This window comes from Shewanella sp. A22 (assembly GCF_053850585.1).
On the sequence record NZ_JBSQBN010000014.1, the window covers coordinates 1 to 50,506 of the forward strand.

The window sequence follows — 50,506 nt, forward strand, 5'->3', positions numbered from 1 at the left end:
GATGCTGGAGGTAGAGTAACGCAGGAGCTTGTTACCGAGGATCACTATTCGCTTCAATCATCTGCCTTGCCTACAGCACTTTGAACTCCCGCTGAAAGATCACATATTTAATAGGATTGGTATAACACGGTAATGGATTGTTTGATATATGCCGCTACAAACGTTGAGATAAGGTTGCTATTTGAATAATGATTTATCTTTTTTATGGGTTTGATCAATTAATTCCTATTCTTACAGGCAAGAAAACGTTATTTGGTATAAAATTCGCCGCAATAAAATAATCGGGGGCTTAACCAATGACTGATAAACTCTATGTTAGTGCGCAACAACTTCTGGAAGATTCATTTAGATTAGCTGCACAAGTATATGACAGTGGCTTTAGACCACAATTTATTGTGGGTATTTGGCGCGGTGGAGCACCTATCGGTATTGCGGTTCAAGAATATTTTGATTTTAAGAAAATTGAAACCGACCATATTGCGGTTAGAACCTCTTCTTATTATGGCATTGGCACAGACAAACAAGATAAAAATATCAAAGTACATGGTTTGCACTACATTATCGAAAATGCCAATGCAGACGATGGTTTGTTAATTGTTGATGACGTATTTGATTCTGGACGAAGTGTTGATGCGCTTATTGGTAAATTAGGCAAGTTTATGCGTTTAAATATGCCAACGGATATCCGTATTGCCTGCCCTTATTACAAGCCCAAAAATACTAAGGTAGATTTAAAACCAGACTATTTTATTCATTCATCTGAAGACTGGCTGGTGTTCCCGCATGAAGTGTCAGGTTTAAACCCACAAGAAATAGCAGAGGGCAAAACCGACTTTAAAAACATTCAAGAGTTGTTTTTATAAGCATTGTTTTTAGCCTGTGTAGGGCTTATTTGTCACGATTTTACTTAGCACTTTGTTCAAAGTTTGCTAAAGTATAGCGCTATGTGAGTGCGCCAACATGATTATGTTGGCGCACTTTTTTATCCGAATCGATGCGAAATTTAGTTAACATTATGGTTTCTGTAGAATTGTTTACCCCAAAAACACCGGTAAAACGCCAACTTGAACTATTAGCCCCTGCTAAAAATGCTGATTATGGCATTGAAGCCATTCGTCATGGCGCTGATGCGGTTTATATTGGTGGGCCTGCCTTTGGCGCTCGTCATAATGCTGGTAACAGTGTTGAAGATATCGCGCGTTTGACAGCCTTTGCCCATCGTTATCATGCACAAGTATTTGTGGCATTAAATACCATTTTAATGGATGACGAATTGGATAAAGCACAGCAGCTTATTTGGCAACTGTATGACGCCGGTGTTGATGCTTTGATTGTTCAAGATATGGGGGTTTTACAGTTAGATTTACCGCCTATTGCATTGCATGCTAGTACCCAAACCGATAACCGCAGCCCAGAAAAAACCGTGTTTTTAGAACAGGTAGGTTTTTCACAAGTGGTGTTAGCCAGAGAACTGAATATTCCACAAATTCGCGATATTGCTGCTAGCACTAAAATGAAGTTGGAGTTCTTTATTCATGGGGCACTATGTGTCAGTTATAGTGGTTTGTGCAATTTAAGCCATGCGTATTCTAATCGTAGTGCTAATCGCGGTGAATGTTCACAGATGTGTCGATTACCGTGTAATTTGACCACACGAGAAGGTGATGTGTTAGCCGAGAATCAGCATTTATTATCCCTTAAAGACAATAACCAAACAGATAATTTAGAAGCGTTAATTGATGCCGGTATCAGCTCGTTTAAAATTGAAGGTCGTTTAAAAGACATTACTTACCTTAAGAATGTTACGGCACATTATCGTCAGCAGTTGGATGCCATTATTGCGAAACGTGATGATCTTGAGTCTATTTCTCATGGTCGTTGTGAGTTTAATTTTACTCCTGATCCTGATAAAAGCTTTAATCGCGGTAAAACAGATTACTTTGTTAACGAACGGACCGAGGCGATTGAGCATTTTAGCTCGCCTAAGTTTATCGGTGAAAAAGTGGGCCGTATTACCCATGTAGGTAAAGATTTTATCAAGATTGATACCAGTGAAAGTGGTAAGGATATTCATTTTAATAATGGCGATGGCTTATGTTTTTTTGTTGATCATTATGAAACTCAACGTTTGTCTGATGATAAGCTCTCGGGGGTGCGCATTAACCGTGCAGATGGCAACACCTTATATTTGACTGAAGTGCCTAAAGACTTAAAAGTCGGTGTGATGATGTTCCGTAACTTTGACCACAAGTTTGAATCGACATTAAACAAAGACTCAGCTAGCCGTAAAATAGCTGTTGATATGCAATTTTTTGATACCGATGATGGCGTAGGATTAACGATTACTGATGTGCATGGTATTAGTGCAACCGTGACCTTAGCTTGCGATAAAAACCCTGCTAATGATCAAGTTAAAACCGCGGAAAATCTGAAAAAGCAACTGAGTAAACTTGGTAGTAGTGATTTTGTATTGAACAAGGTTAATTTACTCACCGAGCAAATGTGGTTTTTACCCGCGTCTGTAGTTAACGAACTTCGCCGTGATGGCGTGAGTACGTTAATGGCGGCTAGGGTGGCTGGTTATCAACGTCCTGAGCGTTGGGTACATGATAAAAATGCCCGTTTTCCGCAAAAAGGGTTAAGTTTTTTATCTAATGTGGCCAACGAAAAAGCCAAATCTTTTTATCATCAGCATGGGGTAATTCAAATTGAAGATACCTATGAGAAAAACACCGTGTTGCATGATGCGCCATTAATGGTGACTAAGCATTGTTTGCGTTACAGTTTTAACTTATGTCCAAAAGAAGTTGAAGGTATTAAAGCCGACCCAATGTTTTTAGATGTGGGTAAAGACAAATTAAAATTGGTGTTTGATTGCCATAAATGCGAAATGATGATTGTTGGTTCAAACCAATTAGTGAAACAATAATGGTGCAGTAGTGAGATTTTATATCTCATTCCTTTTATGGTGTCTGTAGTAAACATTTGTCAAATAAGCTGCAAAAATAACCATTAAATTGCTGCTAAACACGTGTGTTTGGAGTACACTGCGCGCCTGAAATTTCATGGGTTTTAGCCTGTGATACCTTGAAGTAGGAAAGAATAGATTATGAGCGATAGCAAAAAATATAGTTTACGTGTTATTCAAGTTGAAGATACATGGAAAACTGAGATCACTCGTCGCATGACCGCGACTAAAACGGTTGTGTCAAAAAGCCATGATGGTTTTGCATCAGAAGCAGAAGCCATTGCATGGGGCGAACAAGCTCTGCAAGGTTTTTTATCAAAGCAAGCCGACCGTAACAAGCGTAAAACTGAAAAGCATCTTAAGGCTAAAAGTTTAGCTGCTGCGATTGCTGCAGAGTCTGCAGTGGACGAAGATGAGTTGTTTGACGAAGAAGATGACGACGAAACGTTAAACTAACATTTTACCGATGACGTAAATGTTATCGATAAGCGTCAATTTTCATGTGTTCAAGGTAGAACATCGTAAATTGAAATTTATACCAGTCCTTATTGAAGTGTGATCTATTTTAGGCTGCGTCACAGTGCCAAGTACAATTCAAATGACTGCTGGTGTAGCTAGCTACATTAAAGGCATTTGAGGTAGTAATTGGTATTGTGACACAGCCCCGAAGGGCGAATTTATTAGCCCACTCTTCTTTGTTAGTCATTTTTGACGTGAAACAACCATGCCTTCAAAAGACTGCCTCGAATAGCACACTAATAATTTTCGCTAAAAGAGCAAACTTCAATGCGGATTGGTATTAATCAGCTTATCGCTGTCTTGACCAAATAAGGATTCATTTGGATGAGCAAGATTGCTGCCAGTCTTGACTGCTCGGGATATTTTGGAATGTCGTTCCAGATCCCGAGTGGTGTGTTGCTATTCACCCAAGGTTAATAATATTTGCTGACGTTGATAATTCATCAAGCGTTATGATTTCCTGCTACTTTCTCCGTTATCTGTATAGCATCGTGGCTCGCTAATATACGTGGCGACATTAATAACTAGGGCCTGTTGATCTTTGTTGGTTAAGTTTTTAGCCCGAACCCTTCGGGCAGCGTTTATTGGTCATTTTTACTGCATTATCGACTTTTTATGTAGAATAACTACACCACAAAGTCTCTTCTTTGTACAAATGACCAACAATTCGCTGCAAAAACAACCTTGAAAGATCAACAGGTCCTAACCAAGTTGAATTATCTGTTAGTTACTCTTTTGCTAGTATCAAGTTTACCTTGGGATCCGCTATAATCAGCGCGCTATTACTTTATGATATTCTTATTTGCTTAGTCGCCCATCGTTTTGATGACTTTGGTTCGTTTATATAAGCATGATGTGATATCGCAAAATAGACATTCTTGGCAAGGGTTGAACTTGAACTCTTGTTTATTCAATAGTCAATCTTTACGGTGCTTGCTGTGGATTGTGATCTTCAGCAGGATAATCGGGAAACCAGTGTAAATCTGGTACTGCCCCCGCAACGGTGAATGGTAAAAGTCGGATGCGCAATAGCCTTGCGTTAATCATATAGGTTATACCATTGGTATAACACGACAACCTCAGTCCGGAGACCGGCCATAAAGGTGATTTCGATGATTTCGGTGGGCAGATCTCGAAATGTAATGTGATACCGCTTGTCGGCTTATTCTAGTGATTTACTCTCTAGAGGCAGGCTACATTGGTGCTCCATATTGCGGCGTTACTGCCCCATTTTTCCTTTCAGGAGTTAAAGGTAAATGGGTACTAAACCAACTACAATCGCACTTTTATTAAGTGCAATTTTTTGTGCCACTAGCGTTAATGCTATTGCTGCACCCACTTCAATACAATCATCTGCGTCTGATATCACCATGGATGAAACCATAGTGGTCATTGGCCGTACTCAAGCCAATCCATTAAACATTGCTGCCAATGTTAATGTTATTGATGCTGCAGACATTCAAATGAGCGGTGCCACCAATTTAACCGATTTATTACGTGGACAATCTGGTATTCAGGTGTCGGACAATAATTCGGGCAGCGTATTTTCTATGCGTGGTTTTTCTGCATCACAAGCCGTTAATAACACCTTGATATTGGTCGATGGACGTAAATTGAATAATATTGATATTTCTGCGCCAAGGGTTGAGTCGATTCCGATTAATCTAATTGAGCGGGTTGAGATTTTATCGGGCAGTGCAGGGGTATTGTATGGTGACCAAGCCGTTGGCGGTGTTATCAATGTTATTACCAAGGCGCCAACAGAAACCAGTGGTGGCTTACAGGTAAGTGGTGGCAGTTTTGACACCTATGAAGTGAAAGGCGATGTGTCTGGTGCCATTAACGATGCATGGCGATACTTTTTAGCGGCCAGCTATAACGAAAGCGACAATTACCGTGATAATAATGACAATGAAACCAGCTCAATATTAGGTCGCTTGCAATATCAAACTGATACTGAAGATTTTTTTGTTGAAGTGAATTATTTTGATAATGACCTACAAGCGCCTGGTTCGTTAAGCTTAGCGCAATATAAAGATGACCCTCGTCAAGTGGGTTCTTATAATGCAGGTGATTTTAATCATGAAATGACCACAGCACTGCGCAGTGGTTACCAGTACCAGCTAAATAACATTTGGGCGTTGGGTGCAGATTTAACTTACTCAGATTCGTTAACCACCAGTATATCGTTTGGTAGTGCAGGCCGCATTGAACGTGACTTATTGAGTTTTTCTCCTAAAGCAACGGCTAATTACCACTTAGACCAAGGTGATTTAAATGTTGTTGCCGGTATTGATGTGAGCCAAGGTGAAGCGGATTTTGATTTTAGTTATATGCAACGTAATAATAAACAGACACAAAAGAGTGCCTATGTGCAAGCATCGGTACCGATAACGCCAACACTATCTTATGTTGTGGGTGGTCGTTATTCAGAAGTGACTGATGATTTGTTTGATCAAATACTCTATCCAAATCGTATTGAAATTGATAACGACGCCCATGCATTTGAGTTAGGGCTTAATTACCGTCCAAGCAATGAAAATCGTTTTTATGTTCGTGCAAATGATAACTTTCGCTTTGCTAAAGTCGACGAACAGGCTTATACGCCTGTGACAATAATTGGCTTAAACCCTCAAACAGGCCGCTCTTACGAAGCCGGTTGGGATTACACAACAGCGACTCAAACACTCAAAATCAATGCTTACCAGCTTGATTTAGAAGATGAGATTGTTTTGGATACTAGCCGTATTGATGGGCCTGATGGAGTATTTGGCTTTGGGGCTAACGTAAATGCAGACGAATCTCGTCGTTTTGGGGTAAGTACTGCTTATAATGTGCAGTTATCCACGGACTGGCTATTAGGTGCTTCGTACGACTATATTGATGCAGAATTTACTCAGGGCGAAAACGACGGTAAAGCGTTATCTTGGGTGGCAAAGCATTCAGGTAAAGCCTATGTCAGTTATGATTTCTCAGATAGTTGGCAAGCCTTTGTTGAAGGTGTTTACACTGGTGAGCGCTACATGGAAGGTGATAACAGCAACGCTGATGATAAGTTAGACAGTTATGTACTCACCAATCTTGCGCTCAACTATACCTATTTAGGTTGGAACGGTAGTTTACGTATCGACAACTTACTTGATGAAGATTATGTTGGCACCGGTTATTACAATGCGTATGCCAGTGGATATTATTCGGGTACTGGACGTTCAATTAGGCTGACCGCTGGTTACCGTTTTTAACTTAATTGTTTAAGTTCGCTAACTTAAGTAAAGCCAGTAATTTTACTGGCTTTACTTTTAATATATCGTTAAATTATTTTATACCGTGGTTTATTCTGAAAAAGGTGATCAATGAACATGACTAACCTTGAGCAACAAGTTTTTACTCAAGTGCAAGCTATTATAGGCAACGAAGAGCAGGTCATTGGTCGACGTGGAATACTGATTCCGTTAAAGAAAGCCCTTATTAGTGAAGCCGATATCCGAATTATTATTGAGACGGTTTCTGCCGATCCAGCTTTGGCAATGCATTTGTTGTTGCGCAGTAATACCGCGCAAACTGCAGGCATCGTATCGACAAAAAGCCGTAGTGTTAAAGATGCTTTAATCCGTTTAGGACAAGTGAATATTTATCGTTATGCTTTTTCATTTTATTTGAAAGAGCGGCTTGATGAGCTTACCGAGCCTTACAAAAAACTGGTTCAAGGTTATTGGGAATTAAATGAAGCGATTGCGATAGATTGTATAACCATGTTACGCGAAGAGAGTGAAACTGGCGTTGGTACAAAAATTGATGCGGATGAAATGCAAACACTCGCACTATTTAGTGTGTTTGGGCAGGTGATTGCGTTAACGGCTTTTGCTTATTTAAACAATGAATTATCACGACCTGTTTCGTTAAAAGTATTGAAGTCACTGATTGATAAACAACAGCAGCAACTCTCGCTTGAAGCGTTTGAGTCTCTTGGGTTGGATGATGATTTACGCGAAGAGTTTTTAATTGCACATAACTTACGTCAAACACAAAACCCAGATTCTCCAGGGCTTGTGCTTAGACGCGTGCTATCTAAACGAGGTTTGTTAATCAACCCGTTGTAGTTTTATGCCTTCACATGCTACCAGTTCGAGCCATTTTTGGATTAAATTCGCATTGGTGGCGTCGCGGCGATAAGCGCCAAACAATGGACGTTTTAGTCCTTCTGCCCCTAATTTTACCGCAGTAAGGCTCAGCCCCTGACTCTCTTTAATCGACCAAGTTGGCAAGGTTGCTACGCCGTCATTACAGGCGACTCGTTGCAATAACATGGAGGTTAAATCACATTGTTTTTGCTCGCCAGGTTCAATACCAGCAGGCTCTAAAAAGTGTTTGTATATGTCTAAACGTGCTAAAGGTACTGGATAACTAATTAACGTTTGTTTTGCTAATTGTGCAGGCGTTACAAATGCTTGTGCTGCTAGAGCGTTATCACTTGCTACCACTAACTTAACTTCAAAATCAAATAGATGCTGATACGCAACACTGTGCCCTGGTACTGGGTCAGAGGTGAGTACTATGTCTAAACTGCCTGTTTCTAACGCATTGAGTGAATCAAATAAATGACGGCTTGAAATGTCAATTTGAGCTGCTGGCGCATGTTGTTTAAATTGTTCAATGACGGGCATTAACCAACGAAAACAACTGTGGCATTCAATACCGAGCTTAAGTTGTTGGCTTTCACCCTCTAAACCGCGTTTAAGATCTGACTCGGTTGCAATCACTTTCGGTAAAATTTCTTCTGCTAAATTTAGCAAACGAGAACCTTCATGAGTAAAGGTTAATGGTTTACTTTTACGAACAAAAATAGCTGAGTTAATCCGAGTCTCTAACTCTTTTATTTGATGAGAAAGCGCCGACTGGGTTACAAATCGTTTTTTAGCCGCACCCGCTAAACTGCCACTTTCTTTTAACGCCATCAAGGTGCGAAGGTGTCTAAGCTCTATCATTTTCTCTCCACATGAATCTTGCTCAACTAGCCGATGAAATCAATTCGATTGCTTGACAGCAGAGTAACACAATAAACTTCTAGACGTCCAGACGCCTATGTAGCTTTTTTCTACATAAATGGCTATAAATTTTGCTCAACGAAAAGGAAAGTAGTATGAAAATTTCAAGTTTAGGGTTTCCCCGCATAGGACGTCAGCGTGAATTGAAGTTTGCGTTAGAGCGTTATTGGCGCGGTGAAGCAACGTTAACAGAGTTGAAAAATGTTGCCAGTGAATTGAAACGCATTCATTGGCAGTGGCAAGCTGATGCCGGTGTTGAATTAGTGCCAGTAGGGGATTTTGCCTATTATGACCAAGTGTTAACCTTAAGCGCGACGTTAAATGTGATCCCTGATCGTCATCGCGCCCTCCAAGCTGATGGCAGCCCTGCCGCTGTTGATATAGACACTTTATTTCGCGTGGCGCGTGGTCGTTCACAAACTGGGCAGCATGCCTGCGCGGCAGAAATGACCAAGTTTTTTAATACTAACTATCATTATCAAGTGCCAGAATTAAGTGCAGATCAAACATTCGAGATTGCTTTTGAGCAATTGTTTGACGAAGTGACAGAGGCGCAACAATTAGGTCACCAAGCTAAACCAGTGCTGCTCGGCCCGGTCACTTATTTGTATTTATCTAAAAGCCTCACTGAGTTTAATAAGTTATCGTTATTACCGCAGTTACTGGTTGCCTATCAACAAATATTGTCTCGTTTTGCTGCCCAAGGGGTTAGCTGGGTGCAACTTGACGAGCCAGTACTTGCCGCTGATTTAACCGATGAGTGGCAGCAAGCCATTAGCCACAGTTATCAAACCTTAGCGCAACATAAGCCAGCCTCATTAAAGATTTTACTCGCCAGTTATTATGGTTCTATTGCTCACCATCAAACGCTGGTTAGCGCCTTACCCGTTGATGGACTTCATCTTGATTTAGTCACAGCGCCAGAACAACGTGATGCGTTTGTTAATGCACTTTCTCGCCAACAAGTACTCTCAATTGGCGTGATTAACGGCCGTAACGTATGGGCCGCAGATGTTGATGTGATAGCAAAGCAAGTAACTGACTTAGCGGCGACCTTAGGCGACCGTTTGTGGATAGCGCCTTCGTGTTCGTTGTTGCATTGCCCTGTTGATGTAGAGGTAGAAACCCAATTAATTAACCCATTACTTGGTCAGTTAGCTTTTGCAAAACAGAAGTTATTTGAACTTAATGAAATTCATCAACTTGTTGTTGAGCAAGACTGTGCAGCCAATCGAGTCATTATTGAGCGTTGCCAGCAACGCCGCTTAGCAAAAGCATTGGCCGCAGACCAACAAGTGCTTCAACGTGTGTCACAGTTAACCACCGCTGATTTTAATCGCAACAGCCCATTTGCCAACCGTATCATTGCTCAGCAACAAAAGTTAGCGCTGCCGTTATTGCCTACAACGACCATAGGTTCTTTCCCGCAAACGCCAGCAATTCGCGGGTTACGCAGTCGCTGGCGTAAAGGTGAAATTAATGACCGTGATTACCGATTACAGCTTGAGCAAGTTACCCAAGATACTATTTCTCGTCAACTTAAGTTGGGTATCGACGTGTTGGTACACGGCGAAGCTGAGCGTAATGACATGGTAGAGTATTTTGGTGAACAATTAGAGGGCGTTGGGTTTACGCAATTTGGTTGGGTGCAAAGTTATGGTTCTCGTTGTGTTAAGCCGCCGTTAATTTATGGCGATGTATCTCGCCCTAAACCCATGACAGTCGATTGGGCCACCTATGCGCAAAGCCTAACCGACAAGCCCGTTAAAGGCATGCTAACGGGTCCAGTGACTATTTTACATTGGTCGTTTGCCCGTGAAGATATTCCACGTCAAGACATAGCCAACCAACTTGCGTTAGCGGTCCGTGACGAAGTGGTTGATTTAGAAAAAGCAGGCATTGGTATTATTCAAATTGATGAACCCGCATTTCGTGAAGGTTTACCGATTAAACAAAGCCAATGGGCGGATTACTTAACTTGGGCGGTGGATGCGTTTAAGTTATCGGCGGCAGGTGTTGACGATGCGACCCAAATCCATACCCACATGTGTTACAGCGAGTTTAATGACACCATTAATGCCATAGCGGCAATGGATGCAGATGTTATCACTATTGAAACTTCGCGTTCGCGCATGGAGCTACTGAACGCTTTTGAAGACTTTCATTACCCTAATGAAATTGGTCCAGGAGTGTATGATATTCATTCGCCAAATACCCCAACCGTTGATGAAATGGTCGACTTAATCACTAAAGCGGCGCAAAAAGTGCCGGTAAAACAGCTATGGGTTAATCCGGACTGTGGTTTAAAAACCCGTACTTGGGATGAGGTTGAGCCAGCACTGCGTAATATGATTGAAGCCACTAAAGTGCTTCGCCGTCGGTTTTAATCGATAGGGTGAATCCATTAAAGGTTGCCGAGTTTTGTTGCTTAGCAACGATTATAAGCGGCGTGATATTGAGCCGTAAATTGCCCTATTGTTGACGACATTGAAGTTGAATATGTGCCGTTAACAATAGGAGCGATGATGAGTGATACTTATAAGGCCATTGAACTGGTCGGTTGATCACCGATCAGTTCAGACGAAGCGGCCAAACATGCGATTGCAGAAGCCTGCAATAGTTTACAATATTGTGCAGGTTTCACGTTACCGAAACTCATGACCATTTAAAAGTGGCTATTAACGTGGGCTTTGCCTTGGATATCTAGTTTCTTGTATGTTGAGTCATTGAAATACTGCGTTTATTTTCATTTGCTGAATAATATCATTGACTTATGTTCGAAAAACATTTATAAGCACACAAGGCTTACAAGATTAGTGAACAAGATGGCAAAGGATTTGTCTCGTAAACGCTTCTTATTTATCGAAATGCTGGCATGGTGGCAAGGCTGCATAAATAACAAACAGCTTATGCAGCAATTTGATATTAGTCGCCAACAAGCCTACAACGACTTCAAACAATATTTACTTCAACATCCTGGTAATCTGCTTAAAACAGAACAAGGGTATGTACCTGCAAAAGTGTTTTTTCCTCATTACATTTCTGGGGGACTCAGTCAGTTTCTGCACTGGTATGAAACCCGAACAATTCTCAATAAAACTTATCAATCGCCTCGCGTGGCACATGTATCTATACCTGATCGCATCGTATCTGTGCAAATAATACGATTACTCGTTGTCGCCATGGAACAACAAAAGCGCATAGACGTTCAATATGTGTCGTTATCTCATCCCGAAAACGATGGCCGAATTTTTCATCCCCATACTTTTGTCAATACAGGATTACGCTGGCATGTAAGAGGTTATTGTGAAAAGTCACAAGCATACAGAGACTTAGTTATTAGCCGTTTTAAAGGCGATGCTGAACTACTCGGCAAATCAGCACACCCTGTAACCCAAGACGATGCTTGGCAAACAATTATCCCAATCGTTTTGCAACCAGACTACCGTTTAACTGACGAACAAAAATGGGTCCTTGGCAATGACTTTACTCTTACTGATGGTCAATTGATTATTAAAACTCGGGCTGCGTTAGCTAACTATGTACTGCGTGAAATGCAAATAAATATCAAAATGCTAGATGGTACACCAGAGGCCCAACAATGGGTGCTTGTAAACCAAGATGACATCAAACAGTGGCTATTTTAATTCTGGCATCAATAATCGCAGCAAAAACACACTAGTCACTTAGCCAACTGTAAACTAACTTTACCTGTCTAAAAAAACAGTATAGATGCGCAAATAATAAACGGTATACAGTGCAACGACTTAGCACACGAGGTGAATATGGACGATCTAAGCCCATCAGATTTAAAAACCATTTTGCATTCTAAACGTGCAAATATGTATTACTTGGAGTACTGCCGAGTTATGCAAAAAGATGGCCGGGTGTTGTATCTCACCGAAGCTAAAAATGAGAACCAATATTTTAATATTCCCATCGCCAACACTACAGTTTTACTACTAGGCAACGGCACCTCAATTACTCAAGCCGCTATGCGAATGTTGGCACAGGCAGGAGTCTTAGTCGGTTTTGCCGGTGGCGGTGGAACCCCACTGCATATGGCGTGTGAGGTAGAATGGTTTACTCCGCAAAGTGAGTATCGACCTACTGAATATTTACATGGCTGGATGCAATTTTGGTTTGATGACGAAAAGCGGCTTGCAACAGCAAAGGCTTTCCAACAAGCGCGTATAAGTTACTTAGAAAAAGTATGGCAAAATGATCGCGATCTTAAAGCTGATGGCTTTAACTTCAACAATAAGCAAATACAAAGCGCTTTAGCGGTATTTCACAGTCGAACAGATACTGCCAAAAAGCAATCGGATCTGCTGTTAACTGAAGCGCAGCTTACTAAGGCTCTGTATAAATTTGCCGCCAATAATACCAACACTGTCGATTTTACCCGCCAACATCAGCCCGCAAAAGACAGTACCAATAGAGCCAATGATTTTTTAAACCACGGCAATTACCTCGCTTATGGTTTAGCTGCCAGTTGCTTATGGGTATTGGGCATACCTCACGGCTTTGCGTTAATGCACGGTAAAACCCGTCGTGGTGCTTTGGTATTTGATGTCGCCGACCTAATAAAAGATGCGCTGGTATTACCTTGGGCATTTATTTGCGCCAAAGAAAACGCCACCGAACAAGAATTTCGTCAACAAGTATTACAAGCTTTTACGGATCATAAAGCCCTTGAATTTATGTTTAATACCGTTAAGCAAAATGCGTTACAAACTCATCCCCTAGAACGCATAGAGGCACAAAATCTATGATGGTCACTTTTGTCTCGCAATGTGAAAAAAATGCCTTAGCCAAAACCCGTAGAGTACTGGATGCCTTTGCCAACCGCATTGGCGACAATACCTGGCAAACGTTAATCACAGATGATGGCCTCAACACAGTGAAAAAAATGCTGCGTAAAACCGCCAGTCGCAGCACTGCTGTGAGCTGTCATTGGATTAGAAGCCGTTCACGAAGCCAATTATTATGGATAGTAGGGAATCGATTTAAATTTAATGAGCAAGGCGTAGTGCCAGTAAATACAACGTCACTTAATTTAGAGCACAAAGAATGGGAGCAAGGTTGGTATTTGAATGAGATTGTGGTCTTAGCATCAAGTATTGCAGGACTCTTTCATGATTTCGGTAAAGCTAACGATCTGTTTCAACAAAAGTTAAAAGGGTTAACCGCTTCACAAGGTGAGCCTTATCGTCATGAGTGGATATCACTGCGTTTATTTGAAGCTTTTGCCAAAAGAAAGTCTGACCATGATTGGTTAAATCAACTCGAGGAGGTTTATAACCTTGATCAAGGTGCTGTAGTTGAAAAACAGGTATTGAATTGCCTTTTTATTGATGGAAAAGAAAAACAAAACCCGTTCGAAGAGCTAGCTCCATTTGCCAAGTTAGTTGCGTGGTTAATTGTGTCGCATCATCGCTTGCCTATGTCTAATGCTGATGCTGTTTACATTCAAGAAATTGAGAAGTGGCTGTCAAAATGTTTTGACTGTCATTGGAACTCACCCAATGCGATAGAACTTTCAAAGTACGATGCAAAAACCATTAAGGATAATTGGCGCTTTACTCATGGAACGCCATTTTTAAGCAAACCTTGGCAACATAAAGCGAGCCGATTAGCTAAGCGGGCTTTAAATACCCCATTATTATTTGCTGAAGAAATACAGTGGTTTGAACAACGCTTTGTCAGCCATATGGCAAGGCTATCATTGATGTTAGCTGACCATTACTACTCTTCTTTGCCAATTGAAAAGTCAAAATCGGCATGGCGAGATCAGCAATACAAGGCCATTGCTAATACTGATAGGCTGAATGCAAAGCAAGCTAGCCATAAGTCAAAACAGCAGCTTGATGAACATAATATTGGTGTTGCATCGAATGCGCAGCGATTTGCGCATAATTTGCCGGCGCTTAAATACACCTTGCCTTCAATAACCCAGCATAAATTATTCACTAAACGCGCTGAAGATCAAAAATATCAATGGCAAGATAAGGCATTTTCTTATGCGAAGGCAATTGCAAAAGCTTCTGAAAAACAAGGCTTCTTTGGTGTCAATATGGCATCCACTGGGTGTGGTAAAACCATCGCTAATGCTCGCATTATGTATGGACTTGCAGATGAAAGAGAAGGCTGTCGATTTTCAGTCGCATTAGGTTTGCGCACGCTCACTTTACAAACGGGTGATGCATACCGTGAGTTATTGAAGCTCGGTGATGACGAATTAGCGGTGTTAATTGGTTCGCAGGCGGTTAAGACATTACACCAAATTAATAAAGAACCAGACAGAATAAACTCAGGAAGTGAATCAGCAGATGAACTATTTGAGCAATTATTTGTAAGTTACGCTGGTCAAATTTACGATGGCCGTCTAAAGCATTGGCTTAGCACGAGTCCAAAGCTAGAGCAGCTAATTAGTGCTCCGGTATTAGTGAGTACCATAGATCATTTAATGCCAGCGACTGAGAGCAAGCGTGGCGGCAAACAAATTGCGCCTATGTTGCGTTTGTTGACGTCTGATCTAGTGCTCGATGAACCCGATGACTTTGGTCTAGAAGATCTACCAGCATTATGCCGTTTAGTGAATTGGGCGGGAATGTTGGGTTCAAGGGTGCTGCTTTCTTCTGCTACCTTACCGCCTTCATTAATCAAAGCCTTATTTGATGCATATTCTGCTGGGCGCAAACATTTCAACCAAGCGCAATTTCCCCAAGGGAAACAACAGCCTGTTTGGTGTGCATGGTTTGATGAGTTTAACAGTAAAACAATCGAAATAGTGAATACAGGGGATTACATCCAAACCCATAAAGCCTTTGTGAAAAAACGAGTTAAACGCTTAACCGATGAAAGCAAAGCATTGCGAAAAGGGGAAGTCATCAATGTTAAACCTGTCGATTTAATATGCCCCGATGGAAGTGCTGCTTCAGGTGAATATATAAATACTGCGCACACCATTTTTGAGGGTATGCACCAACTCCATGGTGCACATCATGTGACGCATCCATCGGGGAAAAAAGTCTCATTAGGCGTGGTTAGAATGGCCAACATTAACCCTATGATTGAAGTGACTAAATACTTAGTCAATATGCCACCTCATCAAGATCACCATATTCACTTTTGTGTTTATCATTCGCAATTGCCATTGGCATTACGTTCATTTAAAGAAAGCCGTCTAGATAAAGCGCTTAGCCGCCATGATGATAAGCAGTTATGGCAACAAGCCGAAATTCACCAAGCCTTACAAAATAGCGATGTAAGTAATCATATTTTTGTTGTGATTGGCACGTCTGTGGTTGAAGTGGGGCGAGATCATGACTATGACTGGGCGATAGCCGAACCTAGCTCAATGCGATCTATTATTCAATTAGCTGGGCGAGTGCAGCGTCATCGGCAACAAGTACCTAAAACGAGTAACGTGCTTGTTCTAAATAAAAATATCCGCGCATTAAAAAATGAAATGCCCGCCTATTGCAAACCAGGATTTGAAAGCAAAGCGCTGCCCTTAGCATTTCATGATCTTAACGATCTCATCACCACCGAATTGGGTCATATTTCAGCAATTTCTCGGGTGGAAGAACCTGAATTTCGTTCTAGTGACTTTGAAGTGCAACAACAATTGGGGCCAGCAAACGCAGTTGCTAACTTTATGGTTCAAGAGCATCGCGCAATGCGTTTTCATTTAGAGAAAACTGGAGGCGATAAATACATTGATAAGTTTTACCGTAATTTCAAAGAAGCCAATATTTGGTGGGATCAACATACCGCTGAGCATGCCAGTTGGAATGCCGAGTTCATTCGCCAAACAGAATTTCGAAAATCACAAATGCAAGAAGCCTTTGTCTTGCGGTTGAATGAAGACGATGAACTTACATGGTGTCAGTTAGATACTAGCAGCAAACCTTACATCTATACCCCAAAGAATACGCGTTTTAATACAGAAAATATCCCGTTAGCTCAAGGCTGCTTCTGGTGGTTTGCAGTCACTACAGAGGGTATTTATCAATATTTCGCAGATGCGCTTAACTGCAGTGCCCAAAAAGCCAGTGAGCAATTAGGGGAAATCAATTTACGAGCAGAGAAAGATGAACAAGTGATCTCCTGGACATGGAATCAACAATTAGGTGTTTATGAACAATTAAAAACTAAGGAAAGCCAATGGAATTGACTTTAAGTGATGCGATTGCCGATTATATTGAGCAACGCAAACAAACCAAGCTAGAGCTGCTGCAAAAAGCACGGGACAAATTACTTGCAAATAGTGATGATCCTACCCAAATAAGTATTGCTACAGCACAATATAATGAAGCAGCAGCGCCAATTGAGGAAAAGTTTAATTTAGTTAACTGGCTAACTTCTGCGTCTCGACGAGCCTGGCAAATCAGTTTGTCAACTCATGCGCCTAAATATACCCATGGCGATTCGAAGGCGAGTAGTATTTTGGCTAATTCAGATGTGCTTTCTGATTCTTATTTGGTTACTTCATCACTGAAAAATATGCAGCTAGATTTTGCAGGCAATTCGGCAATCTTTGACGTTGCTTCATTATTAAAAATCACCGTCAATAACGAGAGTTTGATTACCCAGTTACAAGATAAGCATATCGACGCCTTAAAAGCATTTACTAATGACAAGATATTACTCAGTGAATGGCAGGCTGGCTTTGAAAAAGCATTGGGTGATGAAAAGTTATCTGGCCATACACTCACTAAACAGCTTTATTATCCGATCAACGCAGATACGACAAGTGAACCGCAATATCATTTATTGTGCCCACTATTTTCATCATCTCTTGCGCATGAGTTACATACACAAGTCACAAAAACGCGTTTTGGTGAAGCCAAAGAAATACGCGATGCGCGTAAAAAAGGCCATTTTCATACTGAATTGGCCGAGAGCTTTCCTGCTACCGCGGTGCAAAATTTTGGTGGTTCGAAACCGCAAAATATCTCGCAGCTAAACAGCGAACGTTATGGTCAAAGTTTCTTACTAAATTGTGCCCCACCAACTTATCAAGCACAGAGTAAGTCCCCCTTAACCAGTACATCAGTTTTCAACCGTGAATTTAGTTTTAAAACCTCTGCGCTTATTCGTGAGTTTAAAGCCTTCTTAGCAGGGCTTACAACTCAAGATAAACACTTCAAAAATCGCTATAAACGTGACTATACCTTTGTGCAGCCGCTACTTGAGTGCTTATTTAATCATGTCGTGCAAATTCAAAACTTAACTGAGCATGCTGGTTGGTCAAATGATCCAAATTGCCAAATGAAGCATCAACATGCACTTTGGTTGGATGTTTACAACCCAAATCAAGGGTTTCAAACAGAGCGTGATAAAGGTGATTGGTTAGATGTCATAGCGCATGACTTTTCACTTTGGCTTTTGCGCAAGCTTGAAAATAAACAGCATTATGTGCTGGGCGATGTGGAGCAAAAGTACTTTAAAAAGCTTTGTCTTCACGAATTAAAAGCTTTTGAACGCCACACGCCAAAGCTTGGAGAATATTAATATGCAGCAATATATTTTACTTAAAAAGCTCAACATTCAAAATGCTAACGCCATTGCTGGCTTAACGTATGGTTTCCCTGCGATTACAAATTTTTTAGGTTTTGTCCATGCGTTGTCACGTAAATTACCTGAACAGTTGGAGGTGAAACTTGGTGGTGTGGCGGTTATTAGTCATAAAAATATCGTCCATGCCCGTCAGCCCAAAGGGTGGGGGGATTATGTTTTTGCCCTAAGTCGCAACCCATTAACCCAAAAAGGCACTACCGCGCCGATTAATGAAGAAGGGCGCATGAGTATGCAAATATCTTTATTGATTGAAGTTGAAGGATTAACGGCAGGGGATAGGGCAAGCGAACAAGCTTTAAAAGAGCAAATACAGCGTACTATTGTGACAATGCGCCTAGCGGGTGGACAGATCACTGATTTTGATAGTTGTGAAGTGTTGAATGACGAGCAGTCACAACAAAAAGCGCTGCGCCGATTAATGCCTGGGTTTGTATTACTCGATAGAAGTGGTTACCTCGAAACGCATTTTATTAGGTTAAAAAACAACCAGCAAGATGCCAGCATGTTTGATGCATGGTGCGATTTTGCAAAATTAAAATTCCAAGCAACGCCACTTGAAAATCAACAGCTAGAAATTGAACAAGCCGGCACAAACGAAAATGATGAAGAAAGCAGAAAAATAAAAGCCACATGGGATTACTTACCTAAGCCTGAGCCTGGTTATTTGGTGCCAATAGCGGCAGGTTATTACGCGATCTCTGAGCTTTATCCTGCTGGTGGTGTAAGCAATGTGCGGGATACTAGTGTCCCAGTGGCATTTGCAGAAACCGCTTATAGCGTTGGCGAATGGCAGAGTGTGCACAGATTAAAAGAGATTAATGCTGGTATATGGCGATATACCTATCAACATCCGTGGTATTTGGCTAAAACCCAATCAACTATTAACCCTATTTTAGAACCCGATACGGAAACGCTTGCAAGCGACGCTGTATTTGACCCTGACTTTTTATAAGAAACGGAGATTTAATCATGGCAGATGTAAAACTTAAAACCCCTTCAGTATTAGCTTTTGAAGCAAAGTTAATCCCGTCAGATGGAATAATGTTTGCAGGTAATTTTAATGAGAACACCTGGCACCCTATTATGGTGGGTGAGAAGGCAGTAAGAGGCACCATTTCTAACAGACTTAAAGCGGCGACAGCGAATGACCCAGCAAAGCTTGATGCTGAAGTATCAAAAGCAAATTTACAAACGGTTGATATTGCAGCATTACCACACAACACAGATACCTTAAAGTTAGTCTTTACCCTTCGTGTATTAAGTAACTTACACGTCCCTTCAACCTGTAACGACCCCGCTTATCAAAGCGCATTAGCAGAAAAGGTCAAGCAATATCAAAGTGCCACGGAGTTTAAAGAACTCGCAAAACGTTATGCCCATAATATTGCTAACGGCCGTTTTTTATGGCGCAACCGTGTTGGTGCTGAAACCGTTAAAATTGTAGTAACAGCAGCGAACAAACAGTTTGTCTTTAACAGCTATGACTTTAGTTTACGAGACTTTGAAGATAACCCTCAAATTAATGAGTTAGCTCAAATTATCCAGCTGGGCCTGATTGAGCAACATGCCTTTATTAAAGTGGAAGCTTATAGCCAATTAGGACAAGGGCAAGCAGTTTATCCATCTCAAGAGCTCGTCATGGGGGGCGGTAAAGGGGATAAGAGTAAGTTTTTGTATCAATTAGATGGTCAAGCCGCCATGCATTCACAGAAAATTGGTAATGCGCTGCGAACAATTGATACTTGGCATCCTGAAGCGGCTGAAATTGGTGCCATTGCCATTGAACCCTACGGTTCAGTTACCAATCGTGGGGCTGCTTACCGTCAGCCTAAAGAAAGCATGGACTTTTATAAGTTACTCGATGGTTGGATGCTCAAAGGAAAAGAACCAGCGCTTGAGCAACAGCATTACATTATGGCGATGTTAATTCGCGGTGGTGTATTTGGCGAATAAGGAAAACCCATGAACTACTACCAAGAAATAACCTTATTACCCGATGTTGAAATTCCCCTTGGGTTTATTTGGCAAAACGTGTTTCAGCAAGTGCATATAGCTCTGGTTGAAAATAAGATTAGCCCCAACCAATCAGCTATTGCGGTGGGGTTTCCTGACTATAAACAAGGGAGTTTCCCACTAGGAAGCAAACTGCGTTTGTTTGCACAAGAACAATCGCAACTTGAAAAGTTGGCTATTGCTGACTGGCTAACTCGTTTTAAAGATTATGCCCACATTAAAGGCATTAAACCAGTGCCAGCAGAGGCGACGTTTGTGTCTTTTACACGTAAGCATATAAAGTCGGCCGAGCGTATTGATCGGGAAATGCAACAAAAAGCTCAGCGTTGGGCAACCAAAAGTGGTACGCCTTTAAATGAGTGTTTAACGGAGCTTGAAAAGACCAAACCCTCAGGTCAGAGCAAGCTACCGTTTATCTTTTTACATAGCCAAGAAACCAAACGCCGATCGCCCGATGAAAATAGTAAGTTCCCTTTGTTTATTAACAGAATAGAAGTCGACGGTAAGCAAAATGGTATTTTTGACTGTTATGGACTCAGCGCTAAGTTAAATAGTAAAGAAAGCTTGGGGTGCGTGCCTCAGTTTTAACTCATAAAGGTTGATGTTTACCCTTTATTTTTGCTCTTTAAAAATTAAATTACAAAACAATAAGTTACAGCAAGGCTTTTTTATAAGGTTAAAACATGATTGTTAACCTAACAACTTGTTGTAACTTATTTTTATGCTGGTATTCTATTGTTCACTGCCACACAGGCAGCTCAGAAATCTGAATAATCTAAAAAGCTACGCTCTTCATAGTTCACTGCCACACAGGCAGCTCAGAAAAGTGGGCGCAAGTGTCTACATCATCATTACCTGTTCACTGCCACACAGGCAGCTCAGAAATCTTCACGAGTTTTATCAGAAAGAGTTTTTGAGTTCACTGCCACACAGGCAGCTCAGAAAGTAGGAGTTTGGCCGCTAATAGGATCTGTATAGTTCACTGCCACACAGGCAGCTCAGAAATATCGGCCTAGGCAGTAAATCCCTTTGCTGGAGTTCACTGCCACACAGGCAGCTCAGAAATTATTAAAAACTGCAAACCGCTTCTTGATAAAGTTCACTGCCACACAGGCAGCTCAGAAAGTCATACGCACAGTTTCTAATGTCTGTATTGTGTTCACTGCCACACAGGCAGCTCAGAAAGTCCAGATTAATCATTGCTGTAGAAGCAGGAAGTTCACTGCCACACAGGCAGCTCAGAAACTAAATTATTATCGACATAGAAAGCATATATAGTTCACTGCCACACAGGCAGCTCAGAAAAATAGCCGCACAGCCATCCACGTTACCAATCAGTTCACTGCCACACAGGCAGCTCAGAAAAACTGTAAAATTACGCATAGGGCCGTTTATTTGTTCACTGCCACACAGGCAGCTCAGAAAATAATTTACACCTCTATCTGATAGTGTGGCATGTTCACTGCCACACAGGCAGCTCAGAAAAAAGAAGCAGCAATAGCACACGCTAAGGCGATGTTCACTGCCACACAGGCAGCTCAGAAATGACCCTGTAAAGCAGGCTGAGGAGCAAAGAAGTTCACTGCCACACAGGCAGCTCAGAAAGACGATGCATGAAGATATGTGGCCGATATACTGTTCACTGCCACACAGGCAGCTCAGAAATAAGTGTTGATGGTGACGGAGAGAGTGCAGTTGTTCACTGCCACACAGGCAGCTCAGAAAACATCTTTACTAGTGCCATCTTTAAGCGTGATGTTCACTGCCACACAGGCAGCTCAGAAAATAATCGAATTGCTTATTGCTAGAGTCGTAAAGTTCACTGCCACACAGGCAGCTCAGAAATTGCATTTGTTTGAACCCTGGGAAGATGGCCAGTTCACTGCCACACAGGCAGCTCAGAAAATCAACTCCAGCAAAAAACCTGCCTGACTCTGGTTCACTGCCACACAGGCAGCTCAGAAACCATCCCAAAGCGCAGAAAAGAACCCCGTCACGTTCACTGCCACACAGGCAGCTCAGAAAATACAGGCGAGAGGTGATCATGAGCAAGAAAGGTTCACTGCCACACAGGCAGCTCAGAAAAGTCTGAGCAATACCAACTTCGCTAGGACTAGGTTCACTGCCACACAGGCAGCTCAGAAAAAGACGGATGATTAGGGGATATGCCGGTTGTTGTTCACTGCCACACAGGCAGCTCAGAAACCAGACAACGATACTTTCTAGGCCGCTAAAGAGTTCACTGCCACACAGGCAGCTCAGAAATTTATTCCAAGAGCTACCAAATATTGGAAACAGTTCACTGCCACACAGGCAGCTCAGAAACACTGATAAGGCCCACTTGCTAGGTGCGCCTTGTTCACTGCCACACAGGCAGCTCAGAAAGCAACCAGCGCACCGATACCAGCCGCAGCCGCGTTCACTGCCACACAGGCAGCTCAGAAATTAGCGACTTAACTTACAAGGAGGGGACTTGGGTTCACTGCCACACAGGCAGCTCAGAAATAAGCACAGAAAGATAAACATGCCACTTAAAAGTTCACTGCCACACAGGCAGCTCAGAAAATTACCGACGGCGGCGCGTTCGATGTTGTCAAGTTCACTGCCACACAGGCAGCTCAGAAATTGAATCAAGCGCGTCTTGCGCAAAATTACTGGTTCACTGCCACACAGGCAGCTCAGAAATTAGCCATTCAGGTAGGTGTTTGTATGGGTATGTTCACTGCCACACAGGCAGCTCAGAAAACGAGTTGTAGCTTGCGCTAACATTGCATTGTGTTCACTGCCACACAGGCAGCTCAGAAAGTATAAGCTGGGCTAGCCTGTGGCGTTAAAGCGTTCACTGCCACACAGGCAGCTCAGAAATAACTGTCTCGGCCTCCGGCCGCCCTGCGGGGGTTCACTGCCACACAGGCAGCTCAGAAAATAAGCAGCATTGCCGGGGTGAATGCGTGGCGGTTCACTGCCACACAGGCAGCTCAGAAAATGAGCAAGCAAGCAGCAACAATCGCGGCCGCATTCACTGCCACACAGGCAGCTCAGAAAACCTGTCGCAACGGTAACGTAAGCAGGTAAATGTTCACTGCCACACAGGCAGCTCAGAAAAACCGGTTGTAATACCACTCACCATTGGTTTGGTTCACTGCCACACAGGCAGCTCAGAAAATTCACGTCTATGAATGTTTTGTATTTCATCAGTTCACTGCCACACTGGCAGCTCAGAAAAATCAAGTACAGCTACTTCTTTGTAAGAAATAGTTCACTGCCACACAGGTAGCTCAGAAAAATACTGATGTTTAATTTGATTGGTGTATGTTCTTCACAAAAGGCTGTTAAGCGTCTCTTGGTAACCCCTTTTGTATTGAGCGGATAACCCGTTGAGTTTTACGTGAAAGCGCCGACTGTGGCGCTTTTTGTATTTGTTGTGCTAATGCCCATTCAATATGTTCAAGTACCATATCATCCACTTCTTCACTGTTTTTGCGTTGCTCTAACGCAGTCATAATGGCCGGATTAGCTGGGGCATTACCTAATGCAATTGCGATATTACGTAACCAACGTTTGTGGCCAATTCGTCTAATTGCACTGCCTTCTGTTTGGCGGAGAAAATATGTTTCAGACCACGCAAATAAGGTTAATAAATCGGGTTGAATAAGTGCACTGCGAGTATGGAAGTCTGTCTCTTGGGTTAGTGGTGCTTTAGCATTGACTGGGCACACTAGCTGGCAGTCATCACAGCCATAAATACGATTGCCTATAAGCGGACGAAACGCTTCTGGGATAGCGCCTTGCAATTCTATTGTTAAATATGAAATGCAGCGTCTTGCATCGACAATATAGGGTTCTATGATGGCATCTGTTGGGCATGATTTTATACACGCAACACACGTATTGCAGCCTTCTTCAATAGGGATGTCTAATGGTAACGGTAGGTTAATTAATAACTCGCCGAGAAAAAACCAACTGCCTGCGTCAGGGTGTAAAATTAACGAGTGTTTGCCTGTCCAGCCTAGTCCCGCTTTGTCGGCTAATGGACGCTCTAAAATAGGGGCTGAGTCTACAAAAGGTCTAAAATCGGTACCGTTAAAGTCGAGTTGTTGGCAATATTGGTTAATTTTATCACCGAGCTTTTTAAGCCGTTGACGGATTAATTTATGATAATCCCGCCCACCTGCGTAACGAGAAATATAACCAAGATTGGGGTCGGTTAAGTTACTGGCAAAGCCCGCATCTGGCGGTAAATAGTCCATCCGTGCACAAATAACTCTTAAGGTTCCTGGGTGCAATTCAGCTGGTCTAGCACGCATCATTCCATGGCTGGCCATGTAATTCATTTCACCGTGATAACCTTTATCTAACCAGTCCTGTAGTCCTGCTTCGTGTTGGCTTAGGTCAATATCCGCAACACCAATATGCGCAAAGCCAAGTTCTTTACCCCATAGTTTGATTTGTCTATGGAGTACATCCAGCTGCGCTGCGGTCAACGGACATGGCTCACTTGTTGATTGGGTTTCTTGATCAGAAACAAGAGCCGGAGTTGATGTTGGAGTCGTTGCTGTCATAACACTTTCATTGAGTAAACACGCAGAAATTATACTCGTTTTACTCTGCTTTGACACAGTTTCGACCAGCATCCTTGGCAGAATAGAGTGCTTTATCTGCTTTGAGTAACAATGGTGATAGATCTTGTTCGTTGCTATAGCTTGCGACACCTGCGCTGATGGTCAGGTGCAGCCCTGCTGAAATTTGAGTCCAATCATATTTTGCAACGGTTTCCACTAGGCGATTAGCCATTTCAATCGCTTTTGCTTTAGTGATGTTAGGCAATAATACTAAAAACTCTTCTCCTCCGACACGTCCTACAACGTCGTCATCGCGCATCATGTTTGTGCTAATGGATGCCAGTGTAATGAGCACTTTATCACCGATATCATGGCCGAATTCGTCGTTAATTAATTTAAAGTGATCGGCATCAAATGAAATGAGCGAAAACGGGGTTGCAGATTGTTGTGCAAATGCTAAAAAGTGACTTCCTTGAAAATAGGTGTCACGCCTATTAGCGAGTTTTGTGAGCTCATCGGTGAGCGCTAAGTACCTAAAGAGTCGTTTTCGCATCACTTGTTTGTAGGCGAATATGGAAACAATTAACAAAATAATCGCGACTAAAGCGATAATGACTATTTGCATATTTCGATTGTGTTGCAAGATATCTAGTTGCCGTTCTTTGTCTTTATCTCGTTTGATAAGCCATTCATTTTCAGTTTTAATTTTGTCGGTGTCGAAACGGGTTTGCATTTCCGAATTGCGATCGGAAAAAACTTGTTTGTCGAGCGCTAAATGAGATTCTACAAACCGTGCCAGTGTTTCATATGCCAATTGCCACTGTTGAGACAATTGGTATATTTTGCTTTTGAGTTGTAATGCTTGATTGAGTCCACGGACGTTACCGTTGGCGTTAAACACTTGTTCTGCTTTAGCGATTGCAGCCATTGCTTGTTCAACATCCTTTTGCTGATAATGCACTTCTGCTAAAAATAACTCCATGTAGCTATAACTGTCATCATTTTCTGGCGTGATAAGTGTATTAGCTTGTTGTAGTAACGCTTTGGCCTCTGTAAGCCGATGAAGGCTGATTAAATTGCTCGCAATACTAATTGACGTATCTGCCGCGGCAATCGGATCATTTTGTGCTAACCAAAAGTCGCGAGTTTTGTTGTAGCGTTGAATCGCATCTTCATAACGTTCGAGTTTTTCTAGTGACAGTGCTATTTGGTTATTGGTTTGATTGGCTTCAAACAGTTGTTTGTTATGTATGAAGTTTTGTTCGAGTTTTATTTGATACTTCAATGCCGTTTTGGCATCGCCAAAGCGGCGATAACTGTTTGCTAGTTCGCCTAGATTGACATTAGCCCAATAATGTAACTTTAACGAATCGTACAAATGTTGTGCGGTGATAAGATCTTCAAGTGCGGCAGAAAAATTACCTAAATAAGAGAGTATTGAGCCTCGAATGCTGTGCCCGTCTGCAATTAAACGAGTGTCTTCAAGTAGGTATGCATTACTTATGGCTGTATCTAGCCCTGCAAATAACGCGTCATTTTTTCCAAGTAAATGCCAATACCACGCCTTGCAATATTGCAGGTCGATATTGATTAATGATGGGGTGGACGGGTTATATTTCTGCAGGTATTTGTCTGCGTAGCTCACCGCTGCGTTAATTTGTTCTGGTGTATCAGTTGGTAAACTCCAGCAGTTAAGGCGAATATAGAGCTTTTGCCTAATACTGTCGTTAGCCGATAAGCTACTTTTATACTCATCTAATAACTTGCGGTTATCTTCATCAGATATAAAGTGACCGCTATCGAATAAGGTGAAAATTTCATCTGCTCGTTGATTTTCTATTGGACTTGCATAAGCGAGGCAAGATATTCCTACGGCAAACACGAGGATGAGGACACGGATAATGTGATGTAATGTTGAAATAGGCAAGGCTGCATTAACTCGATATATTATTCAAATGTTTCAATTCTTGTAGCCTACTGATTTTGGCTTTAACAATTTTATGCTGACATTATCACCCTTTATTGTGTTTAAAGACATTTATCTTATTCAAGCTTGTGAGCTATTGTGAGTATTTTGTTTGAATAAGTTGACAAATTTGCATTCATTTAGCGACACAGGTATAAAGACGCCTTTAAAGATAAGCGAGATAGCAATACGACAAAGTGTGACGCAAATTATCGCATTGACTGTGTTATGGCGTTGTCGGTCAGATGGCTATAATGATGATTCATTTCCATTAGGCCATCGTATTGTTTCTTCGCTGCCGCGACGTTTATAAACCAAGGTGATGGTTGGCAAATACGGTGCGTGTCATCCATTGTGGTGGCCTCAAAAGTAGCCTATACACGTGCAGCGAGTTATCGACATCATATTAAAGATGTGTTGGCTGGTGCAGTTATTAGGATTTTTAGCTGGCTAGTTTTTACCGACCCTTTTAAAGGGATTAGCATTATTCCTATTGCCCCATAAACACGTACAGCGTGTACATGAGTGGCTGATTGTAGAGAGAAAACCATGGCAAAAGTTGACCCGCAGTACCAAGACGTTGCAAAGCAAATTTCGTATAATGTAGCCAATAAAGTGCTGCCGATGGACAAGTTACCTGAAACATTGCTTGAGGCCTATGAAGGCTTATTTACCGAACTGATTGAAGATAAAGCCAATGGCTTTGCACAGGCTTGGGATGCATTGCCAGCCAGTGCGCAAAAATTGATGACAAAAGCTGAATTTCACGGTTTTTATATTGCCAATGCATGGATGCAATTAAGTCGTGTTGCGCAAGAAATTGCTGATAGCGCAGACTCTGAAGAAGAGATGAATAATAACGAATATGATGGTGTATTTGGACGTCTTGCGGAACAGTCTTTGAGAGAGTGTGTGCGTAAGCTTAAAAAAGCCCGTACCGATCGCCCATTACTGAATAGCTTTAGGTTAGTGATGTCGGCATAAATTGACAGTTATTGCTGAAACAAAAATCCCAACACATGTTGGGATTTTTTGTGGCCAAAGCACAAGCTAAATTATGTTAAATCATTGCTTAATACTTTATTGAACATATTCATTTTAGAATGAGGTCCGTTTGTAACGACGGTATTCAGGTTCCCAGAAGTTGGCTTCAATCGATTGTTGTAGAAGCTCGTCGGTACAAGGTAAGGCTAAACCTTGAACAATTGCGGCTTTAGCAACCGCAAACGCAATGTATTTGCTGACCGTTTGAATGTCTTCGAGTGGCGGAAGCAATGAACCAGTGCCATTTTTACCCAATGGTGAGCATTCTGCTAGAGCACGGCTAGATGCCATTAACATTTCGTCGGACACGCGCCTTGCACCACAAGATAATACTCCTAAGCCAATACCAGGAAAGATAAAACTATTATTACACTGTGCTATTTCAAAGGTTTCATCATTGATAACCACAGCTTCAAACGGACTACCTGTTGCCACTAAAGCCTGGCCAGATGTCCAATGTAAAATATCTTTAGGCGTTGCTTCTACGCGGCTGGTGGGGTTCGATAATGGGAATACAATTGGGCGTTTGCAATGACTGTGCATGGCCTTAATGATTTCTTCGGTAAACAGCCCTGGAGAACCAGATACCCCAATAAGTATGGTTGGCTTGGCATTATTAACCACATCAAGTAACGAAATATTGTCACTGTAATTGTCCCATTTTTCAATGGTGTCGCATGGTTGCGCCAATTTCTGTTGGAAAGGGAGTAGGTTTGGCATGTTATCGAGTAATAAGCCCCAACGATCAACCATGAATACTTGTGAACGTGCTTGTTGATCGCTAATACCTTCTGACACCATTTGTGCCACTATCGCTTCAGCAATACCACAACCGGCACTGCCTGCACCTAAGAAAGTAATGCGTTGTTCGCTGAGTTTGCTGTTAGCAGCTTTACATGCGGCCAGTAGCGAACCGACAGTGACAGCAGCAGTGCCTTGAATATCGTCGTTAAAACTACAGTATTGATCTTTATAACGCTCAAGTAATGGCATAGCATTTTTTTGAGCAAAATCTTCAAACTGAATTAATGCATCTGGCCAGCGACGGCTGACAGCTTGCATAAACTCTTCTACAAATTCAGTATATTCTTCGCCGCCAATACGCTGATGACGCCAACCCATGTACATTGGATCTTCCAATAAGTGTGGATTGTCAGTGCCTACATCTAAGGTCACCGCAAGGCAATACGCAGGGCTTATGCCACCACAACTCGTGTATAGCGATAATTTTCCAATCGGGATCCCCATGCCACCAATACCTTGATCACCCAAACCAAGAATACGTTCGCCGTCAGTGACAACAATCACTTTGACTTTTTGGCGAGTAGAGTTGTTTAAAATATCATCAACCCGATCTTTGTTAGGATACGAAATAAATAGCCCACGGTTACGACGATAATTTTTAGAAAAGCGTTCACACGCTAGGCCAACCGTAGGGGTATAGATAATTGGCATCATCTCACTGATGTTATTACGCACTAAACGATAAAATAATGTTTCGTTAGTATCTTGAATATTACGTAAATAGATGTGCTTATCGAGATCATTGGTGAAGTTTTTAAATTGTGCGTATGCACGTGAAGCTTGTTCATCAATGGTTTCAATAACCCAAGGGATGAGACCTTCAAGGTTGAAAAATACCCGTTCTTCTTCACTAAATGCGCTGCCTTTATTCAGCAGTGGTGATTCTAGAATGGCTGGGCCGGCAAAAGGAAGATATAGGGGGCGTTTGTTATCGTCCATGGGGAACCTTAATGTGTTAGATCCAGTTAGATCGTTATGAGAATAGGGCTGGTTTTTTATGATGGTAGATTATCACGTCTGATCTTTTTTGTGGTCTGTTAAGTGGGTTAAATCACACTATTGTTAGGTATTTTAATTCATGTCTCATTTTGGGTGGTTGGTATGTTGCTTATTGTCTCATTAAATATAAAAGTACCATGTTTAATTAGAAACAAAAATGCGCAGTCTAAGCTACGCATTAATAAAGTATTATCTTACATCTTGGCGAGTTTTACTTACCGCGATGTTTGATTGATAAACCCTTAACGAAGTTTCTTAACACTTGGTCGCCACACGGTTTATAGTTTTTATGATCAGGATTACGGAATAGCGCACCTAGCTCAGACTTAGTCATTGAAAAATCTGCTAAGGCTAGCGTGGCAATAATATCTTCTTCACGCATTTCAAGCGCGACACGTAATTTTTTAAACATAAGGTTGTTGGTCAATTGCTTTAGCGGTGTAGGTACTTCTGTTCCTGGTTTTAAGCCACGGTTATTGATGATCAAACCATCTAAAAACTGACACATTAAGGTGTCATTACATGCTTGGTAACCTTCTTCGTCCTCTTTTTTTAACAACGCAATAATTTGCTCTGTAGACATATCTACATTTGCTTGGCTGAAAATATTAATCATTTTGGCATTTGAATAATCAAACACAAAGCGAATACGGCGAAGAATATCATTGTTAATCATAAGGTTCTCTGGCGCGGCGGCGCATAAATAGTTTAGGTCAATTGACTGAGCGATATTATAACGGGTAATCATCCATTCGTCAGATTATTCGTATGCGGTTAATTGTGTTCTTACTGCTTGGCGGATCTTGTCGTGTAAGCCAAAAACACGATCGATATCATCCAAATCCCATGAGGTGTTTTCTAATATCACAACGGTTAATTGCGATTGTGGGTAATAGAGCATTAAGCTGATGTACCCAGGAATATACCCTGAATGGCTGTATTCAACTAAGCCATCTTGATGGCTTATTTGCAAACCATAACCATAGCCTGTATCTCCCCATCGATGTTGCCTTACCGTACTTGCATGGGTCATAGCTTGATAGCTTGCAGTAGATAAAAATTGACCTTGATGCAGACCGTTTACAAACGCCACAACACCAACACTACTGGCCTGCATACCGCCAAATGCAATAAAGTCATTGTTTACTGTAAAGTCAGTTAATTGCGTGTGCTGTTGTTGTTGCTCGGTATAACCATTAACTAAGCGTTTTTGCTTGGCGTGAAGCTGTGCAATTGAACCGGTATTAGCATGGATATCAAGTTGATTTTTTTTGGTAAACTGATTAACCAATTGCGCATAGGGTTGTTGGTAAACCTGAGCCAATATATCGCCAAGTAATTTATAGCCATAGTTTGAGTAACTAAACTGGCTGGCAGGTATAAATTGAGACCCAGCATTAATACTTGGTGATTTCGGTGGTGTTATCCCTGAGGTGTGATTTAACAGTTGGCTTATCTTAACTGGATGCACGGGGATGATATCAAGATAATTTGTGATGCTATCGGTTAACGCTAACTTTTTTTGGTCCACGGCCTGTAATACAAGGGTGGCTGTGACCGTTTTAGAAATAGACCCAATCATAAATATGCTGTCGGGGTCGATGTCGGAACCTGCTTGGTAATTAACATAACGGGTAGTATTGTTGCTAATGACAATACTACCGCTAAAAGGTCTTGAATCGTTATCGATGATGGTTTGCACATCATTTGCCGTTAACTCAAATGCACTGAGCTGAAACGACATTAAGGTGACACTTAATGCCAATAAGCAACAGGTGATTTTTGGTAATTCAGTTAAACGGCTAAATAATGCTGATGTGATCATTTGGTGAAATACCAATATATAAACAAGATGGCAAAGCCAACTAAGTACAATAAACCTATCAATGATAACCCGACCATTATTGGGCCATAACGATGTTTAGCATCGAGCGTATTACTGGTCATTAAGCGGTAATTCAACCAAGCAAAAATGACCGTTGTCATGAAAGCTAATATCATCACAAATTCTAATAGCGGAAGTAATGCGCCTTTAAAGAATAAAATCAGTAATAGGCCTAAGGCGCTAATGGTCAGCATTACCTGAGTTAAATAACTGCGTGGTGAAGTATTGTTAGACAGTAATCTCCAGCCCATATCTAAGGTTCGGCTGTAACCATCGATTACAGTGACAGTGGTACTGAAAATACATAGAAACGCCACAAGACCGATTAAATAACGGCTTTCATGGCCCATAACTTGGCTATAAAGGGTGATCAATTGTGACGCGAATAATGCGCCAGAATTGGAGAAACGCTCACCGCTGCCATGCATTACTAATGCGCCCAAAGCTAAGAACACAATCGCCAGTAATGCAGTGGTGACATAACCTAAATTAAAGTCAAAAATAGCCTGTTTGGCCGTGACGGTTTGTGTTTTACGTTTTTCAATTAACCATAGTGAGTTCCATGTACTCACTTCAATTGGCGCAGGCATCCACCCCATCATTGCCACTAAAAAACCGACATACGCCCATTGCCAAGGTGACTCACTTGTCGCAGGAGCGGCTAAACCTGTGTGATGATTAAACGCCAGTGCGACGGCAATTAATGTGGTTAATGTTAACGCCAACATAATGATTTTTGTCAGTTTATCGAGCAATTTATAATGACCGAAAATCAATAGTGCTAATGAACTTAGCAACACAATGAGTGCTAATACATCAATGGATAATGGTACAAATTGGGTCAGCATGGCTGCCGTTAACATACATACCCCTGCGGTACTGGCAATCGCGGCAATTACGTTAAGGCCCGTAAATAACATTAAATATCCACGACCTTGTTTTTGATAACCCTGTAACAGGCTCTCATCGGTCGCGGCGGTATAACGTGCGCCAGCCGCAAAAAATGGATACTTAACCAAGTTTACTAATAAAATAAGCCAAGCTAATTGCCAACCAAACTCTGCACCTGCACGTGTTGAGGCTACTAAATGTGATGCGCCAATTGCCGCGGCAGCCATCAGAACACCTGGGCCAGTCGCTTTTAAAAGCGTGCTCACTTGAGACAAATAGGGGGTTGTGAGGTGTTGATTGTGCATAATGTATAGCAAAGGCCTATTGTGGAGGATTTGAGGTAAATGTATGTTCGATACGCCGTAGTGTGCTGTTCATTCATATGTTGGAGATATTTAATTACTAAGTATCAATATTTCTGCTGTCAGTTGTTACTTATTTTTTGCCACTGAAAATTGATTTTGCTGTAAACCGTATTGCTTAACTACATGAGCATGAACCATTAAAGGCGCAATAGTCTCTCTTGTGTTATGAATTATCATATCTGCATATTCAAGGCATTTAAATTCATTTTTCTTAAGTATTTATTCTTGATTAAGTCGTTAGTTGCATTTACATTACGTGATTGTGTTGACTTTGTTAAATTTTGACCTAGGTTGGTGGTGTTAATCCAACAAAGTACTAGGCGGTATAGATTTACAGCAGTTTGCAGTAGTCATGGATATAAAACAATAAATTAACGTTAAGGATGATCATGAAAAAAACTTACCTTTTACGCAGCGCATGTGCGCTTGCCGTATCAATGTCTCTTGCCCCTGTTGCCTTTGTTGCTCAAGCCGCTGATGCCGGTGCAGCCTCAAAAGTTGAAAGAATTGAAGTGACGGGTTCTCGTATCAAACGGACGGATATTGAAGGACCTTCACCAATACAGTCTTTAAATAAAGACGATATTGCTAATATGGGTTTTGATAACCTACAACAATTACTTGAACGTATGCCAGCAAACGGTTCTGGGGCATTCTCAACTCGCGGAAACAGCCAAGACTCTACCGCTAACGGTGGTGCATCGATCAGTTTACGTGGCTTAGGTCCTGATGCGACCTTAGTGCTAATCAATGGTCGCCGCGTTGGGGCAAGTGCTTTTGCTGAAGGCATTTCGAACTCTTTTGTTGATATCAATAATATCCCTGTGTCGGCCATTGAACGTATTGATATTCTAAAAGATGGTGCATCGGCTATTTATGGTTCTGATGCGATTGCCGGTGTGGTCAATATTGTACTAAGAAAAGATATCGATGGTATCGAGTTAAGCTTAGGCTATGGTGATGCAAGTGGCACAGGTTATGATGAAACCACAGCCAGCTTAGTTTGGGGTGTAAAAGCAGACAAAGGCAGCGCGTCTATTATTCTTGACTATTTCACTAACGGTACATTGTCTGCTGACGAAATGGGCCGTTTTGGTACGGCTAATCAATCACCTTATGGTGGCGAAGATTATCGTTCATCTCGTGGTTTCCCTGGCTATTTTTATGTGGATGGGGTGAAAACTATTGACCCTGACTGTCCGGCTGAACGTGCTACGTCAAGTGGCAGTTGTGTGTTTGATTATGGTCCATATAACTTAACCATTCCAACATCTGAACGTGTCGGTGCTATTGGTCAGTTTGAATATATTTTAGGTGATGATTTAACAGCATTTTTAGAACTTTCATTACAACATAATACCTCTGAAGCTGGTGGCGCGCCAACGCCATTAGATGAAGATGCAGGCTTAACGGTTCCTGGTACTCATCCAGATAACCCATGGGGGCAAGACATTGATATCGGTCGTTATCGTACCGTTGATGCAGGCGCACGTCGTTGGGATATCGAATCAGACACCATGCGTGTAGTCGCGGGACTTCGCGGCGTCATCAACAATTGGGATTGGGAAGTGTCTGTTCAACGTGGCCGTAGTGAATCAACTCAAACCGGTGACCGTTCGCAAGGTTGGGTAAGAACGGATTACTTGCAAGCCGAAATTGATGCAGGTAATTATAATCCATTTGGCGGCACTATTAACTCGCAAGAGGTGATCGACCGCATTACCACAAGCTTGGTGAGACAAGGTGAATCTCATATCACGGCTTATGATGCCAGTATTTCTGGCCAGGCATTTACGATTGCCGGTCGCGATATCATGATGGCTGCTGGTGCTGAATACCGTGAAGAAGATGTGAGTGATGTGCCTGATGAACAATTCCAACGAGGATTGATTTTTGGTACTGAGGCGATATCTGCATTCGGTTCTCGCGATCAACACGCTGCCTATGTTGAGTTTTCAATCCCAGTGACAGACAGCTTTGAACTACAACTAGCTGGTCGTTATGACAGCTACAGTGATTTTGGCTCTACCACCAATCCTAAAGTGGCGTTTCTGTGGGGAATCAATGAAGAATTGACTGCCCGTGGTTCATGGTCGACCGGATTCCGTGCTCCTTCTTTGGCTCAAATTGGCCTTGGTCCATCTGAAAAAAGTGACTTTTTGGTGGACAGTTATCGTTGTGCTGCTGATAACGTAGACTGTGAATTATTGGATTATAATTTTATATTTGCGGGTAACCCTAACTTAGAAGCGGAAGAGTCTGAGACTTGGAACGTGGGTATGATTTGGGCGCCAAGCCAGCAGTTTGATATCGGGTTTGACTTCTACAATATCTTACAAGATAACAAAATCGATTCGCTGCAAAACCAAGATGTTTATGATGAAAACTGTAATGATCAAAATAGCACTATCTGTTTACGTAACGCACCACAAGCGGGAGAAACATTTGGCACGATCGATGTTATTCAGTCAGCTTTCGTCAACATTGGTTCACAGGAAGTTCAAGGTGTTGATTTATCGGCTCATTACGGTCTTGATTTAAACAGCTACGGCAGTGTTAAGTTTGGGGTAGAGTACAGTTACTTAATCAGCTTTGAAAAAGAAATCGATGGCGAGACGATTGATTACACGGGTGAATACGAGTATCCACAGCACCGCTGGTTAGCCACAAGCAATTGGAACATGGACGACTTTGCCGCTAACGTAAACTTAAGCTACATTGGCGAGTTTGAAGACTACAACAAAACCCGTACTGTTGATGCACAGTTGTTAGTTGATATGTCTGGTTCATATCGCTTTAATGACACGGTTAAGTTATCTGTAGGTGTTAATAACGTGTTTGACGAAGAGCCATCATTTGCGATTGGTGACGGTGATGCTGATTTATACGGCTATGCAATGGGTGTACATAATCCATTAGGTCGTTATATTTATACTAAAGTCACAATGAATTTCTAATGACAACGTCATAAGATAGAAATAGCCACATTCACTTAAGTGCAATGTGGCTTTTTTTATTTTCATTTTCTTCATTTAATAAAATAAGAGGCTTCATGATCACATTATACGGAACTCAAAAAAGTCGTGCGCTGCGTGTGTCTTGGCTTTTAGAAGAATTAGGCGTTGAATGGCAATTTCATTTTATTGATCTTGCCAAAGGTGAAAATAAAAGTGAGGCCTTTTTAGCGCTTAATCCCAGCGGCAAAATGCCAGTGTTGACCGATGGTGATTTTGTGTTAACCGAGTCAGCAGCCATTATGCGTTACTTAGCGGAAAAGTATGGGCGAGGCCATTGGTTGCCTAAATCGGGTACTCAAGAGTCTGGTATTCATGAACGCTGGGTAAGCTTTGTGATTAGCGAACTTGAACAGCCACTTTGGAGCATGGGTAAACATCGTTTTGCACTGCCTAAAGAACTGCGTGTAGAAGCCATGTTTGCAGTCGCCACATGGGAGCTTAAACAGGCAATGGCCATTGCTGAAAATTGGATACCCGAGTTTGGGTATGTTTGCGGCAGTGAGCCTACTGTTGCCGATATTTTATTAACTCAAACCTTAGGATGGGCATTAGGGTTCGAACAACCAATTTCAGCTAAATTATCAGCATATCGCGATAGAGTTAAAGTGCGCCCAGCATTGGCCGCAGCATTAGCTAAAACGGCATGATGAGGATAAAAAAGGAAGCGCTAGGCTTCCTTTCTTTGGTCAATGTTTGGCTACAGTTGAGTCGCAGCCCATTTAGCACGACTTTCACGGCTTTCGCTCATGCCGTTATCTGCACGATAAGTTTTATAGGCTTCAGCGTCTAATGCCACTAGGCTAACATCCACTTCAAGTACCAATTTACATTCTTTTTTAATACGCCAAGCAGCAGTATTATACAGTTCAGTTAATGGTAATGAGCTTAAAAACTCAGGGTTGTACTGGGTGTAAACCGCTTGGGTTGGGTATACCACAAATGCTAAACGGCGTTTAGGCTCTTTTTTAAAGAGCTCTTCAATACCATCAGTTGTGTTAAGTACTTGCATTTCGATAATGTCATCGATATCAAGTAGCTTTTTTTGTGCAGGCACAGGTGCAATGTTTTTGCCCGCTTCCCATGCTAACACTTCGTCGTTATTGACATTAGTGAGTTGAGCGGTTTGTTCGGTGGTTAACCCCAAAGATACACGTAAACATTGCATCTCAATGGCATTTAAGCCGGTATTTTTAGACATAATAATTCTCTTAGTTAACGATTAACGGCTGTGCTTTATACCAATCTCATTAAATATCTGGTCAGTTCACATATTTAATAGGATTGGTATTATTGTTGAAGCCAAACATCTTCAATCCAATCCCACAGTGACTCCCAACCTTCTTCGTTAAAATCACCATCTTGCCAAAATTGCACTTCGCCTTCTTCATTAATGCAATAAAAACCATCGCCAACCTGGCAAATTGCAATTTGTTCACGCGGCATACCAATTGACCAAGCGTAGCTGGTCACTTCAGGTAGGTAGGTGTGCGAGTGTGGATCGGCCACCGTAACGGGCTCAATGGTGCCATAAATGACATCACTGGCATGTAATAGGAATTCTTTCAAATCATTGGGTAAACCAATAAGGATTTGCTCTTCAACTTCTACAAGTTGTTCAAATGTTGGCAGTTCAAGCGGGACCGGTACGGTTTCGCTTAATTCTTGCAATTGGTCGATAATTTCGTTCATAACATTGTCCGGCTGGAAACTCTTGGGCGCGAGTATAGCAGAAGTGTTTGATGGTGCGTTTCTCTGGTCAAAAAAAAGCGCTCAAATGAGCGCCAAAGGGTGTGTAATACTATTGGTGTAGTTAGGCGGCGTGTATTTGTGTTGGATACACGCTTTGACGTTTATAGTTTAACCACGCTTTATGATATTGCTTATGTGAGTCTTGGCGTAATTTGATAATACTTGCCTGTTCTATATCATTTAATGGTCTTGCCTGTGTTTGTGCTTGTAACTCTATTGCTTGAATTTGTTCATAAACTTGATGTTCCGGGCCATTTTTAATATCAGCAATATCATTTAAATGAAACTGAACCTCAACCACCATCTGGCTTTGCGGCAGTTTAATTAATACGTTTAAGTCACGATAACCAGAGGTTTTAGGTTGCGCAAACCGATTTTTAAGTTGAATTATATCTGTGTGTTTGCGCAATTGTTCATAGCTGTTGAGTAGGCTATTTACATCATTTGCTACCACACTTGCCCGCGCAATATCGGTTAATTGACTTGCATCACCATTAAATTTTAATTGCACTTTTTGGGCGGCTCGTGGGTAGCTTTTGGTTGCAGGAATGATAGCGGCGGTATTACTGATTTGGTTAATATAAGTGAGTAAATCGATAAGCTCTTGCTGGGCTTGTGGCGCTCGGCCCATTAATGCGTGCAAGTCGCTGGTGTCTTGATGCGCTGGGGTGGTACTTTGCTCGTTTAGTGTGATCAATTGATCAATATCATTATAGGACTTTTGACTGAAATCAGATGGCCCAGATAACTTGTTATATTTAACATCATTAGGTTGAGCAATTGCGCCACGAGTTGACAGTAAAACTAAAAAGATAAAAAAAGTACGAAACAACTTATTCATTGAATAGCTCCAGCGATGTGTCTGTAAAATCACTGTACCGTTTTTTGGCTGAATAGGGGCTGAATGAACAAGGTTTAATGTGATTAGTATTGTGTAGGGTGATGAAGATCAATGTTTGGATGAGGATAAAAAACGCATGTCAAACAATCCTTTGTCTTGTGCATAAAAAATGGCAAGCTGGATAATGATCAAGCTTGCCATTTTGGCGTTATATTGTTGTTTCTTATTCCAAATTTAGATTTATTACCAAATTTTTACACGTTTTTCAGGCGCGATATACATCTTGTCGCCTTCTTTCACGTCATAAGTGCTATAAAACTCAGGCATGTTAGATAACGCACCTAATGCACGGAAGTGGCCTGGTGAATGTGGATCAGTCGCTACACGGTTACGTAAAGCTTCTTCTTTCATCTTCACCCGCCAAATTTGGGTAAAGCCCATAAAGAAACGTTGGTCGCCAGTTAGTCCGTCAATGATCGGTGCTTCTTTACCGTTGAGTGACATTTGGTAAGCTTTGTAGGCAATCGTCACACCCGATAAATCACCAATGTTTTCGCCAAGTGTTAAGCTGCCGTTTACATGTAGATCATCAAATACTTGATAACCATCGTATTGTGCAATTAACGCTTTGCCTTTTGATTCGAATGCTTTTAGATCCGATTCAGTCCACCAATCACGCATGTTGCCGTCACCGTCAAATTTAGCGCCTTGATCATCAAATCCATGGCCCATTTCGTGTCCAATCACCGCACCAATACCGCCATAGTTTACTGCATCGTCAGCTTCTAGGTTAAAGAATGGTGGTTGTAAAATGGCCGCAGGGAACACAATTTCGTTCATGGTTGGGTTGTAATAAGCATTGACCGTTTGTGGGGTCATGTGCCACTCATCTTTGTCGATAGGTTGGCCTAGCTTAGCGAGGTTTTTATTATGTTCAACAATTGCAGCACGCTTAGCATTACCCACTAAATCATCGGCTTTAATGGTCAGCTTACTGTAATCAGCCCATTTGTTTGGGTAACCAATTTTGGGGTTGAATTTAGCTAACTTTTCTTTTGCCGCCACTTTAGTGTCGGCACTCATCCAGTCTAGCGAGTCAACACTTGTGCTATAAGCACCACGTAAGTTTTCAACTAATTGTTCCATGCGAGTTTTAGCTTCTGGGGCAAAATGACGTTTAACGTATACTTTACCAACGACTTCGCCTAATGTGCCGCTTACCGTACTAACACCACGTTTCCAGCGAGGCTCTTGTTCTTCTTGACCATTTAAGGTTTTAGAGAAAAACTCAAAGTTTTCGTTGTCTAATGCTTCAGATAAATTGCTGGCATTGTGGGTCAATGTCATCCAAGTCATGTAGTTTTTCCAAGTATCAAGGTCGTTATTTTTAAGCACCTCGTTTAAGCCTTGGATATAGCTTGGTTGGTTGATAATAATTTCAGTTTGCTTGTCGCCACCTAATGCAGCTAAATAACCGTCCCAATTAATTTCTGAGGCCAGCTCTGGCAGATTGTTAACTTGGTAAAGGTTGTACGTTTTGGTGCTGTCGCGAGTTTCTACCACATCCCAATGCTTTTCGGCAATTTGAGTTTCAAGGGCAAGAATGGCTTCAGCATTTGCTTCTGCATTTGGTAAGCCTGCAAGGTTGTACATTTTTTCGATGTGTTCAACAAATGCTTTACGGATGTTTACGAAGCGTTCTTCCTGATTAAAGTAGTAATCTTTCTCAGGAAGACTTAAACCGTATTGCCAAATATGCATGGCGTAACGAGTTGAATCTTTTGCATCAACGTCAACATAGAAGGCCAGTGGAGTACCGCCACCATTTGCTTGGTTTTCACCAAAGAATGCGGTTAATTCTTTTTTATCTTTTAACGCCGCGATTTTGGCTAAATCAGCCTGAATAGGCGCAACACCTAATTTATTTAAGGTTTCAACGTCCATGAATGAGCGATATAAGTCAGCAACTTTTTGTTCGTCAGTTCCATCTGCAAGGTTTGGTGTAGCGCTTAAGTCTTCAATGATGGCTTTAACGTCATCACGTGCATTTTCGCGCAAGTCGTAAAATGCGCCTATGTTGGTACGGTCGCCGGGAATGGTTGCATTTTTCATCCATGTGCCGTTTACATACATGTAAAAATCGTCTTGTGGGCGAACAGACTTATCGATGTTGTCAAAGTTGATACCAGACGTTAGAGCTTGCGTTACTGCCGTTGCTGTGGCTGTTTTTGCAACGTCAACAGCAGGTGCAACGACGGCCTTGTCGTCACTACAAGCACTTAAACCTGCAATCAATGAGGCGCATAAACCGCCAATAACCAATTTTTTCATGTTGTTTCCTTTGCTTTTATTTAAGGCGCCTCAAGAGCGGGCGTGCGAGCATATTGTATTTTTATCATGCAGTTGGTCGCGGAGATCTGATTATCATTAGGTATTTCAACGCTACACAGATACTCAATAAAGCCAACGCTTTTTTTGTGACAACCATGTTAAAGCCTTACTATGCTAGAAAACAAGGCGATTTTGTTCATTTTGCATCGAGTTTTCGTGACGATATGTAACCAAAAATTACTGTACACACCAAAAAGATCACTTCTTGATTTCTATTTAAGTGTGTAACCAGCATAATAGCGCCACTATTTTTAGATTGAGTGCTCATTGTGCGTTTAGACAAATTTATCTGTGAAAGTACCGAATTAACTCGTTCGCTGGCCAAAAAAGCCCTGCATCGTGGTGATGTCACTTGTGATGGTGTGGTGGTTAAGGACTCTGGTTTTAAGGTGTTGCCGCAAATGGATGTGCGCTTAGAGGGACAGACTATTAACATAGTGGGTGAGCGCTATGTGATGATGAACAAACCCGTCGATACTATTTGTTCAACCATTGATGAACAATATCCTTCAGTATTGAGCTTAATGGATATTGAAAAAGTGGACACTTTACACATTGCAGGGCGATTAGATGCTGACACCACTGGTTTGGTGCTGATTACGAGTGATGGCAAATGGTCACATAAAATCACGTCACCGAAAAAAGATTGCGGTAAACGTTATCTTGTTGAATTGGCCGACCCTATTGATGACAGTTTAGTGCAAGTGTTTGTTGATGGCATTGAATTACGTAATGAAGATGGCCTAACTAAACCGGCTATATTAGACATTATTGATGCTACTCACGTGAGATTAACAATTACCGAAGGTAAGTATCATCAAGTTAAACGTATGTTTGCTGCGGTAGGAAATAAAGTGGTTAATTTACATCGTGAAGCCGTCGGTAGCATTGAATTAGACAGTGATTTAGCCCCTGGGGAATGGCGCTTGTTAACTGACGCTGAAGTTGCATCCGTGTAAAGAGGTATCATACCAAGTGCGTTAAGCGCGCCTCATGCTTTCAGGTCAAATTACTTTACTCTTTGTCGCCCGCTCGACGTAAGAATAGCGATAACTTGATTGTGATGGATATGATTAAATAAGCTCAACTCGGGATAATAAATGACAAGTTTGATATAAAAATTGGCCGAATATTGTCAGTTTACCTTGCATATTCCACCTCTTAACCCAAGTTGAGTTAACTAACAAAAATGCCCAGTGAATGCTGGGTATTTTTCTATTAACATTGAGCTTATTGAGTTAGGTTAATTCGTCCACTAATGGTGTTGATGTTCATTTTTCCTGCGCCTGATTGAGTGTTAAATTGCAAGTTTTTAACGGGCGAGTATTTTTGTTTTATCGGTTTATCATCCGTCAACTGATTATTAATTATTCCACCAGGGCCACCGTCAATCATAAAGCTGAGGTTAGGTTCTGCACTAAACGTTAAGGTTATATCTCCACTAATGCTTTCTAGTCTTGCTTTGGTGATATCGGCCCCTAGGGTTAGTTTTGCATCGCCACTAATAGTGACCACATTGAGTTCGGTTACCATAGGCATTGAAGCATTAATATTGCCCGACACTTGGTCTATGGTTAAGCGGTTAAACGCGCTATTGCTGTTAAGTTGTCCACTCACCAAACGTAGCTCAGCGTCACCTTGGCTGTTGTTGTCGGTGATATTACCTGAAACGGTTTCAAGGTTAATTTTTCCGTTTAATTCGGTGCTTATTATATTGCCCGATACCGTTGTTAGTGTGGTTTCACCCACTATGTTATTGGCTTTGATACTCCCACTGACTAATGCTAGTGCGACTTGGCCATTGAGTTGTGACAGTTTGTAATGGGCAGATACGCCTTCAGCGTCTAACGTGAGCTGCTTGGGTAAATAGATCGTCAGTTGTGAGCCTTGCTGATTGTTACCTTGATAGCTGCGTGGAAGTTTATCTTCAATAACAACCGTATTGCCTTTTACCTCAAATAATAATCCTTGGCTAAGTTCATCTAGCTGGCCTTTTATTTGAATACTATTGTTGTCCCAGCTTATTAATTGAATGTTACCCCGTTGTACTTTTACGCTAACGTTAGGATTTTCTGCAACATTTTGCTGCTGTTCAACAGGTGCAATGGCCATCGCAAAAGCACTGAGGGCCATCAGTGGTGCAATTAATATGTACTTTATTACGTTCATAGTGTGTTTCCTTGTGATGGACCTATTTGAATAGAAGGTATTCTTTGACCTTGTTGTAACAGTGTTATTTGACGCTGCATGATCCAACGCCATAGTTGCCATAATTGTTGATTAGTCGGTTGTTGCTTTAACGCTGCTTTTACTTGGGCTGAAGCATTATCAAGTTCGGTTAGTGCTGTGCTTATATCATTTTGAATTTGTTTATTGTTGTGAGTGTTTGATTGCCAGCTGACTGTGTATTGATTGCGGCTAAACCCACTAAGTTGAATTTGGTGAGTGTGGTCTATTTGGTCGATCAGTTGGGTTAAATTTTGGTCGGTTTCAAGTGGTATGTCTGTTGTTTGTACTAATAAGGGGTTATTAGCGTAAAAAAAACTCAACGATAATGTTGAACACACCACAAGGCTGGCGGCTATGGCCCATACCGGCCACTTTGACGGCGTGGCGTTTATTGGTTGCGATGTTAATTGCGGCTTAATTGTCACCCATAAGTCTTTTTGGGGCACCATTTCGGATGGCAGGGTGTCGAGTAAGCTGTCTAGGTCATGCTTTGGTTGAGTCATGCAAGCATCTCCTGTAATAATTTTTTTGCATTATGATACTGCGCTTTACTGGTGCCTTCGGCAATATTGAGTAGCGAGGCTATTTCATTATGTTGATAACCTTCAATTGCACATAACACAAACACGATGCGGGTTCGATGCGGTAATCTCACGATGCATTGGTCGAGTAAATGATAATTATCTAAGGCCACAGTGGGCATGTTGTTGTGTTCAATATGCTCTTCTGGCAAAAAACGGCGCCATAGTGATTGCTGAGCTTTTAAATCATTGATGGCTTGGCGAACGCAAAGTCGATGTAACCAAGTCGTAAACTGGCTATCACCTTTAAATAAAGTCAATTTATGCCATAAGCGTATAAAGCACGCCTGAGTCATGTCATCAGCCAAACTTGATTGACCACTTAATCTAAAACAGATTGCATACACCCGTTGATGATGGCGGCGATACAGTTGTTCAAATGCCTGTTGACAGCCCGTTACAGCAATAGCGACGAGTTGATTGTCGTCAAGTGCTGTTAAGTGACTTAAAGACGTCGAAATTGGCTGATTGATAGTTTCATCCTTAATGTCAAAATCTGTCTATTATGATGGTGTCATTATTTGACAGTGGCAATGAGCTAAAAGGTTTATATCAGAGAAAAAAATATTAGCGTTAAGTAAAAATAATGAAAATTTATTCGTTGAAGCCGACAATGAGTTGCTATAGTTAAGTTGTTGCTAAAATGTTACCTAAAAGTAACCAATAGGTAGTGGTAATAATAACAAAAACACAATTTAACCCTTATTCCTGAGTGGTAATAATATGCTTATTCGTTCAAAACTGATGTTAAGTTCTATTGTTTCTGTTCTATCGGTACTCGCAATGTTTGGATTGCAGCATTATTCAGAGTCTGTGATATCAGAGTTAACAACCGCAACAAATAGCATTGTTGAAATAGAAAAGAAAGTGCTTGAATTACGTACAGAAGAAAAGGACTTTCTCCACAGAGCTGACACTTTATACATTGAGAAATTTAAGCATAGCATGGAGGATGTGTTGGCTTATATGGCCGACGTTCGTGTTGCGCTAGGGCATCAGAATGTGAATGTTGATGCCTTAGATCATTTTCAAAAGAACCTTAATGAGTACAAAGAAATATTTTATGAGGTGGTTGCATTAAGAATTAACATAGGTCTAACCCCTGAATCAGGTTTATATGGCAAGTTGCGTACGGCTGTTCATAACGTTGAAGCTGTATTGAGTCAGAGCGCCGACGATGCACTACTGGTAAGCATGTTGCAACTTCGCCGCAATGAGAAAGACTTTATGCTGCGCCGTGACATAAAGTATGTGACAAAATTTGATGACGACATTGCAGACTTTCTCGCGAAAGCACAACAGTCTGATTTAGCGTTTGCACAACGAGAGCTGTTAATTTCCGACGTTAAAAACTATCAATTAAATTTTAATAATTTAGTTGATCAAGAAATCTTATTTGGCTTGTCAGATGCCGACGGTAAAATGGCCGAATTACGTGAAAAAATCCATCAAACCGATAATGATACCGTGGTGTTACGCGAGCAGGCATTGGCCGAAATTGAGCTCGGTAAAAATCAAGCTTTTGTTGTTGGTCTAAGCATTTTTTTGCTTATCACCACCGTACTTTGTTTTTCTACTTGGCTGATTATTAGGAGTATTATTGGTCCAGTGCAAAGTATTTCATCGGTAATATCTTCCATTGAGGTCAGTAAAGATTTATCAATGCGGTGTGATGAATCGGGTAAAGATGAACTATCGCGTATTGCTCACCATTTCAACCGAATGTTGATGACATTCCAAGCGCTTATTCAACAAGTTAATGAATCCGTTACTGCCATGAATGAATCTTGCCATGAGCTTTCTCATAATGCCGTTTCTGCGTCACAAGGTGTGTTAAGGCAGCTTAATGAAACCGATATGGTGGCCACTGCGGTGACAGAGATGGGCGCAACCATTGATGAAATAGCCAAAAATACTGAACTTGCAGCAAATAAAGCCAGCCAAACCCACGACAACGCACTTGCGGGTCAACAAGGTGTAGAGCAAACAATTGAAAAAATAACACTGCTCGCTAAACAGTTAACTGATTCTGCTGACGTTGTATCTGAATTAGAACGCGATAGTGTCACAATTGGTAGCGTGTTGGAAGTTATCCGTGGGATAGCAGACCAGACTAATCTATTGGCTTTAAATGCTGCGATTGAAGCTGCTAGGGCAGGTGAGCAAGGTCGAGGTTTTGCGGTTGTTGCTGACGAAGTTCGTTCACTTGCTTTGCGCACTCAAAGTTCGACTCAACAAATTTCCACTATTATTTCCACGCTGCAAGACCGCACTCGTTCAATTGTCGATTTGATGCAAGACAGCCAACACCAAGGACGAGAAAGTGCTGAGCAAGCCGCAATTGCGGGTGACGTATTACGCCAGATAACCACTGATGTCACCAACATTATGGACATGAGCACACACATTGCTGCCGCCATTGAAGAGCAAAGCATGGTGGCTGCAGAGGTGAATAAAAATGTAGTTGTGATCCGCGATATTGCCGATGAATCGTCACAAGCAGCTGATGCCAATATAGCAGCGTCAGACGATGTCAGAATTCGAGCGAAAGCGCTGCATGAGGCGGTAAGCCAGTTTAGGGTTTGATACATAAAAAATGGCCTAGCATTACTGCGAGGCCATGTTTATGTCAATCGATTAGATCAGCGTAGGGCTGATTATAAGGTTACTGTGTTAACTCCGTCTGGCGTGCCAACAAGCAGTACATCGGCGCCACGGTTAGCGAATAACCCATTGGTAACAACACCAACGATGGCGTTGATTTTGGTTTCCATTACCTTAGGATCTAGAATTTCCATATTGTACACATCTAAAATCACGTTGCCGTTATCGGTCACGACACCTTGGCGGTAAACGGGATCGCCACCTAATTTGACTAATTCACGTGCCACGTAAGAACGTGCCATAGGGATCACTTCAACAGGTAGTGGAAACTCACCTAAAATAGATACTTGCTTGGTGTTATCTACAATACAAATAAATTTCTTGGCAACGGCAGCCACAATTTTCTCGCGCGTTAATGCAGCTCCACCGCCTTTTATCATGTCCATACGGTCATTGATTTCATCTGCACCATCAACATAAACATCAATTGAGTCAACACTATTTAAGTCAAACACTTCAATACCCAGTTCAATCAGCTTTTTGGTTGATGCTTCAGAACTTGATACCGCTCCTTCAATATCGTCTTTCATGGTGGCAAGTGCATCAATAAAGTGATTAACGGTTGAGCCTGTGCCAACACCAACGATAGTATCTTTCTTAACATATTGCAGCGCAGCCCAACCGGCGGCTTTTTTCATTTCATCTTGTGTCATAGCAATATTCTCCATTTCAATAATCAAAAGCAGTATTTAACCTGAGTTCAGGTTAGTTAAAAAATTGGGCCGATTATAACGTAAATTACTGAAGTACCGTTTGTTGTCCATCATAAAAGTCAGCATTTTTAAACGCTGATAGTACGCGTATATTAATGTCACTCATAAATTTCTTTTCTAACCTTACATCCATCACATAAGCTTTAACGGTGATGGTTTGCTGGAATTGACCGAATGAGTAATCATTGCCTAAATTAACGATAATGGGTTTATTTAAAAAAGTATAAGGGGAGCATTGGGTGGCCTCTCTAGCAAGCGCAATGGCTTTTTGGTGATCAGCGTGCATTGGAAGAGTAAAACTCACCACAACCATTTCATCTAAAGCACCGCTATTGGCATTCGACACGGCAGTTTTTAATGCTTCGGCGTTTGGCACCATCACGGTATTATCATCGAAAGTGCGTAGCCAAGTAACGCTCCATTCGAGTTTTATTACTTCGCCATAATGGCCCGCTAATGTGACCATGTCGCCAACGCGATAAGGTGGATTTATCATAATAATAAACCCTGCAATCATATTTTTAGCGGGTTCTTGTGTTGCTAAACCCACCACGATACTGATTGAACCAACCACTGCGAGGATCAAATTTTCGTGCGGGTCAATAATACCAACAATTGAATAAACGATAACCGAAAACCATACAAATAAACGCACAAAAGGGAATGACCGATTCCAAATTAAACGGTATTTAGGCAGCGCTTTATTCAGTTGATTTAAACAAAACTGCACTAAAATTAAGAATAACCATGCTATTAAGCAAAGCAGTAAAATACTGATAATGCGTTCAAATGAAATAATTTCTAAAAATGCTTGTAGTGCTTTACGTGAGTCGTCCATGCTTGCCTCGGCTGGTTATTTGCTGTGCACTTAGTTCATTTTGAAAGTGTTACAGACCCTAATGAAACAGCTTATTATTGTTTACCAAATGATTTGCGATAATGTTAGTTAAGGTTGGCGTAATATTGTACAAATGAGCCGCAAAATCGTGTTTGGCATAATGTGCTTGTAATAGCCCTTGGCGGACTAAATATTCTAACTGTAAAACACTTTGTTCAATGGTAATTGCAAAAAGGTGGGCGTGCTGCTGCACTCTTAATCCACCGTGTACATATATCTCCGCTAGCGAAAACAAATCACTATCTTGGCAATTTTTTAACGCAGAAAGATTTATTTGGTATATCTCAATGTCTTTATCACTGTTTTCTTCGTTAGGGGTGTTGTCTAGTGAGTACTGCAATAATAATAAGGCTAACGCTGGATGCCCTTGGCTAATGGTATAAAGCTGCTTTAACGGGTCTTCATAGGGTAATGATTTGTTGTTAGACGAAGTTTGCTTTGCCGATGTTGTCGTATTGGCATCAATCGGTTGTTGTTCATTGTCGGTTTTTATTAACCCTAGACACGCTAACTGTCTGATTTGAATTTCAGCTAACTCTTTAGCATTAAAATAATTAAACTTAAGTAGATTGTTCACTAAATGGCTAATTTGATATTGCGCTGATAATCGTTGCCAAGCGTATGTTTCACAGCCGAGCAACCAAAAATGCTGTTTGCGGGTTTCCATTATGATGGTTGCAAAGGCCATTAACGCTTGTGAGTTTCCCATCATTCTTAACATCAGTTTATGCAGATCATCAATAATAATCAGTTGTGATGTTTGTTGATTAATCAATGCAATAGTGTCGGTAATCGTGGTCGGTGGGCTAATCCCAAAGCAATAACAAATGTTTGCGATGGCTTCTTTTACGCTTAAAGGGGCGTGGTAAAAGCTCATATAGACCACTTGTTCTGGCAGCGGTTTTAGGGGTAATAGGCTTACCGATTCCGACGGTTCTACTGCTGGTGAAGAGAGTTGTTTGTTTTGTGTCGCGGCTGATGAGTCATCATGCATTGTGGCAAGTAATGATGATATTTGAGCTAAAAATGTAGATAGCCCTGCTCCAGAAGGTGCGACAACTGCAGTTAACTCACCTTGTTGTTGGCACCATTGCGAGATAATCGACTGAATTTTTTGTAATTGCCCTTCTCGGCCAACGAAAACATCACCAGTAGCTAACGCAGGACATGACACAGAACCAACCATTGCACGTTGATGTTGCATATTGGGAGAATGTTTAGCGATGGTATGAAGCGAAATTACTCCTTTTTCTGCATCATGAGATTCAGTTTTAAGTGACGATGATGGTGTCAATAAATGTGTAATGGCTTTACTAAATTTATTTAAAAAATTGAAGTTAATGTCCATCTATACTCTCTTTTTAAACGCCTTAATAAAGCTTAACATGAAGTGAATAAAAACAATATTTGTACTAAATGTTGCCATCATTATTCAACATACTATGTTGTATAAAAGAATTAATTCTCGATAGCACAGCCAGTATGCTGCATTGCTAATATAGGGTTTGAGCATGAATAACTGTAAATATCGGTTAAAACTGATTAATAGTGATTATTTGTCTGTTATCGAGCTAATTCTTTATCGTATACTCAAAAGACTTTTTGGGTCGACTTTTCAAGAGAGAGTGATGAAACTCCGTTTATTTTTTGTCTGTAGCTTATTGTGTTCAATTGGTCTTGCCAGTTACAGCGTACTTGCTGAGCCAACGTCTCAAAAACAGACATTACAAGAGTTAGCGTCAAGCAGTGCCATGTTAGTCGACTTGGCAACCAATGAGGTACTGTATTCGAGCAATCCCCATCAAACCGTTCCCATTGCGTCGGTAACTAAACTGATGACAGCGATGGTAACGCTTGATGCTAAGTTACCGTTAAATGAAAAAATATCGATCAAAATTTCAGACTCTCGCGTGATGCGCAATGTGCATTCCCGCGTTAGGATTGGCAGTGAAGTAAGTCGTAAAAATATGTTGTTGATGACACTTATGTCATCTGAAAACCGCGCAGCAACCTCGTTAGCGCATCATTATCCTGGTGGGTTTAAGGCTTTTGTGCGCGCAATGAATGACAAAGCTACCGCATTAGGAATGACACAAACTCATTATGCTGAACCAACGGGGTTATCACCCGAAAACGTATCCAGTGCCAACGATCTTATTTTACTGCTTAAAGCCAGCCAGCAATACCCGTTGTTAGGGAAGTTAAGCTCAACCAACAAAAAGCATGTGATTTTTCAGAAACCACGTTATGCGCTCGATTTTCACAATACCAATAAGCTGGTATTTAAAGATAATTGGAACATAGCATTAACCAAAACCGGTTATACCAGTAAAGCGGGGCATTGCTTGGTGATGTTGACGGAAATGAATAAACGTAAAGTGGCATTTGTGGTACTAGATTCATTTGGTAAGTACACTCATATGGCTGATGCCAATCGACTTAAAAAATGGTTGGAAACGGGGCGAATTAGCCCCATTCCCGCGTCGGCTAAAGCGTATAAAAAGCAACGTCAAATGGCAGCCATTCATTCAGAAAGTTAATTGGATTTGTCATTACTCGATAATTTAACCTGTAAATTATATTTGCAGGTTTTTTTATAGAAAATTTTTACTTAGTAATCAATAAAAAGCACCGATAAGTGCTTATTATACCAATCCTATTAAATATGTGATCTTTCAGCGGGAGTTCAAAGTGCTGTAGGCAAGGCAGATGATTGAAGCGAATAGTGATCCTCGGTAACAAGCTCCTGCGTTACTCTACCTCCAGCATCTGAC

General features: G+C 41.5%; 37 protein-coding genes, 1 CRISPR repeat array and 1 riboswitch. Of the genes, 19 read left to right on the forward strand and 18 right to left on the reverse strand.

Translation table 11 applies throughout. The features are described from left to right. The first annotated feature begins 296 nt into the window (after window positions 1–296). The 5 genes from ACWXWT_RS04450 (at window position 297) to ACWXWT_RS04470 (ending at window position 7,587) form a co-directional block, all read left to right on the forward strand. Window positions 297–863 (forward strand): phosphoribosyltransferase, encoded by a 567-nt coding sequence (locus ACWXWT_RS04450; protein WP_456040409.1) that lies wholly within the window; start codon window positions 297–299, stop codon window positions 861–863. 152 nt (window positions 864–1,015) lie between these two features. After that, window positions 1,016–2,929, forward strand: coding sequence for a peptidase U32 family protein (locus tag ACWXWT_RS04455; RefSeq protein WP_456040410.1), 1,914 nt, complete (start codon window positions 1,016–1,018; stop codon window positions 2,927–2,929). A 180-nt stretch (window positions 2,930–3,109) separates the two neighbouring features. Next, the gene (locus tag ACWXWT_RS04460; RefSeq protein WP_456040411.1) at window positions 3,110–3,424 is read left to right on the forward strand and encodes a DUF3622 domain-containing protein; all 315 of its coding nucleotides are present in this window, start codon (window positions 3,110–3,112) and stop codon (window positions 3,422–3,424) included. Window positions 3,425–4,397: 973 nt separating this feature from the next. Beyond that, a riboswitch (cobalamin riboswitch) is annotated at window positions 4,398–4,601 on the forward strand. A gap of 142 nt (window positions 4,602–4,743) precedes the next feature. After that, the gene (locus tag ACWXWT_RS04465; RefSeq protein WP_456040412.1) at window positions 4,744–6,729 is read left to right on the forward strand and encodes a TonB-dependent receptor; all 1,986 of its coding nucleotides are present in this window, start codon (window positions 4,744–4,746) and stop codon (window positions 6,727–6,729) included. Window positions 6,730–6,846: 117 nt separating this feature from the next. Then, window positions 6,847–7,587, forward strand: coding sequence for an HDOD domain-containing protein (locus tag ACWXWT_RS04470; RefSeq protein ID WP_456040444.1), 741 nt, complete (start codon window positions 6,847–6,849; stop codon window positions 7,585–7,587). Here ACWXWT_RS04470 and ACWXWT_RS04475 read toward each other — a convergent pair. Beyond that, a complete protein-coding gene (locus ACWXWT_RS04475) occupies window positions 7,570–8,472 on the reverse strand; it encodes a LysR family transcriptional regulator (protein WP_456040413.1) in 903 nt (300 codons plus the stop codon). The two genes, ACWXWT_RS04470 and ACWXWT_RS04475, sit on opposite strands and share 18 nt — an antisense overlap. 155 nt (window positions 8,473–8,627) lie before the next feature. Here ACWXWT_RS04475 and metE point away from each other — a divergent pair, with 155 nt between their 5' ends. The 8 genes from metE to cas6f all read left to right on the forward strand — a co-directional run bounded on the left by metE (window position 8,628) and on the right by cas6f (window position 20,721). Further along, the gene (gene metE / locus ACWXWT_RS04480; protein ID WP_456040414.1) at window positions 8,628–10,919 is read left to right on the forward strand and encodes a 5-methyltetrahydropteroyltriglutamate--homocysteine S-methyltransferase; all 2,292 of its coding nucleotides are present in this window, start codon (window positions 8,628–8,630) and stop codon (window positions 10,917–10,919) included. Between the two features lie 438 nt (window positions 10,920–11,357). After that, the gene (locus tag ACWXWT_RS04485; RefSeq protein WP_456040415.1) at window positions 11,358–12,179 is read left to right on the forward strand and encodes a WYL domain-containing protein; all 822 of its coding nucleotides are present in this window, start codon (window positions 11,358–11,360) and stop codon (window positions 12,177–12,179) included. 138 nt (window positions 12,180–12,317) lie between these two features. After that, window positions 12,318–13,307: a type I-F CRISPR-associated endonuclease Cas1f gene (cas1f, locus tag ACWXWT_RS04490; RefSeq protein ID WP_456040416.1), complete on the forward strand. Its 990-nt coding sequence runs from the start codon at window positions 12,318–12,320 to the stop codon at window positions 13,305–13,307. Then, on the forward strand, window positions 13,304–16,714 hold the full coding sequence (gene cas3f, locus ACWXWT_RS04495; protein ID WP_456040417.1) for a type I-F CRISPR-associated helicase Cas3f: 3,411 nt from the start codon (window positions 13,304–13,306) through the stop codon (window positions 16,712–16,714). The genes cas1f and cas3f overlap by 4 nt, the downstream gene beginning before the upstream one ends. After that, the gene (gene csy1 / locus ACWXWT_RS04500; RefSeq protein ID WP_456040418.1) at window positions 16,705–18,054 is read left to right on the forward strand and encodes a type I-F CRISPR-associated protein Csy1; all 1,350 of its coding nucleotides are present in this window, start codon (window positions 16,705–16,707) and stop codon (window positions 18,052–18,054) included. The genes cas3f and csy1 overlap by 10 nt, the downstream gene beginning before the upstream one ends. Window position 18,055: 1 nt before the next feature. Next, entirely contained in the window at window positions 18,056–19,072 is a 1,017-nt protein-coding gene (csy2, locus tag ACWXWT_RS04505; protein ID WP_456040419.1) for a type I-F CRISPR-associated protein Csy2, read from the forward strand. A gap of 17 nt (window positions 19,073–19,089) precedes the next feature. Then, entirely contained in the window at window positions 19,090–20,073 is a 984-nt protein-coding gene (gene csy3, locus ACWXWT_RS04510; RefSeq protein ID WP_456040420.1) for a type I-F CRISPR-associated protein Csy3, read from the forward strand. A gap of 9 nt (window positions 20,074–20,082) precedes the next feature. Then, the gene (cas6f, locus tag ACWXWT_RS04515) at window positions 20,083–20,721 is read left to right on the forward strand and encodes a type I-F CRISPR-associated endoribonuclease Cas6/Csy4 (protein ID WP_456040421.1); all 639 of its coding nucleotides are present in this window, start codon (window positions 20,083–20,085) and stop codon (window positions 20,719–20,721) included. A 149-nt stretch (window positions 20,722–20,870) separates the two neighbouring features. Beyond that, window positions 20,871–23,418: a CRISPR direct-repeat array (repeat unit 28 nt; unit sequence GTTCACTGCCACACAGGCAGCTCAGAAA). Between the two features lie 47 nt (window positions 23,419–23,465). Here cas6f and queG read toward each other — a convergent pair. The 3 genes from queG to ACWXWT_RS04530 all read right to left on the reverse strand — a co-directional run bounded on the left by queG (window position 23,466) and on the right by ACWXWT_RS04530 (window position 27,014). Continuing rightward, window positions 23,466–24,695 (reverse strand): tRNA epoxyqueuosine(34) reductase QueG, encoded by a 1,230-nt coding sequence (gene queG / locus ACWXWT_RS04520; protein ID WP_456040422.1) that lies wholly within the window; start codon window positions 24,693–24,695, stop codon window positions 23,466–23,468. A gap of 40 nt (window positions 24,696–24,735) precedes the next feature. Then, entirely contained in the window at window positions 24,736–26,622 is a 1,887-nt protein-coding gene (locus tag ACWXWT_RS04525) for a diguanylate cyclase (RefSeq protein ID WP_456040423.1), read from the reverse strand. Between the two features lie 248 nt (window positions 26,623–26,870). Then, window positions 26,871–27,014: a hypothetical protein gene (locus ACWXWT_RS04530; protein WP_456040424.1), complete on the reverse strand. Its 144-nt coding sequence runs from the start codon at window positions 27,012–27,014 to the stop codon at window positions 26,871–26,873. Window positions 27,015–27,210: 196 nt separating this feature from the next. On the opposite strand from ACWXWT_RS04530, the gene ACWXWT_RS04535 reads away from it, so the two are divergent. Continuing rightward, window positions 27,211–27,645: a DUF3069 domain-containing protein gene (locus tag ACWXWT_RS04535; protein ID WP_456040425.1), complete on the forward strand. Its 435-nt coding sequence runs from the start codon at window positions 27,211–27,213 to the stop codon at window positions 27,643–27,645. A gap of 114 nt (window positions 27,646–27,759) precedes the next feature. On the opposite strand, the gene ACWXWT_RS04540 is transcribed toward ACWXWT_RS04535, so the two are convergent. The 4 genes from ACWXWT_RS04540 to ACWXWT_RS04555 form a co-directional block, all read right to left on the reverse strand. Further along, window positions 27,760–29,448: an NAD-dependent malic enzyme gene (locus ACWXWT_RS04540; protein WP_456040426.1), complete on the reverse strand. Its 1,689-nt coding sequence runs from the start codon at window positions 29,446–29,448 to the stop codon at window positions 27,760–27,762. A 271-nt stretch (window positions 29,449–29,719) separates the two neighbouring features. After that, window positions 29,720–30,184, reverse strand: a complete 465-nt coding sequence (locus tag ACWXWT_RS04545) for a DUF1456 family protein (protein ID WP_456040427.1) — start codon at window positions 30,182–30,184, stop codon at window positions 29,720–29,722. Window positions 30,185–30,268: 84 nt separating this feature from the next. Continuing rightward, window positions 30,269–31,333: a serine hydrolase domain-containing protein gene (locus tag ACWXWT_RS04550; RefSeq protein WP_456040428.1), complete on the reverse strand. Its 1,065-nt coding sequence runs from the start codon at window positions 31,331–31,333 to the stop codon at window positions 30,269–30,271. Next, entirely contained in the window at window positions 31,330–32,589 is a 1,260-nt protein-coding gene (locus tag ACWXWT_RS04555; protein ID WP_456040429.1) for an Nramp family divalent metal transporter, read from the reverse strand. The genes ACWXWT_RS04550 and ACWXWT_RS04555 overlap by 4 nt, the downstream gene beginning before the upstream one ends. Before the next feature lie 449 nt (window positions 32,590–33,038). On the opposite strand from ACWXWT_RS04555, the gene ACWXWT_RS04560 reads away from it, so the two are divergent. Further along, window positions 33,039–35,606, forward strand: coding sequence for a TonB-dependent receptor (locus ACWXWT_RS04560; RefSeq protein WP_456040430.1), 2,568 nt, complete (start codon window positions 33,039–33,041; stop codon window positions 35,604–35,606). 95 nt (window positions 35,607–35,701) lie between these two features. After that, window positions 35,702–36,313 (forward strand): glutathione S-transferase family protein, encoded by a 612-nt coding sequence (locus tag ACWXWT_RS04565; RefSeq protein WP_456040431.1) that lies wholly within the window; start codon window positions 35,702–35,704, stop codon window positions 36,311–36,313. Window positions 36,314–36,363: 50 nt separating this feature from the next. Here ACWXWT_RS04565 and ACWXWT_RS04570 read toward each other — a convergent pair whose 3' ends face one another. The 4 genes from ACWXWT_RS04570 to ACWXWT_RS04585 all read right to left on the reverse strand — a co-directional run bounded on the left by ACWXWT_RS04570 (window position 36,364) and on the right by ACWXWT_RS04585 (window position 40,587). Beyond that, window positions 36,364–36,864: a DUF4447 family protein gene (locus ACWXWT_RS04570; protein ID WP_456040432.1), complete on the reverse strand. Its 501-nt coding sequence runs from the start codon at window positions 36,862–36,864 to the stop codon at window positions 36,364–36,366. 89 nt (window positions 36,865–36,953) lie between these two features. Beyond that, window positions 36,954–37,355, reverse strand: a complete 402-nt coding sequence (locus tag ACWXWT_RS04575) for an SMI1/KNR4 family protein (RefSeq protein WP_456040433.1) — start codon at window positions 37,353–37,355, stop codon at window positions 36,954–36,956. A 121-nt stretch (window positions 37,356–37,476) separates the two neighbouring features. Further along, window positions 37,477–38,256, reverse strand: coding sequence for a RelA/SpoT domain-containing protein (locus tag ACWXWT_RS04580; RefSeq protein WP_456040434.1), 780 nt, complete (start codon window positions 38,254–38,256; stop codon window positions 37,477–37,479). A gap of 243 nt (window positions 38,257–38,499) precedes the next feature. After that, window positions 38,500–40,587 (reverse strand): M13 family metallopeptidase, encoded by a 2,088-nt coding sequence (locus ACWXWT_RS04585; protein ID WP_456040435.1) that lies wholly within the window; start codon window positions 40,585–40,587, stop codon window positions 38,500–38,502. Between the two features lie 329 nt (window positions 40,588–40,916). Between ACWXWT_RS04585 and rsuA the strand changes: the two genes are divergently transcribed. Beyond that, window positions 40,917–41,606, forward strand: a complete 690-nt coding sequence (rsuA, locus tag ACWXWT_RS04590) for a 16S rRNA pseudouridine(516) synthase RsuA (protein ID WP_456040436.1) — start codon at window positions 40,917–40,919, stop codon at window positions 41,604–41,606. Window positions 41,607–41,877: 271 nt separating this feature from the next. Here rsuA and ACWXWT_RS04595 read toward each other — a convergent pair whose 3' ends face one another. From ACWXWT_RS04595 to ACWXWT_RS04605, 3 genes are read right to left on the reverse strand one after another with little or no spacing between them, the layout of a single operon-like run. Beyond that, window positions 41,878–42,816 (reverse strand): DUF4097 family beta strand repeat-containing protein, encoded by a 939-nt coding sequence (locus ACWXWT_RS04595; protein ID WP_456040437.1) that lies wholly within the window; start codon window positions 42,814–42,816, stop codon window positions 41,878–41,880. Then, on the reverse strand, window positions 42,813–43,379 hold the full coding sequence (locus ACWXWT_RS04600; RefSeq protein WP_456040438.1) for a hypothetical protein: 567 nt from the start codon (window positions 43,377–43,379) through the stop codon (window positions 42,813–42,815). Before ACWXWT_RS04600 ends, ACWXWT_RS04595 begins: the two co-directional genes overlap by 4 nt. Continuing rightward, window positions 43,376–43,918 carry an RNA polymerase sigma factor gene (locus tag ACWXWT_RS04605; RefSeq protein ID WP_456040445.1) on the reverse strand — a complete coding sequence of 181 codons (543 nt, stop codon included), beginning with the start codon at window positions 43,916–43,918 and terminating at the stop codon, window positions 43,376–43,378. The genes ACWXWT_RS04600 and ACWXWT_RS04605 overlap by 4 nt, the downstream gene beginning before the upstream one ends. A 262-nt stretch (window positions 43,919–44,180) precedes the next feature. Here ACWXWT_RS04605 and ACWXWT_RS04610 point away from each other — a divergent pair, with 262 nt between their 5' ends. After that, on the forward strand, window positions 44,181–46,043 hold the full coding sequence (locus ACWXWT_RS04610; protein ID WP_456040439.1) for a methyl-accepting chemotaxis protein: 1,863 nt from the start codon (window positions 44,181–44,183) through the stop codon (window positions 46,041–46,043). A gap of 71 nt (window positions 46,044–46,114) precedes the next feature. On the opposite strand, the gene rpiA is transcribed toward ACWXWT_RS04610, so the two are convergent. From rpiA to ACWXWT_RS04625, 3 genes are all read right to left on the reverse strand, one after another. Then, window positions 46,115–46,774, reverse strand: coding sequence for a ribose-5-phosphate isomerase RpiA (gene rpiA / locus ACWXWT_RS04615; protein ID WP_456040440.1), 660 nt, complete (start codon window positions 46,772–46,774; stop codon window positions 46,115–46,117). Between the two features lie 85 nt (window positions 46,775–46,859). Beyond that, complete coding sequence (locus ACWXWT_RS04620; protein ID WP_456040441.1) at window positions 46,860–47,672, reverse strand: mechanosensitive ion channel family protein; 813 nt, start codon at window positions 47,670–47,672, stop codon at window positions 46,860–46,862. Window positions 47,673–47,730: 58 nt separating this feature from the next. Continuing rightward, window positions 47,731–49,080, reverse strand: a complete 1,350-nt coding sequence (locus tag ACWXWT_RS04625; RefSeq protein ID WP_456040442.1) for a hypothetical protein — start codon at window positions 49,078–49,080, stop codon at window positions 47,731–47,733. Between the two features lie 280 nt (window positions 49,081–49,360). Between ACWXWT_RS04625 and pbpG the strand changes: the two genes are divergently transcribed. Continuing rightward, window positions 49,361–50,272, forward strand: a complete 912-nt coding sequence (gene pbpG, locus ACWXWT_RS04630) for a D-alanyl-D-alanine endopeptidase (protein ID WP_456040443.1) — start codon at window positions 49,361–49,363, stop codon at window positions 50,270–50,272. The last annotated feature ends 234 nt before the right edge of the window (window positions 50,273–50,506 follow it).

Coding starts and splice junctions, on each gene's coding strand:
- ACWXWT_RS04450 (WP_456040409.1), top strand. CDS start 297: ATGACTGATAAACTCTATGTTAGTGCGCAACAACTTCTGGAAGATTCA.
- ACWXWT_RS04455 (WP_456040410.1), top strand. CDS start 1,016: ATGGTTTCTGTAGAATTGTTTACCCCAAAAACACCGGTAAAACGCCAA.
- ACWXWT_RS04460 (WP_456040411.1), top strand. CDS start 3,110: ATGAGCGATAGCAAAAAATATAGTTTACGTGTTATTCAAGTTGAAGAT.
- ACWXWT_RS04465 (WP_456040412.1), top strand. CDS start 4,744: ATGGGTACTAAACCAACTACAATCGCACTTTTATTAAGTGCAATTTTT.
- ACWXWT_RS04470 (WP_456040444.1), top strand. CDS start 6,847: ATGACTAACCTTGAGCAACAAGTTTTTACTCAAGTGCAAGCTATTATA.
- ACWXWT_RS04475 (WP_456040413.1), bottom strand. CDS start 8,472: ATGATAGAGCTTAGACACCTTCGCACCTTGATGGCGTTAAAAGAAAGT.
- metE (WP_456040414.1), top strand. CDS start 8,628: ATGAAAATTTCAAGTTTAGGGTTTCCCCGCATAGGACGTCAGCGTGAA.
- ACWXWT_RS04485 (WP_456040415.1), top strand. CDS start 11,358: ATGGCAAAGGATTTGTCTCGTAAACGCTTCTTATTTATCGAAATGCTG.
- cas1f (WP_456040416.1), top strand. CDS start 12,318: ATGGACGATCTAAGCCCATCAGATTTAAAAACCATTTTGCATTCTAAA.
- cas3f (WP_456040417.1), top strand. CDS start 13,304: ATGATGGTCACTTTTGTCTCGCAATGTGAAAAAAATGCCTTAGCCAAA.
- csy1 (WP_456040418.1), top strand. CDS start 16,705: ATGGAATTGACTTTAAGTGATGCGATTGCCGATTATATTGAGCAACGC.
- csy2 (WP_456040419.1), top strand. CDS start 18,056: ATGCAGCAATATATTTTACTTAAAAAGCTCAACATTCAAAATGCTAAC.
- csy3 (WP_456040420.1), top strand. CDS start 19,090: ATGGCAGATGTAAAACTTAAAACCCCTTCAGTATTAGCTTTTGAAGCA.
- cas6f (WP_456040421.1), top strand. CDS start 20,083: ATGAACTACTACCAAGAAATAACCTTATTACCCGATGTTGAAATTCCC.
- queG (WP_456040422.1), bottom strand. CDS start 24,695: ATGACAGCAACGACTCCAACATCAACTCCGGCTCTTGTTTCTGATCAA.
- ACWXWT_RS04530 (WP_456040424.1), bottom strand. CDS start 27,014: ATGGATGACACGCACCGTATTTGCCAACCATCACCTTGGTTTATAAAC.
- ACWXWT_RS04535 (WP_456040425.1), top strand. CDS start 27,211: ATGGCAAAAGTTGACCCGCAGTACCAAGACGTTGCAAAGCAAATTTCG.
- ACWXWT_RS04540 (WP_456040426.1), bottom strand. CDS start 29,448: ATGGACGATAACAAACGCCCCCTATATCTTCCTTTTGCCGGCCCAGCC.
- ACWXWT_RS04545 (WP_456040427.1), bottom strand. CDS start 30,184: ATGATTAACAATGATATTCTTCGCCGTATTCGCTTTGTGTTTGATTAT.
- ACWXWT_RS04550 (WP_456040428.1), bottom strand. CDS start 31,333: ATGATCACATCAGCATTATTTAGCCGTTTAACTGAATTACCAAAAATC.
- ACWXWT_RS04555 (WP_456040429.1), bottom strand. CDS start 32,589: ATGCACAATCAACACCTCACAACCCCCTATTTGTCTCAAGTGAGCACG.
- ACWXWT_RS04560 (WP_456040430.1), top strand. CDS start 33,039: ATGAAAAAAACTTACCTTTTACGCAGCGCATGTGCGCTTGCCGTATCA.
- ACWXWT_RS04565 (WP_456040431.1), top strand. CDS start 35,702: ATGATCACATTATACGGAACTCAAAAAAGTCGTGCGCTGCGTGTGTCT.
- ACWXWT_RS04570 (WP_456040432.1), bottom strand. CDS start 36,864: ATGTCTAAAAATACCGGCTTAAATGCCATTGAGATGCAATGTTTACGT.
- ACWXWT_RS04575 (WP_456040433.1), bottom strand. CDS start 37,355: ATGAACGAAATTATCGACCAATTGCAAGAATTAAGCGAAACCGTACCG.
- ACWXWT_RS04580 (WP_456040434.1), bottom strand. CDS start 38,256: ATGAATAAGTTGTTTCGTACTTTTTTTATCTTTTTAGTTTTACTGTCA.
- ACWXWT_RS04585 (WP_456040435.1), bottom strand. CDS start 40,587: ATGAAAAAATTGGTTATTGGCGGTTTATGCGCCTCATTGATTGCAGGT.
- ACWXWT_RS04595 (WP_456040437.1), bottom strand. CDS start 42,816: ATGAACGTAATAAAGTACATATTAATTGCACCACTGATGGCCCTCAGT.
- ACWXWT_RS04600 (WP_456040438.1), bottom strand. CDS start 43,379: ATGACTCAACCAAAGCATGACCTAGACAGCTTACTCGACACCCTGCCA.
- ACWXWT_RS04610 (WP_456040439.1), top strand. CDS start 44,181: ATGCTTATTCGTTCAAAACTGATGTTAAGTTCTATTGTTTCTGTTCTA.
- rpiA (WP_456040440.1), bottom strand. CDS start 46,774: ATGACACAAGATGAAATGAAAAAAGCCGCCGGTTGGGCTGCGCTGCAA.
- ACWXWT_RS04620 (WP_456040441.1), bottom strand. CDS start 47,672: ATGGACGACTCACGTAAAGCACTACAAGCATTTTTAGAAATTATTTCA.
- ACWXWT_RS04625 (WP_456040442.1), bottom strand. CDS start 49,080: ATGGACATTAACTTCAATTTTTTAAATAAATTTAGTAAAGCCATTACA.
- pbpG (WP_456040443.1), top strand. CDS start 49,361: ATGAAACTCCGTTTATTTTTTGTCTGTAGCTTATTGTGTTCAATTGGT.